This is a genomic window from Paenibacillus sp. J5 (assembly GCF_054955055.1).
In genome coordinates this window covers 288,358-345,404 of the sequence record NZ_JBUEDD010000003.1, presented here as the reverse complement: position 1 = coordinate 345,404, position 57,047 = coordinate 288,358, and the positions used below count along the sequence as shown (strand labels likewise).

Here is a 57,047-nt window from a genome sequence, read left to right as displayed (position 1 = left end):
AGTGGGTATGGATATAGCTCCGTTCTTCCCGACTGCCATCTCCTGGATGAGTCACAAGGGGCGGCTCCACCAGTATACCTAGTCTCTCACAAAAGAAATTCATCATATAATCATAAATGAGAGAATAGCCTCTAACCTTTTTGATCATATCGCCTAATGTAGCCTCAAAACTTTCACTTAATTCAACTTCTCCGCCCTTTGTTATTTTCATATAATACTTAAAACCTAGAAAATGAAAAATAATCTGACTACGTTCATAGAGTTGTAAATGCTGCAGTCCCCTTATTTCTTCATCAAACTTACTTTCCAAAGCCTTCTCAATATAAACCAATCTGTTACTCAATTGTTCTATTTCCTGCTGCGTCGCGATCAAGTTAAGCTCCGTAGAGTAGCGAGTTAGAGCAATATGCAGGAAGAACAGCTCATCGAACCGAGAGTAGACGTCTGTTATTTGATTACACTTGTTCAGATAAACAACAAGCCCTTCACGTATCATAACGGCTTCATCCCGATTTTGGGGAATGAATACTTGTAGAGCCATCCTGCGAAATCCCTTCCTTCGTCTCTAAATATGCACTACATACTGTGTCATGAGCCTCCCTTGAGCATCTGTAGCAATGATCATCCACATTCCCGAACACATCTCATCCCAAGAAAGACTGCTCTCGTAGACCGCTTTGTTGTCCTGCTGCTCAGCTTGTAGTATGAAATGTTGCCCTACATTTTGCCAAGTGTGATTAATTGCTATTGGCTCGCTATGGTTTGTGTGTGGAAGGATTGAACTGAATACGAATTGCCCTTCTCTCTTCTCTAGCTTACTCCAGGCTGTATAAGGTGAGATGTCTTTATCTTGAACAGGATAAGGTACGATGTTATCTGCATTGAATACATAAGTGGCTGAACTGATAAGATAGCCTCTCTTGTCTGTCAGTACCAGATTAAAATATTCCTTAGCATGTTTCCATTCACATATGAACTCAATCGTATAAGCCGCAGTCTCTCTTACAAATTCAATTCCATACTTATGCTCAGGAAAATAGACTAAAGCCTTTGAAATCCATTTCTGATTCGCATCCATAACAGATGAATCCAGGTTCACATTGCCCTTGACCCTAATGATTTTCGCATGAGGGCTAGCCTCGCTTACCGAAAAACTACAAGTGGCTTCTGCGCCATAATCGCTCAGCGAGGTCTGCTCAAACGCTCTCTTCACGACACGATGTTCCTTAAGATCACTATTCTCCAACTTGTGCAATATTAGCAGGCTGACTCACCTCCCTCTTGCTTCCCTTACTATAGATCACAAGTGCAACCATGAAGATCGCCAGGAAGATACCTAAGACCACCAAATCAATTACCGTACTGACGCCTTGATTAAACAAAGCCTCTGTCCACAGATTATTGATATAATACAACGGGGAAACATGGGATAACGCCTGCAGCACATCCGGGCTTTTATCTATTGGGTAGAAGATACCCGACGTAGCTATCAGTGAAAAATAGATCGCCTGTGCCAGTCCTAACGCGGCATTCTGCCTTTTGACCACTAGACCGCAAAACGTCGCGAGCAGCAGAAAGACCAGTACAGAGACAATAAACGATACCGCCAGCATTCCCCACTCCACTACGAGCGTTACGCCCAGGGAAATCTGACCCAGCACAATAACCAGTACAGTCTGAAGGAACAAGATTGCCACTCTACTCAGATAAAAACCTGTCAACAGTCTGGTTAGATATCCCTTCTTGCCTACGAGGGCTAATATTCCCTGTTCATTATATTGGGCAATTCGATAGGGCAGTGAAAAGATGATACTCTGTAAAATAAACAAGCTAACCAGCCCTGGCAGCACGAACTGGGAATATTCCTGAGAACCCACAAAGAGGCTGAACGCCAGAATCAGGATGAGAGGGAATATCCAATCCCAGAACATGAGCTGCGGCATTCGAAGGTCAGCCTTCAGAAAATTAAGCACGAGCTTCTTCATGCTTGCTCCCCTCCTTCTCCAGATACTCCAGAATTCGATCTTCATTCATATCAGTCAGTTCTGGCGGAAGAGATCCCGGATGAATCTCATACAAGCGCTTGTTAGACAAAAAACAGATTCGATCCGCAATGCGTAAACTTTCACTAATATGATGGCTTATCGCTATGACAAGCTTACCTTCCGCGGCATTCCTCTTCAGCACCTCAGTGTAATAGAGCTGTCTAGACATAGCGTCCAACGCAGCATCCGCTTCGTCATAGAGTTGAATCTCATCATTACTCATTCCTGTTATCGCCAGATATAATCGTTGCTTCTCGCCACCGGATAACTTCCTGGCTACCTTTTTTTCGATTTCCCCAAGCTGATACTTGTCTTTCAGCTCCTGGTAGCTAACCTTAGTATCCAGAAGTTCCAGGAAGCACTCCACATTTTCCTTCACCGTCATATCCTCGAAGTATACCGGATTCTGTCTGTGCAAGGTCACCTTCCCGTTTACAACCATGTGCCCTGTCCGCGGCTTCAACTCCTGAGCGATCATTCGAAACAACGTGCTCTTGCCTGCTCCATTCCGGGCGAGTAAAAAATAAAGCTCACCTGCCCTAAAGGTATACGTGGTCTGATCTAATATGTCCTCGGAGTATCCTAAGCTTATATTGTTCAGTTGTAACATTCTTCTCCTCCTATAGACAATGTAGGATAAGCAATATTGGATATAATATCATCAGAGCTCCACACCCACAAATCAATAAAAACGCCTCATTTTCAGCATTTGATCAATCTGAAGATTTATCTAACAACTGCAAAACCCGCCGCAGAAAGCCCAAATCCAGCTTGAGCAAAGCGATCGCATTATCAAACGACGCTTCTCCAAACGGGGATAAGCCATAAGAAGCTTTGATTTCTCTACCATGTTGAAACTCGGCAAGCTTTTGCTCCACTTCTCTTATATTCTGCTCAATCATGCTAAGAGCTTCGGCCTTCGGAACCATCTCAATCCAATTCAGGCCTACAACAAAGTCAGATTTTACCGAATGAGGCATCGCCTTCAGTGACTCTCTGACCAAGGTCAGGAACTGCTGCTCCCCTGCTTCGCTAATTGCGTATACTTTACGCAGGCGTGCTCCTGTTCGTTCCTCCGCTTCCGTCCGAACAAGCCCTTCCTTCTCTAGTTTGTTCAATGCATAATAAATGGAACCGGAGAGCAGATTCGCCCATTCATCCATTCGTGTTGTCTGGATAATCTGCTGAATCTCATAACCGTGCATCGGTCGTTGACGTAGCAAAGCAAGGATGATTAGGTTGACCAATGTAGAAAGCCTCATTTCTAATACCAACGTCGTATATTCAACATTGGATATATGATATTTTCAGTTTAATTAGTTCCCAGGTAATTGTCAACTGCTTCTTTCATTTTTTGTATGTTGTTACGAGCCCAAATTGGAATGAGCCCTCCCTTCACTCAGGAGAGCTCATTCATTTACAATACCTCGAGCGGAATCGCCCTACCCGTCTCCCCTTACGGCTCCATCCCCCATTGCAGCACGCCGTTAGCGTAGCCGGTCATCTTGGTCCAATCGGCGTAGCTGGAGCCGATCGGTCTGAAGGAGTAGTCGCCAGTCTGTGTGTAGTTGCTCCAGTCCGTGCGGGCCAGACGAATCTGAATCTCGGCCGCCGCGCCTGGGGCGAGGGTACCGGCTCCGCTCGTGAAGCCGATCTCGACATAGCTGTCTGCATCCGGCTTCGGCGTCGACATCGTAACGAAGGTCCCGGTTACATTCGAGCTGCCGACATGCGACCAGTCGCACCAGAATGCCTGAGTTTGCTGACCATCGCTCGTATAGTAGTACCGCAGCTTGACGGTGGACAGATCGAGCGCGCTCGTACTTGTGTTCACGATCTTGATATGTGGAGCGATCGTGTTGCTGGAAGCAGCCGTATTGCTGCTATACATCTGAATCTTGAAGCTGTCTGTCGGCGTCGGCGTCACGGAAGGCGTCAGGGCAATAATGTTGGAGCTTACTGACCCTGCCGCATTGGATGCCACGACACGATAGTTATACAGCGTCCCGTTCACAACGGTCGTATCGGTGTAAGTCAGGCCGGTCAAGCTAGACACAATCGTCGTGTACGCGCCGCCGCCTTCAGCGCGCTCGACATGGTAGGAGGCTGCCCCGGCGGAGGCTGTCCATGTCAGTGTCGCTTGTTCATTGCCTGCCGTACCCGTCAACGTGAGCGCTCCAGGCAACGCAACTGTTGTATCGACGATCGATACTGCAAGCGTGCGGTCGGCGCCCGCGCTGAAGTCGAACGTCAGATTCGTCGTGCCCACGGTCTGCGCGGCGAGATAGCTCTTGCTAATCGTAACCGTCGTACCCGACACCGTATAATCTGTACCGGGTATGAGGGACGCAGAGCCGTTCTTAATCCCTTGAAGCGTATTGCCGTTTAGTGTCATCATAACGGTGACATCGGCTTGGTTAGCTGCCTTCTTGTCAAACACCGCGCTGGCAGGAGTGATCGATGAGCTTGGCTGGCTCGCCTTCAGATCAGGCAATTCATCCAAAGTGATGACATACTCACTCTGGTACAGCGTCGTCAAGGTTTCTGGATAGTTATAGGCGGAGCTCATGAGGAATTCGCCATACCAAGGCAGGAAGTAGAGCCAGCCTGATTTTTCATCCATCAGATTCTGCAGACTCGGAACCGTATCATTCTCCGTCATGGCCACCATCTTGGCGCCGCCGGTCAGTTCAACAAGCTGATAGAACGTCGAGCTGATCGCGTCCTCATTCGGCACGCCGGACAGACCATCATCGCGGTTGTAGATCGTATTGTATTTATCAAATCCGATAAGGTCTACCTTGTCGTCACCGGGATACCATGCAGGAGAGGTGCTGTACACGTAGCTGTTATGCGTCCAGATCAGGTTGTGGAGGCCATAGGTCTGTGTAAGCTCGGTATAGAGCAGATCCCACATCTGTTTGTACACCTCTGCACCTGCCTTGGCCCACCAGAACCAGGCGCCCTCGCCATTGAGTCCACCATTGCCCTCCGCCTCGTGGAACGGACGGAAGATCACCGGGACATCGTTCTCCTGCAGGATCAGGAGCTGCTCCGCCAGGTCTTCGATGGCCATCATCAGGTATGCATATTCCTTCGTTCCAGGAACTACCGCATTCGCCGTATTATAATTGGTGTCCGTAGGCTTGTAGGTCGCATCTAACCAGTCTACAGGCTGGCCTAGCTGGTAGGCGGTGAAATTCTTCGGAACATTGATATGCCAGCTAGCTGTGGCGATCCCGCCCCGATTGTTCACCCAGTCGATCATCCGGGCGGTTGTGCCATCCTCCCAGCCATATAGCGGATTATAGTTCATCAAGTCGAAGCCTCGAATCGCCGGATATTTGCCCGTCAGATTGTAGATCCATTCAAACTCCAGCTCCATGTCGCCATCATTGCCGCCTCCGTAGATTTCCTGCTGCCCGGAGAGCATATGGTTGCCGTACACCTCCGTCAAGTAATTCATCAATAGCTGTGTCTCGGGTGTAGCCTCGGGGTCAGAGAGGATCGGCAGCACATTCAAGGGGTCCAGATCAGCATAATCCACAGTAAGGCTGTCAAAATAAGCGAAGCCCCAGCCTGCCTTCACCTGGATCGTGTTAACGCCTTGAGTCAGCTTGTGATACCCCAAATTAAAATTCGACCATGTCGTCGTATAAGGCAGCATATACGAGCCCTTGCTCACACCGTTAATCGACAGATATTGAAGCCTCCCGTCAGGGCTTAGCTCCTGCATGAACCGGGTAGAAATCTGGTACATGCCGGTTTCTGGAACCGTCACAGAGTAGGTGAGAGTCCCCCCATTCTGCATCCAGACGAATCCGCTTCCAGTGTATCCAGGCTTGGGCTGCCCGTAGACCTCTGTTACCACCTGAAGCTCGGGACTGAGCTCGGCATCCTCGCTTTCGATCATGTGCAGCGGAGACGCTGCATGAGCGGGCACGGTCGTCAATCCTAGCAGCAAAGTAAGGATCAGCAGCATAGCGCCTGACGTTTTGAACCAACCTTTCATTAACACACTTCCTTTCGATTTTTGAGATAGGATAGAACATGGGGCAAGCCAAGAATGATAGCGATTACATTTCTACAATAACATAATGTGCAAAAAATGTTAATACAACCAAATATTCATTCTTACCAATTTATTTTTTCTATTTTCGACCTTTCTCTACAAGAGGATTTTCAGCCCAAGAGCATCATCTCGTCATCTAAGGCATCACGATTCCGAGATCATAAGACGCAAAAACACCATCCTCATGCGGATGGTGTTCATGGTGGTGGAGGCGAGGGGTCTTACCTGACTCCTAGTCAACGCAGAAAGCACATGTGTGTCCGACTGCTGCCGCAGCATCGGGGTCACACACGACTCCAGGATAGACTCCATCTCAAGGTTTAGTTACAGAAATTGGAGTCTGCCCGGAGTGTTCGTGACATGGAGAGCTATCATGAAGGATCGTCATCTGTCTCCTTTATTAGCTTTTTTAACACTCTCTTCGAACTATTGGATACCGTCCCATATTTACTATTTTTTGTTTCTTGGTCTTCAAAAAAAACGAGTGATCGCTCCTCGTCGTACTTTTTGACTTTATTCAGATTGACCAGATTCGTGCGATCGAGCCGATGAAAATTGTACTGCTGCATGTGCTGTTCATAGGTAGAGAGAGTAGGCAGTAACGGGTAGTATTCCCCATCCATCGTATGCAGAATCACGGTTCGCTCATGGTTCTCAATATATAACACATCCTGCAAATCGATAATGATTAGCTCGCCCGTGTTCTTCGGGTCTCTGGTTACATACAATTTCATAGTTCTACCACTCCGAAATCGAATCGGGCCGCCGCGCTGATGCTCATGACGGCCCGTTCTTCACTATTACTTCTTTAGTTCTTCTGGAAGTTCTGGACGATGACCAACTAGTGGAGATGCAGTCGCAGCAAAATAAGCTGCGATTCGATCTAATATCTGAGATATGTACTTAGCGAGCCATGGCTTCATAGTTATCCCCCCTTTTTGTTTGTAAAGAAAAGTGAAAAGCTCTGAATTAAAAAAATCATAACAAGAGTAGGAGACTGTATTATAAAATTGCACCCTACTAATGCTACAGCCACACCCCGCATTAAAGGAAAATACTTCTCAGGCATTCTGGCATATCCCTTAATATTTGCAGGTGCCCAGACTGCCATTACAGCAAGGCTCACAACATTTCCATATACTACCCATTCCTGTGGGAATGGAATATGTGGAGGCGCTGCGGCAACAACAATAGTCGCCCCGATACAGGCAACCATGGAGTTAAAATGATATCCGCCAGAAACAGCTCTCATTGCAACTAGGGCGCTAAGGGATAATAAAGTCTCAGAAAATCTACCGGAAATGACACCGACCAACATAACAAGAACACATGGTATCAGAAAATTAATTACAATCGTTAGAGCATACTTCATAACAGCCACACTAATAGTTTCTTGTTCATTCGATCTTTTTATTGAAACTGCCATTCGTTCTGCCCATGCTTCAATCATTTGTATATTCCTTTCTCTGGGCGTAATAGAGCAGAACACCCAGAATGAAATACGATAACAAAGCCAGGAGCGTTGGGATACTAATCGTAAACGCGATATAGTTTGAACCTGCTATGGCACAATATCCTGCAAGGATTAGCAAGAGCAAAGGACGGTTAATTCCCTTCAACGTAAAGGGCGTATGTTCATAATCAGGTACAAATGTGTAACCCACACGGAATTTGATCAGTAACCAAGCAATCAATAAAACAATACAAATAGAGATACCTTGCAGCACATACATAATTCCACTTCCCGGTACCAACGATTCTAACGGAACTCCAATCCCCAATTGAAGAAGCATGATTGCATACTGTATAAACAGATAACCTAAATACCCATAAACAGTTATTAAAGCAGCGTAGAATACCTGAATCCGAAATACCTGCCACAAAAAGAGAAACAAGGCCGGAGGCTGCAATACCGTAGCAATGACACGCTTGTCTATCACAATAAATAGAAAATGAGACAGGAAGGACATCGCAACTGCGGTGAGTATGATCTGTCCCCAGTAGCCTTTGAACTGTAATTTGAACATTGCAAAGGTCAATACAATGAGCGCCAACCATTCAGTACTCGAAAACAGAAAATATACCAATGTTTTCATGCTTATGCTCCCGATCTATGTAATTCATCCCGCGTCACGCTGGAAAATAGTGCTTATGAATCATTATACATTATTACACCCCATACAGTAAGTAGAAAATCGCTCAAAATCGAGATAATTTGTAAAGCGGAGCTTAAATGCACTAGCGAGCATAGATTACGCCCTTCCTTAGAGCGCCATATGCTGCAACACCAGAGTTGATATGAACGCAAAAAAGCCTTGAGCCTCTTGCTGTTATCAAAGCGGGAGGTCAGGCATCGATTGTTTGTCACCGCTTTCTCAGTTTAGCCATCAATCTATCGATCACCATGCCTACAAGAATGAACGTAATAAAATGAACGATATATCCTGGAACCTTCGCTCCTATGCTTGCGCTCTCGATAGCATGATCAAATCGGTCAAATTTCAGCATCCAATGTCTAAATGGCTCAAACGGCCCTACTCCTGCCAAAAATATAGTAGGCGAATGAAGCGTCCCCCAAATATCGTTGAAGCACAACAGCAAACTTATTACTCCTAGCCAAAAAGTTACCCTTTTAAATAGAGAGAGCATCGTCATCTGTCCCCTTTGAACTTAAATCAAAAATGTACATAAACACCATCTAATAGGATGCACTAGCGAATGGGTTGTGACCAGATACGTATATCGAGCCGCTGGAGGAATACACAGTTCTTGCGTTTTGCTTGCTTGTACTGGTAAAGCTGGAAACGGATCTGGTCGATCTATGTAATTCATCCTGCGTTACCCTAGAAAATTATGCTTATATTATTATATAATGTTACATCTAATACATTAAATAGAAATTAATTCAAAATCGAGATAATTTATCAGGCAGACTACCCACCATGACTAAGTCCAGTTTGATCGTAAGAAGTAGACTCAAGTCCATACCACTGTTTACAAATCTCTCTAAACTTTGATATCCTATATATGGGTTATTTGGTTATGAAAATATAATTTTCTAACCAAACCCTGAAATCCTGGCCAGGATTCTCGCAATAAAACTTTTAAGGAGTTGGTTTAAATTAATTTTTTTAAAGCAAAAAGTATATTATTGACTCTACTATGTACATTAGTTATGGGTTTAAGCACACAAAGTATGTCTGCACAAGGTACCATGGATTCTACCGCTACTGAACGTTATTCCATTATTAATGTGGATGGAATTGAAGTAATACGCGATTCATTCGAGAAGGTATATATTTCTAGTCCAGTTGAGTCTGATGGCAAGCAGCTTTCCCTGCTAGAGTATAAAGAAATCCTTGAACAGTCAGATAAGCTTAGCGAACAATTAATCTCTATTGATGAGCAAAGTCTGGTTCAGAGTGAACAATACAATGCAGCAGCTGTAGTATTGATTGGACTTCCATCATATGAAGAAAATTTAGGATGGCGTGCAACTGGGAGTAAGGTACAAGTATCAGCATGGATTAATTGCCCATCAGGTGGTAGCGATTGTTCTATAGCTTCTACGACACAAAAAACCTTCACTCATGAGTTTTCAGCGAATGTGGAAAGCGGCTGGAAAGACTATATTAGATTAGGCGCTAGCTATACGTGGAGCTCTCAAACCTCAACGTCAACAACATACACCTTGCCTGTAAAGGCGGGTAAAACTGCCTATATGTCATTTAGACCATGGATTAATTATACACGTGGTTACGTGACTACAACATGGTATAGCAATGGTTGGTACGCTGGCACAACTACAAGTGATATGGTGTTTGGGAATGGTCCAGATATGCTATCAAATGGTGAAGCAAACGGTATATACGCCCTTGAATATCCATATGAATAAAGTGTAAAATAAACCAGCTTACACATATCAGGTGTAAGCTGGTTTTAATCCTTGAAAGAAGGTGAACTTCCAGTGCATTTTACAAAAATCGGGGCTTTATTGCTAAGCCTTGGATTGGGTATTATTGTAATATCTGGATTAGAGAAAGTGATTTTATTTTCTGCAGTATTTAGCAAGACACACGCCATGAGCATGGAAAGCATACGAATTAACATACCTGATTATATCTGGAATATTACAGAGTATACATACATCAGTGGTTTGGTACTACTGATCCTAGGCGTAATCGGGTTACTTGCGGGTATTTATTTGAGAATCAAAAAATAGGCTCCTCCCAGACAGATGAAAAAATATACTCAGGGAGCATCGTCAGCATACCCTGCACTCCATCATCCTTATCAGGATATACCTTTCGACGCTCCCCCCTCTATTGAAAAGTCCTCTGAAACTACTATAGACACGAGCCGCCGCTGGCATCCAGGCATTGCCCCGTCACCCAGCGACTGTCCGCCGAAGCCAGGAAGGCCGCCACATCCGCCACATCCTCGGGCTCGCCCCACCTGTTCAGGACCGATAGTCCGGCCGCGTAGGCTTGCCCTTGCGGGTTCTGGAGCGTGCCCGCGTTCATCTCGGTATTAATAATGCCAGGCTGGATCGCGTTAACCGTAATATGACGGCTCCCGAGCTGCTTGGCCAGCATCTTGGTGAAGGTATCGATGGCGCCCTTAGTCATACTATAGGTGAACACACTAGGAGAGGCTACACGTGTAACAAAGGAGGAGATATTGATAATACGTCCACCGTCCCTCAGACGAGGCAAAGCCTGCTGCGTGACAAAGAGCGGCGCCTTGACATTAATCCGCATCACCTCCTCGAAGGATTCCTCTGTCGTCTCCTCCAGGGTGACAATCTGGCCGATGCCGGCATTGTTAACCAGAATGTCGAATCCACCGCCTCCCCGATGCTTCCGAGCAGCGTCATCCACTTCCACAAATAAGGCTTGAATGCCATCTGGCGTACTCAGATCCGCTCCGATGGCGCACGCCTGCCCTCCACCATTTACAATCTGTTGAACGACCGCTTCCGCTTCAGCCTCTCTTGTCGCATAATGGACGAGGACATACGCCCCCTCCTGTGCCAGTCGCAGCGCAATACTGCGGCCGATGCCTCTGCTTGCTCCTGTAACTACAGCCAGTTGACCCTCCAGCCTTCCTTGCACCTTGCTCATCTCATCAGCTCCCTATGTGATTTTTCAATATAGTTATATCACGGGGCGATGTTTACAATGTTGCTCTCTCATTCGGGAGGCTGTGGAAGCTTGAATGAAAATGCCTGCGAGGATTCACTTCTCCCAGATGACATACATATTGGTTAGTTTATCGTGGAGCGCCTGCTTTTGCGGGTCAACTGCTGTCGCCAAAAATCCAATAAAACATAAGAGAAAGGATAGCACTTTTCCAATCACCTCTCTGATAAGTACATCCTCCCAGTTCAGCTTTGATTGAGTTGCAGTAACCACTTTTATGCCAATAATGATTTTCCCTAGTGTCTGATTGAAGTAGAAGGTACAAGCAAAAAAATAAAAGAAAAAGATACAGACCTTTATACTAACTGCGAGCATTGAACCCACATGTTCAAAAAACCAGCTATCAGCTACACTCATCAATGAACCGATGACTGCTATATCCAGTACGATAGCAAAAAAGCGGGCCCAAAACCCTGCATAACGTTTGCTCTCACCCATAATTCACTCTTCCTAGTCATAGTTTATGCAATTCTTTAATTCAGCATATAGAGTACCGTTGGTCCTGTGCCCCTTAATTCCTGCAACAAGCTCTGTGCAGTTTCTTGAAGATTCGGTGAATCCAACCTTTGCTCCATTATTTTTAATAGGTTTGATTTTTTAGAGTAACCTACAATTTGGGGCGAAGGTATTCCCTTTACTTCCTTTATGTATCTAATTGCATCTTCTAATGTTCCCAATTGATCCACTAGCCCCAATTCTAACGCTTGTCTCCCAGAGTAAACTCTGCCGTCAGCGATTTCAAGCACCATACCTTCGTCTATCCCCCTGCCGCTCGCTATCACTTTTACAAATTGCTGGTAGCTTTCGTTAATGATGGTTTGATAAATTTCAATTTCCTCATTGCTCATTTTCTTCATTGGATCACCAATGTCTTTGTAAGGGCCACTTTTAATAGTGAGCTCGCTATAACCTAATTTTTCAGCCAGCGCTTGATAGTTATTAAAGCTTATGATGACTCCAAGACTTCCCGTAATTGTTGAAGGGTTCGCAAAAATGTGATCCACCGGAGCGGAGATATAATATCCTCCAGATGCTGCAATCGACCCCATTGAGACAACCACCGTCTTGCCCATCTCCTTTAATTCCACAATCTTCGAATAAATATGATCCACTGTGACTACATCTCCACCAGGCGTGTTGACATTCAACACGATTCCAATTACATTCTGATCGTGTGCTGCTCGGTTCAACATTGAAATGACGGGATGTACACCTTCTTGATTGATCTCGCTAAGCAGGGGCCCATTAATGTTAATTTGAACGATTTTCTCTCTCCCGCCTCCTCTGATCACACTTTCCTTCCAGCCATCATCATCACTTACTGCCACTTTATTACCTACGATTACAGCACCTACTATTAAAACAACAGTGAGTAGGATTGCCACATACTTTTTGGTCACATGCCTCTCCGCTTTCATCTTAGAATGACTCGTTGATTATATACGATCTGATTTCGTTTAAAGAATTGTCCGTTAAAGGTGATCGGTACAGCTTCTGCACCAAAAAAATCATCATTCTCTATTTTCTTTATCGCATGAATATGCAGGTGCGGCTCGCTACTTATTCCCGAATTACCGACCTCTGCTATAGGCTGCATATAGTTCACGTCGACACCTTCCCGGACTTTGACGCTTCCCGGTCTAAAGTGCAGCAGAAGTATATAATAGTTCTTAAACTCAATAACAACCATATTGGTACGATTACTCGTAATCGCTCTGTTTAGACTCTCCTCTACGTCGTCAACCACCTTCACAACTTTGCCCTCTACCGGACTATAGACGATATCCTTATAAATTTCATAGTCCTGTAATTCCTGAGAGCTGCCGAGCTTGCTCTTCCTCTGTCCGAGAAAATTCAACTTTACAATATCTACCGCATATCGCTGATTAGGATAGGCATAGTGATAATTTAATGATGGGTGAAATCCACCATGAACAATAGCGTAGATCCCGTTAGGAAAAGGGAACCCCAGATCCACAGCCTCCTCCGCCAAAGCACGGGGAGTGATATAGCCTGTGACACAATGAGCCATATATATAACGGATACGAGTGCTCCCATCCCATACAAAGAAACGCAGATGAATAGTTTCATCTTATTCACCTTTGTATTCCTAAAAATAAACATTTTCCGAATATATTTTATAATTCCGATCAATAACATAATCGCCAAAAAAAATCGGAGATACACACTAATAATGGTCCAGTCTTCTACAATTAACATAGAGAACACCCAACTAAAAGTGAATACGCTATGAATGGTGAATAGAATTCGAGTTTTGAAGGAATATTTCAATAGCACTGCTATTAATACGGTTGGGATAACAACATTTTTAACTAGAAATAGTAGCTCCATTGGATCTTACCTCTGCCTTCTTCAACTGGAAGCATACCCGCTCTCTAAACTCCTGTTGATACATGAATTTCTTCAAAAAGATAGGCTGCTTGTTCTCTAGCCACATCAGATGATAGCCCTTGGGATCATGAATGAAAAATGCAAGCTGCATCCGGTTGCCCTCACCATCCTCACAATACAAGGTTTGATTCAACACCGATAGTGTCGAGCCGCCCTTACTGCCAATTTGAATGAATTTGGATTGCGGATTAGGCGTCACATTCATGATTTCCATCATCAAGGCATGTGCGCGTTCAGACAGCAGGTGCCCCTTTTGGATGTTGCAGAGCAAGTGTGCGTATTGCTTCGTTGTTGCAGTTGGCATCTTCAGTGTCCAGGCATCCTGAATCTTCCTGGACCTTTTCGTCCTGTTCAGTCTCGCGCTCCAAGCGCGATCCGCCTTCAGCTTCTCAAATATTTCTTTCGCTTTCTCCGCATACACCTCATAGGAATAGCTGCTCATTTCAATTAGAGCCTTACGTTGAGGTACCCTCTCCATTTCCATCAGATAATTGGTCATCATCATCGCTGAAGATATAGGATAGATCGCGTCATGATCTGTCATACCCAGCTTCTCCAGACGGCGATTGATAGCCTCCAGACCTAAGCGCTCCAGGAGATATTCCGTATTGGCATTGGAGCTATATTGAATCATCCCTTTAGCCACCTGTAGCAATGGAACCTGACCATCTTGAATATGCCCATTCTGTTTCATGTCATCGAGCCACTCTGGATGCGCAGCGCCATCTGTTCCTGGAATATAGAATCTCTCCAGTTCACCCAGACCAACACGCTCATGAATATCCAACTGCTCATCGGCTGCCTGCTCGGCAAACTCGGCAGCAATGATTATTTTGACGACGCTTGCAAGCGGCATCTTCCGGTCGGATTGATAATCGACAATGACTCGGTCGTTCTCGATGATATATAAGGAGCTGCGATCTGGATGTTTAAGTAAAAACTGAAGTACGTGCTCCTCCGTTTTCCTGTCGTCCATCCTCTTGGCGATAACACCCATGAGAATAAATAAACCGAGCAGCACTAAAATAGCAACGATAATGATGATATAGATCATGTTACCCCATCCTATGAATATTTATATTGGTCACTCCACCCCACTACTTACAACCTTCGTTTTAGATATTCCTATCGCTCAGTCGGGTGCGCCTTTGATGCATTCTGTTGTATAGGTTCGAGTGTATGGATGTTATCCTTCTTGCGAAGGAGAGATATTCTTTATCTGTGAATATTAGCAATTCAAATATAATCATGACAAAGGAAAAGCTTAACAGTCCCATTCCGACTCCAATGCCTAGATGAAAAGTAACCATTAAGAATACAATGTAAATCTTCAATTTTTTATTGAGAATTGAAAATGGAAAGGCGAGCTTAATAAAAATACTCATATATGAAACTAAAATACTCATCCAAAGAAAATCAGTAACCAACCAACGAAGCAGTGGCCTACTGAACTCATCTACTTGCGAAATATAGTAAATCGCAGTTCCACTCTGCCAAAATTCCCCCATCAATTGGTACACAGCAGAGAGGAAATACACAATGCATAGCTGAACAATACAAATAAAAACTGCAAAATTATGAGAGATCGATCCCAATCTACTCATAAAGCCTATACTCTGTGTACTATTTTTCTTTCTCATTAGGAGATAGTCTACTGAAAAATATGCTGTGGAATTAGAGAATAACAAAAAAAACAAGCAGATATTCAGTAAATTATCCCCTCCATCACTAATCTGAAACATTCGAGCATAGAGTGAATAAAAAAAGATATAGTTAATTACAGAGACCAGGCGTCCCTTATAACCTATGAGATACACAAGCGTAGCCGCAATCCCTAGATGATAAACGATATTAAACTGCCAGTCCGTACTGACCCAATTGTATAGTGAGAAGCTCCCCATCAGAAACTCTGGGGAATACAAATTTACGCCGTGATTCCCCCATAAAAATATTTTTTGATTATAATGAATCAGATAATTGTAGAGTAGCAGAAGACCTATGCATACTCGTAAAATACTGCTGCCAATTAAGAATCGATCCCTCTCCAGAAAGCTACGGAAGCTCGACAACATCTTGAATTAACTCCCTCCACTCATACAGAGTAAAGTTTTCTTGAGGCTTATATTCGCTATCATTTCTTTTTGAGAATGGAACCGCTTCAGTTTGACTCGTCATCATCTGAATGCTCACAATGTTGCTAGTATCAAAATATCTTTTCGTATACGAAGATGCGAGGCGATACAGTACCTCTTTATGTACCTTTATCTTCTCTTCAAACATTGAATTAATCTTGGAGTCATCATATTCTTCGTTCTCAATTTTTTGTTTTAACAATCGCAATGTAAGATCATCTGTGTCCCCAATATTGACGGAATTTATGTATCCCATCCCAATACGAATCATCCTATTATAAGGAGAGAAGATATTATTATCATTGGCTTGAATCATAGGTGTTGTAACATCATGCCATTTGCTAACCTTATTATTGGAACTCTCTGATTTATACTTAACTCTTACATACAGCTTGTAATTATTTGTAAGCGGTTGAGGGGCAAATAAATGCCAATTTTGCTGAAATAATCTTCCGATATATCTGTCCACATTGTCCTTGACAGCCAAGGAAATGGGATTGATTGGGCCCGCATGAAGCAAAACCATCACAAAATGAAATACGATAAATATGGCAATAAAACAGACAATTACATTTAGTAATTTGGATTGAAGGTCGATTTTCAAGTCTATTCCTCCATAAGAATCAAAAGAGTTGCCATAGAGACAACTCTTCTTAATCGTCTACTTATCAAAAATCTGTTCGGCTTCTTCCAAATCATAGTTCTGTAGCTCCGTACCGTATAAATTACCACGGTTAGCCACTTCAGCAGCATTCTTCAACGCCTCTTTCACCCCATGAGTTGCATACACATAAGCATATCTCGCCGCACTAGCCAACCAAGCCGAGGGAGTAGCAGAGTCAGCGCCCGCACTGATCTGTTCTTCTGAAATACTCACAACAGCGGGTTGGAGCGATTGATTGGCAGAAAATGAAGAGTTGAGAGCCAAACTAGAAAACGCTATAATTCCGCCAGTCAATACCAAAGTCACTACTTTCTTCTTCATAAACTATTCACCTCTTCAATTTTATTAATTCCCTTACTCTAGCATGACCTTGAGCAATCATCTCCTCCTCGCTATGAATAAAAATTACTTAATAATAGAAAGACTTTATTTGTAACCAAAACCAATTATAATACACTTTATTTATTTTTTCCACACAAATAATCTCCAGTTCACCCAGACCAACACGCTCATGAATATCCAACTGCTCATCGGCTGCCTGCGCAACAAACTTGGCAGCGATGATATAGATCATACTCTACCTCCGGTCACCACTTCATGTCCCGCAGTACCTGGATGACGCGCTCACGCTTGTCCTCCTCCAGCTCCCACTCCATCAACTCGTCGAGGATTCGGCTCAAACTTGTGTGCCCCTTCGCCAAGCCATTCAGCCTTGCTGCGATCGTCTCGGACTGATCCCGCCCCAGCATCGCGCATAGCTGCGGGAGCTTGTCCACTGCATTCGGATACCGCTTCAGATTGTATTTCTGATGACGCTCCTCTGCGGAGTAGAATCGGCTGAGCTGTGCAATCTCCGTCGCCGGTACATCACCGTCAAGAGACGCGCGGCGCGCAACCGCACGCTCAATATCTGGCAACTGGCTGCTGGAGTGATACAGAATCAGCGACTGGTATTGCCGCCCCTTGTAGCCATTCGTGTTCGATGGGCGGTGATGCGCCCAGAACACCTCCAGCAGCCGCTCCAGGTTAATCTGCCGAGGATCGTAGCTGATCTGCACCGTCTCGCTATGATCGCCCAGCGCCCGGTAATCCGGCTCTGGCGTTGTCCCTCCCGCATAGCCCGTCTCTGTTCGTACAACCCCCGGCAATTGTCCGAATAGCGCCTCGACTCCCCAAAAGCACCCCATACCGAGTGTAATCTGCTCCACCCGTCTATCCATGCAATCCTCCTCCTTGCTGAATACCTGCTTCTTCCTTCACCGCCCCAGCAACAGCTCCCGCAGCTCCTCAAGCTCCGGCCCCTGCACGTCCATCACCTGCTCCAGCACCTCCAGCAGCCGCTCACGGCTGGCAGTCTCGAGCAGCAGACCCAGCATGTGTACGAACGCCTTCTTCTGCTCTGGATTCAGCCGGACGAAGATGCGTGGCTGGATACGATACAGCTCCATAAGCACCTGCTCCAGCTCTCCGTGGCGGCTGTCCCCCTCCGGTGCAGACACCTCACGAGCGGCCGGGAAAGCGTCGACTGCTGCCAGCTCCTCCACCATCCGTTCGGAAGCGACCCTAAGGAACGGCCTGCGCTTCCTATGAATCAGCTTATTGATCTCCTCCATCATAAACTGGAACGGCTCGCTCCTTCGACTCATGCCGAAGGCCAGCTCCAACTGCCCATACTGATCCTTGCTCACGAAGTCAAAATGGTCAAACAGCTTGCTCCGTATGTAGACACTATGATAGAAGCCGTCTCCCTTATTATTGAAGCTGGTCGGCTGCTTGTGCCGCTCCTTGTTCGCCCCGTCGAGGAAATACAGCTTGGATGACTCATTGTTCATCCGCTCCTCCCACCGGATGAACCCCACCTCGAACAACGTCCCTGTCGGCTCATGGGTGAACTCCAGTCTCTGCCGATCAGCGACGAGACGTTTGTAATTCAGCTTCTTGCCATCGACCACCAGCCTGTAGCGGCTCGCCGCATGCAGCTCCAGGAACCATCCGAATTCCCTGCCAAGGTATCGGCGCAGCTCCTCCAGCTCCATCTCCCGATGCAGCATCTCGAATACAACCGTCGTTCCCGGCTTGTCCGCTGTCGGCTCCGGCTCGGTCTGCGAGTACATGTCCAGCGTATCCGCATCGATATGAATCGAATAGGTCTTGTTCTCCTGCCCCTCCTTATAGGTGGTATACCATACCGCCCGGGAAGCGAAGCTGTGGAAGGTGAGACGTCCAATCCCATTCTTGCCGTGCATCGTAGATGTCATGCGAACCCGGCTGCCCGGATCAATCTGCTTCTCCGATTCATAGAACGGCGTGAACTTGCGCTCCAGCACCTGGCGGTCGATTCCGTACCCGTTATCCGTAATGCTCAGCCGTTCGATGCCGCCCAGCTCATTGCGCTCCACCTTCAACTCCACCCGCGTAGCACCCGCATCGAATCCGTTCCAGATGTACTCCGCTACCGATTGCAGTTCATCGAATTTCTGGAGCGTCTTCTTGATTCCTCTGGAGGTAATTAAAATTTTGCCCACAGCTTCCACTCCCTTCTTCTACCTCCATTTTACCATAGGACCCGCAGCATAGGCTCAACAGACCACCTATTTACATCGAGGCTCGTTTCTGGTACATTTTTATATGTTAACCATAATAAATTTTTAAGTTAACATATACATAGCACGTCTTCTTGTATGTATCATTTGGCTTTTGGAAAGGAGTATGTAAATGAAGCAGCAACAACTCGAGCACAGACACGCAGCAGTGGAGACATCCCCTGCCGCGAGCTGGGAGACACTCGCTTCCCGGGTGCTAATGGGAGAGCGGCTAACCGTGGGGCAGGCGATGGCCATACTGGAGGCGGAGGAGGATGAGGTGCTGCCACTGCTGTATGCTGCCTATCGCATTCGCAAGCATTACTTTGGCAAGCTGGTGAAGCTGAATATGACCTTAATGTCGCATTTGTCCTCTATGATGATGTCTCTATATGCGATTGATGATCGCCTCACACCTTTCTATAATTGTAATTGAGATTGATTATCAATTATAATGGACGAAAGGGAGAACAACACGATGAACAAGCATTTCCGAATGATAACCCTTATCCTGCTTATGGCACTGATCACAGCCTGCAGCAACGGTAATCCCGGCACGACCAGTGACGCAGTTGCAAGCGACAGCAGTACAACGGCAGGCACAAGCGAGAATACACGCACGCAGGCAGCCGCGGGCGAGACAGCGCAAGGGAACACATCTCCTTCAGACGATTCGACAACGAAGACGGTAATCGACGCTCAGGGACGGTCTGTGGAGATTCCTGCATCTCCACAGCGGATTGTTGCTCTATGGAGCGTCGGCGAAATTCTGGCATTGGGCGAGAAGCCGATCGGCTCCAGCACGAATCTGCTACGCTTCTATACCGAAGAGCAGCGCGCAGGTATCGAGATTGTCGGAGCAGGCGCGGAGGGAGACCTGGAGAAGGTGATGGCGCTGAAGCCAGATTTGATCGTTATCTCTGCCCGTGCAACAGAGGATGACATAGAGAACTACAGCAAGATCGCCCCTACCGTGACGACGCCGTTCTTCGGCGATCCGTTCGAAACGTTTCATACGGTGGCCAATATCTTGAACAAGCAGCAGGAAGAGGAACAGTGGTTATCCCAATATCAGTCCCGGGTGAACGAGAAACGGGCGCTGACACGCGATATGAACCTGGCAGAGCAGTCTGCACTGGTGATCCAATTTGCCCTGAAAAACATCTATACGTACAAGAGCAGTACCTTTCCCGTCGTCTTCAACGACTATCAATTCAAGCTGACAGCCAAGCAAGAGGAATTGCAAAAGGACCCGGCATTCGGGAATCTCCAGCTATCCCTGGAAGTTCTGCCGGACTTTGATGCCGATCATTTATTTGTCATGATTAACGATGAGGATTCACGTCAGGTGTACGAGGACTTCACCAAGAGCGAAGTATGGAACAGCATGAAGGCCGTCAAGAACAAGCAGGTGCATCTCATCAGCAATCGGATGGCGATCAATGATGTCACGACTATGGATTGGGCGCTGGAGGAAATCTATGGATTGCTGCATGAACAGCAGCCTGGACGGTGAGGCCATGACGAACCAGATCAAGCAACTGAAGCTGGCGACGATGCTGATTGCCCCTGGAGCATCCAGCGGACGCTGGCGGCACCCGTCTCATCAGGCTGCCCCTGCTTCCCTCGACTTCTATACTCAACTGGCCCGCAAGGCGGAGCAAGGCAAGCTGGACTTCATCTTCCAGCCCGACCAATACCGCACGCCGGGCACGACGCCAGAGGAATTCCGGCATCATGCCAATGTTGGACTTGAACCAATGACACTGCTGTCCGCCCTTGCCGCGGTCACCGAGCATATCGGATTGGCAGTGACGCTGTCCACAACGTATCATGAGCCCTATCATGTCGCCCGCATGATCGCTTCGCTGGATCAGTTGAGCGGGGGCCGCGCTTCATGGAACATCGTTCATTCCAGAGGCGATCTGGAAGCGGCCAACTTTGCCATGTCCCATCGTCCCGGACCAGAGGAGCGCGCGGCGCATGGCATGCAGTTTGTTGATATTGTCAAATCATTATGGGACAGTTGGGAGGATGAGGCCATTGTCGCTGACAAGGAGCAGGGCATCTACGCCGATCCGGACAAGGTGCATCTGCTTGATTATGAGAGCGAATGGTTCTCCGTGAAGGGCCCGCTCAATGTGGCACGCCCGCCGCAGGGGCATCCCGTGCTGATCGAAGCGGGGCAATCCGAGGCGTTCATGACACGGGCAGCCCGACATGCGGATGTCGTCTTCACCATGCTCAATGAGATGAATCAGGCCAAGTCGTTCTACCGCTCCTTGAAAGGCAAGCTGCCCGCATATGGACGGCAGTCCAACGACTTGCTCATTATGCCCGGGCTAAATCTGTGTGTCGGGCGCACCGACGCCGAAGCCCGCGCCAAAAAAGCCGAGCTGGACGCACTGGGAGGAAAGCAGCCGCGCCTCGACATGATCTCCTATATGATCGGTCTGGATGTCCAGACTTATCATCTGACCAGCACCAGCCTGCTGCCATCAGCGGACATCGTGCCCGAGCATCATCCATACCGTCAACGAAGGGCGCTGGCCGATCAGCATGGCCTGACGACAGTGCAGCAGTTATTTGAGCTGATGAGCCAATTGCAAGGTCATCTGAGTATTACCGGAACCCCTTCTCATATTGCTGATGTGTTAGAGCAATGGCTGATGGAGGAGGCAGCAGACGGCTTTATCTATATTCCGAGCCTGCTGCCTGATGGCGTAGACGATCTGGTCCACCTGGTCATCCCCGAGCTCCAACGCCGCGGGCTATTCCGAGCCGAATACGAAGGACAGCAGCTCCGTACACAGCTAGGGCTCGCGCGCCCATGGAATACATTTGCATCAAGGCAGTAACCTCGAAGACCCATTACGACGACTTAAGCGAAAGGGCGGATGAAGCACAGATGAGGCGCAGATGAAGCGGAAGCAGCAAGGGGTGAGGCCATCTCGGCCATCTCGAGGCAGCATAACATGATCCCGCATAGCAGGATTCCTAATGCGCAGAACAACTATGGATCGGAGGAGAACAGCCATGACAGAGGAAGCAGGCAGCTTGAGGCATATTCCCTCCGGGCCAGCTTATCAAATGCAGAGCATAGAGCATGTCCAACTCACCGCTGAGGGAAGACAGCGCTATGCGGCCAACGAAGGAACAGGCTTGCTGATTATTGAGAAAGGCTCCGGCAAGATCGCCAATCCACTGCTGCTGGTGGAGGCGGGAGACACGCTGCTGCTGCAATCCGAGGTCGTACTCGAACTCACAGCGGTCGGCGAGCCGTTGTGCGGCTACTTCATTCTCTTCCGTTCGTTGCCGTCCTCAAGCGAGCGCGATACTGTGCGACAGCTTGCCGATGCAAGCTGCCAGCCGATCCGCATCAAGCCAACAGCCAAATATCTCAGGAATATCAAGTCCTTGTACACCTCAGTAGAGGATGGCCAGACACCACTGCAGCAGTTCAGGCTGCAGCTTCATTTTCAGTCGATACTGTATGATTTGCTTGCAACTGCTACAGCTACGAGGAGTGCCCCTGAACGCGACTCCCTGGCTGCTGTTCGCCATTCAATCGCCTATCTTCAGGAGCATTACGATGAAGAGCATACCGTCGCCCAGTTGGCCTGCCAGTTGAACCTCAGCAGCAGGCAATATACCCGACTGTTCAGGAAGCTCACCGGAAAATCTCCAATCGAATTCCTGAACGAGTATCGGATTAATCGCTCCAAGGAACTGCTGCTGCTGCAGGACGAGCCCTCGCATCAGATCTCCTCTCAGATCGGCATACGGGATGTGACCTACTTCAATCGCCGATTCAAGCAGCGAGTCGGGTGCTCGCCCAAGGAATACGTGCGCAATCGACACCTGGATTCCCGCATCGTTACGCCACATTATGCCGGGGAGATTCTGGCCTTGGGGATGCAACCGATCGGCTCGCTCGAGGTCACATTGAATCAGCTTCAGCCTGACGCTCCTCCGATTCAGAGCATTGGCTATGACAGATGCCAGTTAGAGCACGTGAAAGCGTTGCAGCCTGACCTCATCCTCGTATCGGATTTCACCGATCGTCAGGAGATTGCCGCACTAGGAGAGTTGGCCCCGGTTATTGTCATCCCTTGGGATATGAACGCCTTCGACCGTCTTCACCGTGTAGCCCGCGTGCTGGGCAAGGAGAAGGAGGCAGAGCAATGGTACGAGCGCTACCGGATGAACGCGCAGAGCGCTCACCAGCAGTGCCAGCGCTTATCCCCTCCTGAGGAGACGGCGGCAATTGTACGAATGGAGGAAGACAGAGCCTGGGTGTTCGCCTCTCGTTTCTTCCCGACCTTCTACGATGTGATTGGCTTCTGCCCCACCCCTCTGATGCAACGGACGACAGAGGTGAATCCCGACCTGCGCCGGGTATCCATTTCGCTGCACCAGATTGAACAGTTGGATGCAGACCGTCTATATATCGTGGACTATGACAGCGTAGCATTCACACGTCTGTTCGAGCAATGGAAGCAGGCCAGTGGCTGGCATTCCTTAACCGCGGTACGCAAGCAGCAGGTCTATCGGCTGAACATGCGCGGCATCTCCAACAGCGCCTACACACTGGAATGGCAGCTACACCTCGTCTCCTGCCTGTTGAACCCGCTACACTGTAATCATCAGCCTTGCACCTATGTAGCCTTGCTGGAGGGATGAATATAGCCATGCATGCCGAGTCCCATACAGGGCCAAGCGTGTATGGCCGTGTGCTGCAAGAAATCATGCTAGGCTCTGTGCAGCCTGCATGAGATACACGCCGTATTCCGACTGGATTTGCCGTGCCCCGCAATTATACAATTGCTCCTGGCTTATCCACCCGTTCCAGTACGCCATTACTTCCGGTATACCGAACCTTGTCTTGTCCCGTTCCTCTGCTTGTTCGATTAATAATTGGGCTTGAATAAAACTGGTATGTGTCCCTGTATCCAGCCAAGTCATATCCGCGCCCAGTACCTCCACTCCCAGATCCCCCCACTCCCGATACACCTCGTTGACTGACGTGATCTCCAGTTCATTGCGGGAAGAAGGTTGAATGGTCTTCGCAATATCAATGACACGGTTGTCATATCTATATAGACCTGTTACTGCCATATTCGACTTGGGGAAATGCGGCTTCTCCTCGATACTTGCAACTTTACCCGATGAATCAAATTCAATGACACCGAACCGCTCCGGCTCGTCTACCGGATAACAAAACACGGTCGCTCCGTTCCCTCTCTCGCCGGATTGTTGAAAGGAACGATATATTCCTTTTCCGAAGAAAATGTTATCTCCCAGTATCAACGTAACGGAACCGGACCCGATAAACTCCTCTCCGAGGCCAAATACCTGCGCCACGCCTTCAGGATAATGCTGTACCTTGTATTGAAATGACATTCCCCACTGCGAGCCGTCGCCTAACAACCGTTCAAACCGCGGAATATCGTCCGGCGTAGACACCACCAGAATTTCCCTTATTCCAGAGACCATCAATATCGATAGAGGGTAGTAGATCATTGGCTTTCCATGTATCGGGAGCAAATGCTTATTGGTTCCCTTAGTTATTGGAAAGAGGCGCGAGCCGCTCCCTCCAGCCAAAATAATTCCTTTCATTAAATATCCTCCTTAGAAGTCTTCCTCACCCGATTCCCTTCCCCTGTCCAGTTCGCTTTCCATCCAAGATGTTCCTTGGTGATTCCCTGGGAGGGCCGATTCAGACTAAGTATAGGGAATGGCAGGGGATCGGACTCGGCCAGTATTGCGCGGATCGGGGAGCATGTGTTGCATTCGCCCTCGTAAAGCCTAGTATGTTCCTACCTGAATTGGGTAAAGTGAATTGGGTAATGTGATTTGGACAATGTCATCAAAAGGAGGCTATAACAATGGATGTAAGATGGACAATCGAATCCTTCTTCCAGACACTTCGTGAGCACGACGAGAGAATAGCAATTATAGTGGATTCTGGCACTTTCATTTCGTATAGAGAATTACTGAATTGTGTCGCTTATAATACAAGCATGCTTAACAGACGGATACAACCGCATCATGCCGTCATTATGATCGATCTATCCTTATCCTGGAAGGTGATTCCGATCATGCTGGCTGCCTTTCGACTTCATATCACCGTAATCGTGGTGGATCCCGCTAGAGACGCACAAGGCTTCCGGCACATGACGGAGAAATTCCCTCATGCTCTCAGAATGGATGCTACGAATGTCAATGCCACGGGCCATATTCGGCGGCCGCTGCTTCTTCACGGGACGATGCCTGTGTCCCCTCAACTTCAAGACGTTGCCTTGATCGTTCGAACGTCAGGCACATCTGGGCGCCCAAAATCCGTTATGCTGACCCGCGCAAACATCTTGTCCAACATCGAAGACATTGCCTCTTCGTTACAGCTAGAGTGCAGTGAACGTCTATTGATTCAACGCCCGCTCTCCTACGTTTCCGCTTTGTGCGGAGAACTATTGGCTGGTCTCCTGGTCGGCTGCTCGATCCTTGTAAAACCATATGACCGCACTCCTCTATCTCTATTGCCGCTTATTCGGGAACATGCCATTACTACAATCGGGGCAACTCCCACTCTGCTAGCCATGCTCGCTCCACATGCCCGCAGGCAGACTTGCTCCAGCTTGCGCAGAATCATTCTGAGCGGAGAGCGCTTAACAGACGCACAACTGAAAACCATTCGGAGCGGTTTCCCTGACGCGGTCATATTTAATGCATACGGGCTCTCGGAAGCATCGCCGAGAATCAGTTGCCTTAACCTCGGGACAGGCGACTTCCCTGCGGCTTGCGTCGGGCATCCACTGAACCATGTCAATATTGCAATCATTGACGAACATGGTCAACCGATGCCTGACGGCACGATCGGCCAGCTTATTGTATCCGGGCCTAATATAATGAAGGGATACTACAATGATGCCGCGATGACGGAGCGTAAAATTCGGAACGGCTGGCTGTACACCGGTGATATGGCTGTCACGGATCAAGGAAGGATCACAATTATGGGTCGAGCTGACAATCTGATGATTCGCGCTGGTATGAATGTCTATCCTGAAGAGGTTGAGTCGTTGCTGACGAGCCATCCTTCTATACATGAAGCGTTAGCCTTCAGTTCGCCCCATCCCATGCGTGGAGAACAAATTCACGTCTGGGTAACCTGCTCCGAAAGCTTAACGGTCGCTGACATTCATCAGTTCATCATCCAATCAGGTTCACCGAATCATCTATGGCCTGACCATATTGAAATTCACCCGCAGTTGCCCAAGACAGCCTCAGGCAAGCTTCGCAGAGACAGGCTCCAGCCCCCTATAGCTTAGCCCCCTACAGCGTAATAGCTCTTGCCCTGTAAGAAGAAGCGGGAAAGAAACCTCCACCAAGCCGCAACCGCATAAAAGGCCTGTTCGATGACGTCTCATCGGGAAACGTCATACGCCACAGGCCATTCTATATCACCTAACCGTATATCCCTTTAATCGCATGTAATCCCCTAAAGATTGCTCCCACTCAGGCATCCGATACAGGCGATTCATCTTTGCGTTGTCCAGCACGCTATACTTCGGACGTCTCACTCCCGAGCCATCCACATCCTCCAGACTGATGGGAAGAAATTCTGCTGTTATTCCCGCCGCTCTAGCAATTTCACAGGCAAATGTATACCAACTGCATGCCCCTTCCCCAGAGCAATGGTACACACCGTAAGCGTCAATAGACTCCTGTATGAAATAAACGATGGCTCTGGCTACATCCAACGTATGCGTCGGAGACATCTGCTGGTCGCATACAACAGACGGCGCAGGCGTATCAGGACGACTGATCATCTGTATGATGCGGTCGACGAAATTGCCTTGCTTCCGGCTGGGTCCAGCAACTCCGAACAAGGAGGAAACCCGGAAAATAAAGTATCGGTCATGGTTGGCAGCCAGAAGCTGTTCACCTGCGACTTTGGATACTCCATACATGTTAAGCGGGGATGTTGCTTCCTCCTCCGTATAGGGGGTGCGCTGTGTACCATCCATAACATAGTCCGTGCTAATATGGAATAAGACGATCCCACGAGCGTTGCAGAAGCGTGCTAACTCATGGACGGCAATCGCATTCACCGAGAATGCAGAGCCCGGATCGTCTTCACACAGCTCCAGGCTATGTACCGCCGTACAATTAATTAATACATCGAAGGGAATATACTCCGATAACCTTGCAGAGATGTCGAAGGTATGATGCAAATCGAGAACATCCCGACTCAATGAAATGACCTCAACCTTCGCCGTCTGCAGCACCCGCTGTACATCTGTACCCAGTTGACCGCCTCGGCCAAGGAGCAGAACGCGTTTTTTCATGTGCAGTAAAACCTCCTTGCGGTCTGCGCCGGATTACAATTCCTCATCAGGCTTGATCTCTGCCAGACGGGGAAGCCTTCGATCCTTATCGGACAGGATCGCGCTGCTGATCGGCCACTCTATCCCTAGGTCTGGATCATTCCAGATAATCCCCCGATCAGCCTCAGGACGGTAGTGCTGATCCACCTTGTACAGCACTCTTGCATGATCGGTCAGTGTACAGATTCCATGAGCGAAGCCTCTGGGCACGAATAGTTGACGTCGATTGGCTTCGCTCAATACAACTCCTGTCCATTGACCGTATGTACGAGAACCTTTTCGAAGATCGACTACAACGTCGAATATTACTCCCGATAAGACCCGGACTAACTTGGCCTGTGTATATCGCCCGCATTGATAATGCAGTCCTCTTATGGTCCCGGCTCTTAGAGACAACGACTCGTTATCCTGTATAAACTGAGCGTTCACCCCAAGCTGCTCCATTTGTCTGCAATTGTACGATTCTGTGAAATACCCGCGGCTGTCTTCCTTCCAATCCGTCTCTATGATAATCACGCCGTCCAGCCGGGTTGTATACCTGTTCAATCTACCATCCCCCCACTCTCGCGATATTCAGTCATCAGTGTCTGTCGGTCAACCTTGCCGTTATGAGACAACGGTATCCGCTCAACCCTACAAAATACCGCAGGTATCATATATTCCGGCAGCATGCGCTGAAGGTACTGCTTCAAGCGGGAATCCTGAATCACCTTGTCCGTTGTAAAGGTTGCAATCAGCACATTCCGAGTCTGCTCGCCCCAGACGACGGCCTGTGTAATGCCAGGATAGGCAAGAAGCACGGCCTCGATTTCCTTCAACTCAATTCGATAGCCTCTCCATTTAATTTGCTCGTCCATTCTACCCAGGCAGTGGAATTCCCCGCTGTCGTCCATAACCGCAAGATCGCCCGTCCGGTACACGAGTTCTCCATCCACGTAAGGACTCTGCACGAATTTACCACTCGTAAGCTCCTTCCGGTTGGCATAACCATGAGCGAGACCGATGCCAGCTATACATAGCTCGCCTTCCTGTCCAGCCGCCAGCGGCCGAAGATCGCCATCCATCACGAACATGCGCATATTGCGAATCGGAGTCCCAACGGTTATCTCCTCTTCTTCCATCATGTTCTTATAGGCGCACCATATTGTTGCCTCTGTCGGACCATACATATTATAGAGTCGTGCATGAGTCATTCGTCTGATCCTGCCTATCAAGCCGTGGGAGACCCTCTCCCCGCCAATCATCACGTCCAGGACATTTGCCAGCGATAATGCGCTTTGAGGATCGTTGAGCAGAAGCTCCAGCCGGGACGGCGTAATTTGGAGTATATCAATGAGATGATGACGTATTAACCGGCTGATCTCCCGGGGATGACTCATTTGGTACTCATCTGCGAGGACAGTCAGCATCCCTCTCGTCAGAGGCAACAGTGCCTCAATTGCAAAAATATCAAAGGAAACTGTGGATAAGCATAATATCCGTCTAAAAGGAATAAACTCTATCCGGTCCGCTATATCGTCAAAGACGTTAAGAACACCGTTCTGCTTAATGATGACCCCCTTGGGCTTCCCCGTTGTGCCAGAGGTGTAGGTTATATAGGCGAGATTGTTAGCAATAGCAGGCACATCCTCTTCATCTGCCGCAGCAGGCAGCGGCTTGTCAAGCGAGACGAAGTCAACATTCAATCGGCTTGCCAAATCAACGCGATTATCGTCGCAGAGTAGCAGCGATGCTCCGCTATCCTGCGTCATGTAACGTATTCGTTCATAAGGATATGCAGGGTCAACTGGCACGTATACCGCTCCACATTTGTTCACGGCAAGGATCGCGGCGACGAGCGCAACCGAGCGCCCGAGCAAGATGACAACAACTGACCCTGGTTTGACTCCATTCTCACGAAGGACAGACGATATCCGGTTCACTTGCTGCAAGAGCTCTCCGTAGTCCAGACACTGCTCACGGCATACGAGAGCAGGCCGCTTAGGATCAATGGATGCTTGCTTACGAAAACGGACGTAGATGGAATCAGGTAGAGATGTCATGCTACATCGACTCCTTCGCAAGCAGGTTCAGATCCAGCGCACCACCGTACATACAGACCTCATTCAGTACCGCGTGCCAGCGCTGAAGCTCTCTATACCAATGGATCGTATACGTATCCGGCGTTTCGGCAACCCTTCCCTGCTCCAGTGCCGAGTATACCTGCAGAGCCCCCTCCAAGGCGGTCCGCTTCGCCTTCCAGTCCACAATTCGCCCGATTTTGGAGAAGTCTACCCGGTAAGATCGGTGATCCTCATCGCCATACCATTCAATGACCGTCTTCTTCGGGAGATGGCTGGCGATGTCTTCGGCCAATGCTCTCATCTGGTAATTGGCCTCATTAGCCCCGACATTCATAATCTGCCGGTTAACCCGATCCGGCTCGGCCTTGAGCACAGCGCACATCGCTTCCGCCGCATCCTCTACATGCAACATCGGTCGCCACTGTTCTCCGCCTCTCATTAAGGGGATAACCCTCTTGCTCCAGGCGCCCAGCGCCATCGCATTCACCGCCAGATCGAATCTCATACGCGGCGAACAACCATATACCGTGGCCAATCGTACAACCGTTACCGCGAATTGCTCTTCGGCAATGGCAAGGACACCCTTCTCCGCCTCTGCGTTCGCTTGGGCATAGACGGTCAAGGGATTTATAGTGGATTGCTCATCAACAATCTGATCGGGCGGATGAAACCCATAGACGCTGCAGGAGGAAGAGAGAATATAACGCTTCACTCCCATTCGCTGTGCCATCTTTGCCATACCAATCCGCGAGGAACAGTTAATCTCCCATGTCGCATCAGGGAACGCCTCCCCGGATGGGTCGTTCGATAAAGCGGCCAAATCGATAACCGCATCGATTCCTTTCAGTAAGGTATCGTGCATTCTTCGCGTATCTTCCTGTACAATCTGCAGGTTCGGATGAATCTGTAGTTTATCCTTACCGAAGAAGAATCGGTCAAGTGCCACGACATGGTAGTCTTGCGACAATAGCTTAGCTACCAGAACAGTGCCGATATATCCTCCTGCTCCGGTTACAAGTACCTTATTTATCATGCCCCTATCCTCCTTCACGTCTGGAATTAATCTGTAATCGAATGCTCTTATGCGGAATCATAACAATCGGACACGTCTGAGCGCTCTGCTTTTAACGCGATCATTCAATAAGCCGAGTAGAGGGGGCAGAACTGCGACTATGATGAAGGAAATCTACGGAGAAGGAGAACCTTTATGCAGCCCATGATCACCACATCGGAAATGGAATTTTTCCATGAATACGGTTATCTCGTGAAACGAAATGTTTTCCCACACGAATCTCTACAGGAAATCGCCAGCGAGTATAAGAAAATCTGGCTTCAGATGATCGCAGATGGCGAGATTGTACAGAAAACAGAAAAACCGCTCGACAGCCTGTTCCCCCGATTGAGAGATCATTACCGGACCAACGATGTCGTCCGCCAGTTCTCGATTCATCCTATATTAGTCGGTATGGCTGAACAATTGATTGGCGAGGAGCCTTTAGTTGTACAAGGAACGTATTATATTAAGGCTCCCCAAACCCGCGGCATCCCGATCCATCAGGATAATTACGATATGGGGATCGCACCTGGAACGACATTATCGGCATGGCTTAGCATCGATGCATCGGATCAGGAGAACGGAGGCTTATACATTATTCCGAAAACACATACGTATGATCTGGTGATTCCCCATATCACACATGCGGTTGAGCGTCATGAATGGAGTGAAATATATGATCTGCCTCAGCCGTATGAAGTTGTAGACATCGTAACAGAGCCGGGTGATATGGTCTTCTTCAACGGCAATCTCATTCACGGGTCTTACCGCAATCAGACCTATGACCGGTTCAGGCAGTCGTTTGTCGTGCATTACGCGGGAATCAGTATAGAGAAAACCAGTGTAAACTATAACTATCTGTTGGATAAACACGGGAGGCGGGTCAGACGGAGGCTTAACCTGGAGCCCAAGGCAGTCGCTTCCCAAGGCTCGATATTCACCTGGAAGGATAAGGGCTACATCTATTAAACGCCCAATTATAAAAAGCAGGACCGGGCTGACAGCCCCGTCCTGCTTTTTATTCTACGCCTCTTGAACAGCAGGCCTTGTAAGTTCAAGTATGTCATTGGCGATGCCCTCTTCCAATTGGGCTAACTGCCTGATTCTAAGTTCTACTCGCGGGAAGGCAGATGCCGGATCCCTCATGAAGCAGGTTTTCATCAATATATTGTTCACCGTCTTCCATTCCTGTGCAGCGTCTCGGAGTAGATTGGCATGAGAAGCGAGCCGTCTTTCCCCGCAGCCGTTGGCCGCGCGATCCAGCAGGTCTGCAAAGTTCAGCCTTCCATTAGATAATCGAGTGATAACAGCAAACAAAGGACAGGTATCGATCCGTCTATACTGATCCGTCTCCTCCTTCATGCTTGTCGTCTGGCCTAGTTCCTCGGCGAATTGCCGCATCAATGAGAAACATCCTTGGGCAGAGGACAACTTATCCGGCCTTAGCTTCCGCTCCATCTCACGGTGCAGGATTTCGAACCATTGCAAAGACGGCTCTGCAGGAGGAACCGGATGAAAGACGATGCAATCCAGCGTATGCTCCAGCAATTCCCCGTAAGGAAGGCTTACTATACGCTTGGCAAACATGTGGTCTGCACATATCAGTTCCCGCTTGCCGCCGTCAATACCGATGACCATAAACAGATGCTGTGAATGATAGTTCCTAAATTCAGGGTGCCACGGGCAATGGTAGCCGTCCAGCGTGAAGAGTACAGGAATGCCCTGTCTCAACGGTTCGATCGCCATTTCAATTCCTTGTTTTACCCGTATATCGTAATACTCATCGATGCTAATCCCTACATACCGTCTCAGATTGGACTGAGGCTCGAATGTACTGCTTTGGACACGCCCCCCTATATTCGACGGTGCGGTCTTCTCTGCCGGGGTGTAGTAGAAATCCCATGCTCCTTCAAATAGCATCGTCGGTTCCTTGCCCCACATGGAAGCCAGACTGACTACGGTCGATTCAAAACAATTCAATTGTTCATTATCCAACAGCAGGGATGAGACGTTCAACATAGAGATCCCCTTCCTCCCTAATGTTCTGCAAACATCCGCTTCACAGCGTGCGCCTTGTGGAGCCGCCGTGTTTCGCGTTCCCCGCGCTTATTCAACAGCCGACTATGCTGAACGAATATTTTTTCCGTGCTGTAACTTACATAATGAACAACATACGACATTCGGAAACGGTCGGACGTCGTATTGGCATGGGAGCCATGTAGTACATTGCCGTTAAACAAAATGATATCCCCGGGTTCGGTTTCGACGGATACCACAGCATAGTTCGCCGGAACAGGTACCGATTGGGCATAGACAGAAGAACTTGCAGGGTTGCGGGGTTTTAACAGTCCCAATCGATGAGAGCCGGGAACGAACTGCATCCCCCCATTCACCTCGGCTGTGCGGTCAAGACTAATCCAGGCCGCACAGGAGGTGCCTGGCGCTGCGCCAATATCATAGTTATCCTGATGCATAGGGAGCTCTTTACTTCCGGGCGCTTTATAAAAACCTGTCCCGCCTACAACCAGTGCCTCCTCCCCGAAAATCTGTTCCATCAAATACTGGATTCGCTCGTCCAATGCGGTAGCTCTCAATAATGCGCTCTCCTCATGGGCGTTGCGAATAGGAGAAAATAGACGGTCAGGCGAGTTTCCCCCGCCTGGATCGGATCCCGCCCCGGAGGCCCTGTAGCGAGAGAACCACAAGCTTTTCAGCTCTGATCGCAGCCCCTCCACCTCATCAGGAGCTAAAACTTGCCGGAGAACCACATATCCGTTCTGAGCCAAGCTTTCGTTTTCGCTTGCCGACCATGTCCTCAGCACCATTTGCCGACCACCTTTATTCTGCTTTCTCTTCATCAGGAATTAAGCTATGAACATATTGATATACATTCCTCAGCGTAACCATATCATCCAGTTGAAGCCGATTATCCAACACATCAATATCCATGATCACCTCCAGTTCGATCAGCAAATCAATGACTGCCGTCGAATCCAGACCGATCTGGGCAAATTCGCTTTCCAGCGTTACATTCGCCATTCCGCAGCGGCCCTGTACAAGCTTGATAAGATGATCCTCATGTAATCTCATCCATGTTCACTCCTCGCTATTATCTTCTGTATAGGACACGCTCAACTAATGCCGCCCCGGACTCGTTGGGACGATACGTCTGCAACTGCTCCCTGAGCCGGTCAGCAGCCTGCGAGTATGTGTCGTCCTCTAATAATCTCAGGCACGCCTCCCCCATGGTGTCCTTCTGAATATTATCAGGGTCCACTTGCACTGCAATACCGAGCTTTTCACATCGGCTGGCAAGAAGCGGCTGTTCATCTCCGAGAGGGATGATAAGCAGCGGGACGCCGTATCGCATCGCCTTTTGAATCGTATTACAGCCTCCGTGAGTAATGACAGCGCTGGATAAGGGAAATAGCTGATCATGAATGGGGTATTGGTCATAAAAGTGCAAATTGGCAGGAAAACTCTGACGAAGGCGAAGACTGCTCTGGTCGGATAACAACAGATTGACAGGCTCGTGTTCTAATGCGGCTATGCTGGCATCGATGTAATCGGTCATGGTAGCCCTGTAATCGACCTTGGATAGAGAAGAGCTACAGATCAGGACCGACGGCCTGTCATTATCCGGAACGGATACAGGCTCGCTCAAGGGAACATAAGCGCAAGCGCCGATCACTTCCGTATTCGGTGGGAGTCCCTCCCAATGCTCCATCATTTCGGGATATACCATGACAAGATGCATATAAGGAGAGAGCCCCGCCATATCCCCTCTCATTCGTCGTTCGTCGTTCAGGAGGGGCAAACAAGCTTTCCTTCTTGCGTGATTTAATATATCCGCATATCGGGATTGGGCCCGCTTCACGATAGATGGGATGCCTGGAATCAACTCATCCGGCAGAGGAACAGAGGTTTGAAAGCTAACCCAGGGAATACCTAAGCCTTCTGCGCAGTAGGCTGGGGCCGGCATTCCCGAATCAACGATGAGCAGGTCGATGTCCAGCTCACGCAGGCGCTCGCTGATCTCAACCATGGAGCGAGAGATGAAATCCATCGGAATCATTCCCCAGCCAATCTCTACAAATTTCACCAGACTGCCTTCGACAAGCGAACGCAGCGAGAGATGTCCCATAAAATAAACGTCATGCTCACGTTCAGCCAAAGCCTGGCCAATCCCCAGCGCGGGGATGACATGACCCAGCAACTTTTGACTGATAATCGCGATTCGGCTTCTTCTGCATGCCTTATCCATCGTTTAGCCCCTTTAGATCACTTGTGATAAACATTCCGTCTTTCCGTACAAGCTCATCATCGAAATAGAGCTCTCCTCCGCCATCAGCCGCGCGCTGACTTAATACCATATCAAAATGAATGGAAGAATCATTGCCGTTGTAAGCCATCGGGAAAGCTTGGCCGAATGCGAGGTGAATACTCCCTCCCATCTTCTCGTCAAAATTCAGGCTCCCTGTGGGCTGGTGAATATATGGATTCAGTCCAATACCGAACTCTCCAATTCGCGACGCGCCAGCATCGGAATACAGGATGCTTCTCAACTGGGCGGCGCCGACCCCGCTAACCTCCACAAGCTCTCCCGCCGCAAAGCGGCATGTCGCCTCTCCATAGGACTGCCCCATATACCTGGCCGGAATATTGAACGCGATCTGCCCTGATACCGTTGACACCACAGGCGCAGTAAACACTTCGCCATCAGGGAGATTATACTTGCCATCGCATATATAGTGCGGTATTCCTTCGATCGAAAAACATAGCTCCGTACCTGGCGAGACGATGCGTACCCGACTGGTCCGCTCTAGACGCTGCCCAAGCAGCGCTGCCTTCCTGCTCCATTCTCCATAGTCGATTCCGCAAGACAATCGGTACAGCTCCATTAATTCATCAGAGCTCATGCCGGCTGTCTGAGCCATCGCATACGTCGGGTGCTTGAACAACACCCACTTATTCAGACTAGCCATTGCCATGTGCACCGGCTGTGAATAATACGTTCGATAGTGTTCGATTTGTGCAGCCCCGCATCCGTTCCATTCAAAGCTGTTTTGTTCTGCTTGAATGCCAATATACGCATCAGAGCTTTCAATTTCTCTCCTGTCGAATTCGGCCCATTGTTGAAACTGATCGATAGAGGCGTGCTTGATCATGGCTTTGAGCTGCTTGGTCGATCGCTGCCGAAGAACTGGGATTCCGCCGTCTTGCAGGATACGCTCGAGCAACAGCTCCACCAAATCTCCTGCTATGTCTCCCGAAACCTGGATATACACTCGTTCACCGGCACGAAGCTGCAGGGAATGGCCTATCAATGTATCTGCAATACGTTCCCACATGTTCTTCATGGCAACCCCCCGCATGCCGAAGCCATCTCGGCAAACATCAATCGCTCGCGGTCGTACACTTCCCAGATGTAATGAGCGAGCTTATGATGATAATCCCGGCTCGGCTGCCGCTTCCATTTCATTAGCAGGCCAATGACCAGCGACCAGCATTCACCTGAATCCATCAGCGCCTGCAGCCAACCGGCATGCAGCTGCTTCTTGGGGATAATGTCCCGGAAGACGGCAACTTTCCAAAGATCACGTAATTTGCGGTAATAATTCAGTTCGAATTCCAACCGTTCCAGTTGCTGAACAATGTCCGCTTGCGGCGCGTTCTCCAGCTTCTCCGCAAACTCCCGGAGCTGCTCCAAACCGCCGTCGTCCAGCATGCGATGAACTGACATGCGGAGTATCCGGTTCAGTTGTTCCTCCCATGGTGTTGCGGCCGGTTGCTCATACTGGATATACCCTACCCCATAATTGCGGGTTTGCTCGAAGGCGGATATAAACACATCCCAAGAGATGGCTGCGGTATTCCCTTGGGCGAAATGCTCGGGTGCTCCTGCAGCATCTACGATGGTAAGCTGCGATTCGCTTACAGAAGTAATAAACGACCAATGCGTGAGATCGTATTTGTGACGATATGCAGATAACGCATGATCCCATGTCTGGTAATACAGCAGACAGTACCCTTCACGCTCCAATACATAGCGTATGACATCTTGCAGTGCTCCCGCGTCCGGTGCGGAAAACCGCACTAGACTGAATCCACCCTGAAGCATCGGCTCGCTCCGCCGAACAGACAATCCAATACGAATGCAGTCGAACGGGTTTAAGAATACAGGGATGAGATCCCGGCAACCCTTACGCTTTAATGCTTCCATAACAGCTAATTGAAGGCAATCGAGCGTCCGTTCCGACAAGCCGAACTCATTCGGCAGCTTCCAATTGCTTACGGCCCTAGACATTGCAGACATTGTACGCCTCCTTTCGTAGTTACGTTCTTCCGCATTCTCTCTCCAACTCAACGATTATCCACCGGATGACTTGCTCAGCAGCCGATGCATGGTCATGATACCGTCTCACGCCAGGCATCGTCAGAGGCTGTGTCCCTGATGCCTTGGCCATCGCTGCGCACTCCTCATCCTTCTGTCCGACGATGCATACCGCTTCCCTGAGATAATCCGTTATGAAGCGACGGCTGCGGAATTGATCCAGTTCCTCCAGCATAGTGGAAGAAATGTACTGACCGTGTACTTGCTGGATATGCCCCCCCCAATTGTTGAGGAAAGCAAGCAGCCGCTTCTCAAAGTCGGAAAAGCCGTAGTAATCCCTGCCAGGGAACAATCGGCTGGCCTCAATCTCCTTCGCCTCCGCCAACGCGGACAATACCTCCGGGGGAAACAGGCGTGATACCGGTGGCTGCCGCCATGATGGAGGCGAGATGGCGATCAGGATGAGGGCGAGCGCGGGATATTCTCTGGTCATCCTGTTCATGGCTGCGGCTGCAATCTCTGCACCTAGCGCATGTCCAATGCAGATCACCTTGGTGTACGTGCCACCACGCAGAAAATGATTCAACACTTCAACCGCATCTTTGGTCATAGAGGTGATCGAGGCTGAACGGAAGTCGCCTGCACTGTCTCCATGCCCCCGGTAGTCGAACTGAACGAAATGGCAGGTTAGCAGGGCAGCCGCTTTCCGCAATCTCGCAAACAAAAATCCCTTCTCACTCATCGATTGGGCTAAGCCCGAGAATGTCACAACAAGCGTGGCATCTGCAAGCGGAGCATCATGGGGACGTTGGAAGACCGCATAGATGTCTTCGTCGTCGCCGAGCTTCATTTGCGTCCACATCCCTTCACCTCCAAAGCACATCTTCTCAAGCATGAGAGCACAGCCAGCACAACGTATGGTCAAGCAGGCATTCCCCATGTTCTATAGAAGCGAACAGGTGATCCGCCTGCGGGATAGCACATACCCGATGATCGGAATCATCGTCAAAGAGCGGTAGAGATTCCGTATCCATCCGAATGCGTTCTTCAGCTACCAGCGGGTCTTCTTCACCGTAGATCACTATCGACGTACCGTTATAGCTGCGCATCTGTTCCGGCAGATTCAACTGTTGAAGATCTTTGTAAAAGGGCATTCCCACCCATAATCCTGCCCACGGCATAACAGGCAGCAGAGGATGGAGTGGGTGCCGTACAAATCGGGGATGTCTCCCCTGTGGATACCCTCCCCCCCACTCCTGAAACAATGGACTCCACAGGATTAAGCGGTTGACGCCGGTCTGGTTCGCAGCCAGCAGTGCCGTGCGCGCCCCATCGCTAAACCCCAGAAAAGCAGTGGTCGCGGTATTTAAATCCGGCAAGCCGCAAGCATATCGATACACGGCGATCGTATCGGAGACTTTGCTAGATACCGTCATCTCATGATAGTCCCCGTCGCTAAGCCCTACGCCCGAATAATCGAAGCGCAGTACAGCAATACCGAGTGCGGCTGCGCGACGCGCAAAGTTAACACCGAGCCTATGAACGTCTGAGCGTTCGCCATTCTTGCCCGGGCAGTAGATAACAAGCGATGGGGGCTCCGCGCTGGCTCCGGGATGATGCAGCACTGCGGCAAGCCTCCCGTGTGGCGCGTTTATTTCGATTAGCCGCTCGTGCATACACACCTCCTCCGGGGCAGTGTAAAGGATGCGAGGCATACAGAGATGCCTTCGACTGTTCCTCTCCCCTCATATCTGTCTCGATCTGTCCCGTCCATCGCCCAGGCAGCATTCACTTCGAATCGCACCGTATCCCCGGGTACAACCGGACGAAGGAACCGCACCGAGAGCTCCGTCATTCCAGGGAGTCCAGATTCGACGTCGTTGGCGCAATGGGCACATGTGCTAAGCAGAACCGCCGATTGTTTCATTCCTTCCAATAACAGCATCCCCGGATACACACTGTAAGACGGGAAATGGCCGGCAATGTAGTAGTCGCTGAAAGATATCAGCTTGATTGTGGCAATGCGCTGCTCTTCTATATCCACGACCCGATCAAACATCCGCCACGGTTTTGGATACCTATGCATCGCTTCCGCCTGAAGCAGTTGTTCCATGTCATCCCCCCCGTCCATCAGCCACGGCTACAGCCAAGCTGGCTTCCAGCAGGCGGCCGACGCCGCCCGCATAGACCGTTCCAGATAGAACCGCTTGCTTGGCCAGGATTCGTATAATACGCACCTCATACTCCACCTTCATTCCCCAAGCGACGGATGCACACATGGACGCTTGGACGCGGCCGAGCAGCGGGAACTCCCATTTCTGCAACGGCGTTGTCTCCAACTGGGTGAGCAATATCGCGCTCTGTGCAAGCCCCTCCACTAGGCAGACCTCCGGGATCAGGTCCCCTCCCCCCATACCTTTGGCTTGGAGATGGGGGAATGTGTGCATTGTTCGAAGACAAATGCCAGGCACATATTCAGTTAATTCGCTAACGAACCGAAACGGAGGTTCATGAGGAAGAAGCTTCATCGCCCAAGAAGGTAAGCTCATACTGCTTATCTGGCTCCTCCTGGCTTGGAACAGTGCACGATTAGCCGCTCGCTGTTCATTCCCACCGGGGATTGATCATATCCCCCGAACACCCCGATGATTTCAAATCCGGCTCGCTTCAACATATGTACGACCTCAGAAGGCGCATACAGATGCAGCTCCAGTACGCTGGATACCTCCTTCCCTCCCCGATTCCACGTCAGAATCTCGCGCCATCTGCCGCTGACCGCGTCGTAGGTACGCTCAGACCACACCTTCACCCCCTTCATCTCGAACCATGTCCTGCCTAACTGCCCTCTGAGCTTGGCATCCCGATTTTCGGTATCGATGACAAATTGTCCGCCTGGCTTCAGCGCATCACAGACGCGGCGAAGGATCGCTTCATCATCTTCAATGAGAGGGACATATCCGAATGCAGTACCCAAATTAATCACTGCATCGTATGTTCCGCTGTCTGTGATGTCCCGCATGTCGGCATGCACGAAGCGGATGCTCACCCCTGCGCTGTCGGCGCGTTGCCGGGCCGCCTCAAGCATGGTCAAGGAGCCGTCAAGAGCCGATACATTGTACCCCTTGGCCGCTAACGGAACTGAGATTCTTCCTTGTCCGCAGCCAGCATCAAGAATCTCGGCACCTTCCCCAAGTTGCAGCATAGTGACAAGTGCTTGTACCTCATGTTCGGTACGTTCAGCATTCAGTATCACTTCAGAGAAAAACAAGTAATCTTCCTGAAAGAAATGTTTCCACGCTTCCTTGCTCATGCGCTTATTCCTCCTCCATGTAGTGAACGCCGACTTGCGCGGCAGCTTCCAGGCATGCCTCCACGACCGTGATAATATCTGCGACCGTGGTTCCCGGTTCCACTTCCAAGATTTCGTCTGGCAATTCGATATCGAAGCGCTCTTCCAGCAGCATGACAAGCTCCATAAATCGCAGCGAATCAAATCCGACTTCGTAGAGCGTGCTTGAGTGCTGAATGTCGCCAGCCTGCATCATGCCGCAGCCCTCGTTGCTCATTAATCTTCGCACTTCGTTTCCGCTATTCATTCCCAGCCCCCCTCTGCTCCAAATAACCGGCGATCAGGCTGCGAATACGTGGGAGCGATGTGAAGTTGTCCAATTTTACAGCGGCGTCCATGATTTCAATATCGAACTCCTCCTCGAGCGCCACAACGATGCGAATAAAGTTAATCGAGTCGACGCCAACCTTCAACAGATTCGTCTGCTCGTCCACCTCGATCCGATGCCGGAATATACCGGTTATACACGGTTTGATCCTCTCATCTATCTCCATAGCCCGCCTCCATTCTGAATGCTTTCTGCGAATTATACGTCTGCCGATGCACAAGAAATTCCATGAGCAGCAGATTCGCTCGTTTTTCTGCCGCATACAGATTGTCGTAAGCTTCAGCGACAGCCTTCAGCTCCTTCGGATCAGGCAACCTCCGATACCGGTGGGATATCCAGCTTAGATGCTGCGCTTGCCGATGCGCCTTTTGATACAGGGCTACAACGGGCTGAAGCTTGTCCCCATGCCTATCCTTTTGCAAAAATTCCAGTCGCTGCAGCATCATCGTCTTATGCAGCACTGTTTTGTACACCATAATTCCCCATATTGGAAAACACTCCTGCGGTATGTTCCCCTCCGCATGCTTCCGTCTGAAATAATCAGCCATGAAACGGTTGATCTGAGCGCCCGTCGGATGAATCGCAGGCGAGTCTGCCGCAGCTTTGGAGCGCTCCAATGCGAAGAACATTCGGCGGTAATCAAATCCAAATGACTGCTCCGTTACTTGTACATCGGAGATGGGGAAGCCATAGTAGGCGAACCATCGCTGCTTCTCCCAATCCTCCTCCGCTAACCGGCTGAACACCGCTTCGAACGCTTCGTAGTCGATCGTTACATGCCCGTATTCCTTCCCTCCGGCCTGAAAGGCGAGCAAATGAAGCTGCCTGCTGTTATCATCAAAACCGTACACTAATGCTTCGTGAACCATATTCTGTCTGCGATAGAACGATGAGGACTCCACATGCTTCCAGTTAAGATATGCGATCACATAACGTTTCTTGAGCAAGCATGCTCGGATGTGCCCAATAACATCCCCCTCCGAGAAGTTGGAAGGTGTCTCCTCCAGCACGCCGTCATAAACATCCAGATGATCCTCGAACCGAATGATCGGGAACAGCTCCCCCTCATCGGCTTGGAGAGTGAGATTAATGAAATGGCTGTAATACCATGGCATCAATCCAGGGAAGGAGCGAACGATGCTTAACCGGAAATTGTGATAGCACTCGACTTCCATTCCGGGGCTTTCATCCCGGGGCAATATACATGAACCGTTCACTGCGGATGCGATCCCTCCCTTAGCAGGCTATATTGTCTACTATCTTATCCTTCGTCTTTATCACCCGCTCGGCTCATTTCTCTCAATATTCCCAGAGCGCCATTAGTTTGAAGAGCGTATAGTAAGGCCATTCATGAGGAGGGGAGGCCATAATGACGTGCATATCAATCCAACAGAACTCGAATTCTATCACACCCATGGCTATATGATTATGAAAAACCTGTTCAGCCTGGAAGAGCTCCAGCATCTGGCCCAAATCTATGAGCGGCGCTGGATCGATCTGATTCGTAACGGGGACATCGTCCAGAATGTCGAATATCCGCTCGAGAGTATCTATCCCCGTATTGGCAACTATCACCGGTATAACGATGATGTGCTGCGTTTCGTCCTGGATTCCCGGCTAGTGGGCACACTGCAGGAGATGATTGGTGAAGACCCGCTTGCCTTGCAATCGGTGTATTACTACAAACCACCATCCTCCAGAGGGCTATATCTGCATCAGGACAACCACGAAATATTTGCTTTCCCTGATACCTGCTACACCGCATGGGTCAGCCTGGATAGAGCAGATGCTACCAATGGCGGTTTGTATGTGGCGCCAGGGTCGCATAACCTGGATCTGCTCACTCCCCGCCAGGTTGATCCCGCGCAAAGCTTATACCATTATACAAACGACCTGCCCGAAGGGTATCGGCTTGAGTACCTGGAAACCGAGCCAGGCGACGCTGTGTTCTTCAGTGGAAATTTGCTTCACGGATCGCTTGAGAACACATCGGACTATCGATTCCGTCGAGCATTTGCTGTCCATTATGTGCGTACAAGTGTAGAGATGGTCACGATGTACCGTAATGAGTTGTATAACAGGCATGGGGAGAAGGTACGAAGAAAATTCAACCGCAACCGGGTAACCGAACCACGATAGAGAAAGGAAGAACGATATGACGGCAGAGTGCTATGTGCATTGTATATTCATCCCGGTTACGAATCTAAAGCGATCTGTTCATTGGTACTCAACCGTGCTCGGATTTCGATTATTGTGGATGAACAGCGAATTCGCGTCCTGCTGCCTGGAACCGTCTGGAACCAAGCTAACCTTGGCGCATGTGCGACACGTCATTCCCTTACAGTTCGAGCATAACGGGACACAGCATCCGATTGTTACGCTCGGCACGCCTGACATCGATGGCTGTTATCGCTCACTTGCAGAGGCGGGAGCCGATCCCGAACCGATCGTATCGTTCCCAGATGGACATACCTGTTTCATTGTGAAGGACCTCGACGGACATCCCGTCTATATCAGCCATACACCATAGCGCCAATGGAGAAAGGAGTCCGATATGCGTCAAACAACATGGGATTTTACAGGAAAGAAAGCAGTCGTCACCGGAGGCTCCAGAGGGATCGGGAGATCAATCGTTACCCGACTGGCCGAAGCGAATGCCACGGTCTATTTTACCTATGCGAACAATTCCGATGCCGCCGAAGAGGTTGTGCGCGACTGTTCAGACTATCCCGGAACCGTACATGCTCTGCAGTGCAATCATCTGGATCTTCAGCAATTGGAAGGCTTGCAGCGCCTCGTCACTTCCTCCCCTCGGTCTACGCTCGACATTCTCGTCAACAATGCCGGCCATACCGCCGATAGCTCGATTCCAGCGATGTCGTGGGATCAGTGGAATGAGGTGATACAAGTTCACCTTCACGCCTCGTTCTTCCTGACCAAAGGCTTTCTGCGTCCGCTTATCCGCGCCAGAGGCACTATTGTCAACATCTCATCTGTCGCCGCCCGGATGGGGGCGCCAGGCATGCTCAATTACATTGCCGCCAAATCCGGCATAGACGGCATGACGAAAGCCGCCTCCAAAGAATTAGGGGAGTTCGGTATTCGGGTCAATTCCGTAGCTCCTGGCTATGTGAATACGGATATTCTCGCTGCACGATCGGAGCAGCAAATTAGAGACATCGCCTCCGGCATTCCGCTGCAACGGGTTGCAGAGCCCCGAGAAATCGCTGACACGGTCATGTTTCTACTCTCAGATGCAGCCTCTTATATAACAGGCCAGGTTATTCAGGTCGACGGTGGACTGTATTAGCGTCACAATCCACTGCACACGATCCCCAATGAGTAAAGCACCTCCTTCCATCGACAGATAACATCCGTTGCCTGTATGGATAGAAGAGGTGCTTTATTTATATGGCTCTATGCTTCCTGCTCATTTGCTGGTACAGACTATTCAGCGAATACGGATTGAATTCATCGTAAAACTGCGCTTGGGAAGCAGACGATGCAGGAGACAGAACGGAGACACACTCGCACCGCCCTTCCGAGATCTTCCACTTCAACTCGCCGGTAAGGTCTCTATTGAATTCACCTATGGCGCTATCGAGCGCATCTTTCAACCTGCTGAACCAGCCGCCCGCCACCACCAGCCGTGTCCACTCGGCATCGAGTGTCCGTTTGATCCGAAGCTCGTCCTCGGACAAGATCAGCTCCTCTAGCTGCATATGGCTTTCGTGGAGCAAGCAGGCGGCTGGCGCTTCCCTCAGTTCCCTGTTCTTCATGCCGAACGCGGTGTTCTCGAATCCGCTGAACCTTCCAATTCCATAGGGTCCGAGGAGCTGATTCAGCCTGGCTATGATGTCGTCAAGCTCGGCAGGAGTACCATTCATACGGTTAGGCTTTCCTTTATCGAACCCGATGGTGATATAGAAGGGGCCCTTATGGCCGCTCCCGGAAGTCCATCTGTAATAATGCTCAGGCACTTCATAATGAAGTGAATCCAGCGGTCCGCCCTCAATCACTCTAGACCATAAGTTTTCGTCAACCGAATACTCGTTGATGCTCTCGCAACAAATGCCGTTGTTCTTCAGAAATGCGGCTTTTTCTTCTCTGTTGATGTAATGCAATATGGCGGGGCAATACATATCAATCTCCGTGCTGAGCGCCAGGATGGACAGATTGAAGCGCGAAGCTGTATTTTGCATTGGGGTAGCGGAGTGTACAATCAGTCGGCTCTGGATCTGCCTTGCGTATCGCACGCCTTCAAGAGCGATGAGCGGCCTGGTGTAGCTTGACGAGATCGGATAACGGTTGTAGAGTGCATTTGCATAGATCCCTTTATCGATAAATTGCTCGCATAACTCTTTTCTGACGTCGATACTTTGAAATTGAACCCCGATTTGTTCAGCGGTCCGCTGTATAGCTGGATCGTGCTGCTGTCCGACATTGGCGTGCAGCGCATGGACTTCAATGCCAGCACGAACCAACTGCATCGCCGCATATGTGCTGTCCAGTCCGCCCGAATACAACATAACCGCCTTTTCTCCTTTGAATCGCAGCAACTCGTCGGGGTGAAACAGAACCACTCCCATTAAACGACACCTCCACAACTCGCTCTGCTATTCCCCGCTATAGCTTGCATACGTTCTCTCCGTTTCATAAAGCGTGACCTCCTTTAGGATGCCAGCAGGCAGGCAGCGTTCCAACCGCTCCCATATCCATACCACCAGCACCTCAAGCGTTGGAACGCGTTGCTCCAATTCAGGAATATCATTCAGGTGACGATGATCCACCAGCTCCACGATATGGCGATGAACCATGTCTTTGACGAATCCCATATGGATGAGCATTCCTGTATCCGAATCCACCTCGCCTTCCAGGCAAATGACAAGACGATAATTATGTCCATGATCCACTGTGCATGCCCCATACAGGCGGCGGTTCTCTGCTTCGCTCCACTCCTGGTTGTACATGCGATGAGCCGAGCTAAACTCCACCGATTTATACAAACGTACTTTTGGCATTCTGTTCCTACCCCCATCTACTATGGACGGAAATGATCCCGAGCGATGTTTTGGCCAACATTTCTTTCAATAAATCATTCGACGGATAATGAAATGTCGCAGCCCTGGCATCGCGGAAGAGCCGTTCCAGCGTGCTGCCTCGATCCAGGGACTGGATGCCTTCCATCTGCATCGCGTCCCACACAATCTCGTTCACGATGTTAGACAAGTAATATTTTGTGATTAACGCCTTCTGGTACAGATCGCTGGTGAACTTGCCACTTTGCTGCTCCTCGTTCGCTTGGGCCGCGTAGGTCAGCAACTGGCTTCTTGCCGTCTCCAGCTTGATTTTCAGCTCGGCAAAACCATACTGCGCTCCGGGCATCGTGGCCACTGGTCGTTTCGAAATCCAATCCTTCTTGGAGCGGATCACTTCTTCGACATGATCCACTGCAGCTTGAGCGACACCCAGATAGACCGAAGTAATCGCCAGACGAGACCAGTAATATTCATTAGAGGTATCCTCCAGACCATATCCCTCCCGCCCAATCAGCCGCTCCTCGGGTACCCATGCGTCCTGAAAGTGGACATCGTGACTCAATGTCGCCCGCATCCCGCTCAAATTCCATGTTTTTTTCACCGATACACCTTGATCATTTTTACGCAGGAGAAGTGCTGTCAGGCCGTAGAAGCCGATCTGATCACCTTGCTGGCTCCCCAGGACAGGCAAATATTTGAACCTCTCGGCAGCCGACACGAACTTCTTGAAGCCGTTAATCAAGTATCCACCGTCCACCTTATCGATCTTAACGCTTACACTGTCCCGGTAGTCAAATCCGGGATGGAAGGTGGTTACGTTTGCCAAGTTGAACGACGAGAAAAATTCGCTGTTATGCTGCACATCCCTAAGCACAGCCTCGCTGATTGCTGGCGGCAGCCGATCCTTCAGCGCAGCCAGCGTGTAATAATGCATCGCGATACAGAGCGCCGTAGAAGGGCAGCCTCTGGCAAATTGAGCAATTAACCAACTGATCTCTACGAAGCCTGCCCCCAAGCCGCCGTATCGCTCGTCCAACGGAGCGACATGCAGATGATGCGCGGCAAGCTGCCGAATATTCTCCTCCGGGAATTGGTCATTCGCATCATTATAAGAAGCCCTTTCCTTGAATAGACGGGTTAATTCGGCGACTATTTCCTTCGTTTCATTGCTAAGCTTCCCCGAAGGGCTCGATAGAACCATGCAGGCCTTCCTTTCCTGACTCCTTGATTTGCGGGTTACTTTTTAATCAACTGCACGATATGAAATGCCCGGTTGCCTTCAAACATATCATTGTATTTTTTGGTGCCGGGCGCGGCAAGCCAATCCATAATGAGCGCTTCCTCCCCCTTAAAGCCTCGGTTCAGCGCCTTAAAGCGATTGTTGAGGGACGTCTGGCAGGAACGAAGCACATTCGCTGTAATGTCGCGTTCAGTTACCACCGCAAAACCAATCCGATCCAATTGTTCCTTGCACGATTGGTATACAGGCACATCCAGCGCATCCGCATAGAGAAAGGCTCCTCCAGGTCTCAGCACCCGGTACACTTCATGGTAGAATGCTACGATATCAGGATACAAATGAGACGACTCTACGTTCAGAACCGTATCGAACGATTCCCCAGGGAAAGGTAGCTGCTCGGCGTCCCCTACGCAGAAGAAAGCCTGATCATACCGATTGTTCCTCTGACAAAACGAAATGTTCGCCTCGGTCAAATCCAGGCCGACGATAATGCCCGGTTCACTGCTTCGGCATACATAATTGATATTACCTCCCCGGCCGCAGCCGACTTCCAGAATCGATTGTCCATCAAGCTTGAAGCCTCTGAGCACCTCTTGCAGTAAGCGAACCGAGCTATCGTTCAGCCCCATCGATTCTTCTTCCTCACCCTCTTCTTCTCCGTCCAGAGGCTCATAGCCGAAATTGATAAAGGTTGAGAAGCGAGAAACGCCCTGTTCTTCCAGCGAACTGCTAATCGTTGTAAACATCTCCCTGACAGCCTGCCTCTTGTCCTCGGCATCCGATCGGCTCGCTTCATCTGGTTGTTCATCCGATTCCATTAGCATAACGGGAGCTCCGTCCAGCATACGGTAACGCTGTCCGCATGCAGAGCAGCCTCCGCTGTCTTGCGTATAATCCATTATCGCCCTGCAAGTTAAACAATGCAGTGCAATGTGCTCAGGCCATCTTACTTCCACTGGATTACCCCCTCCAAAGATACGACTTTATTAGTGACAGTATAGAAGACAATTCCGATCATAACTCGGCTTCCCTTGAATTCACCTCATTTTAGCCGAGTCCCGAATGGTTGACAGCTTTCATAATAGAATCAGCCAGGGTCACTTGACGAACCGATTGAAATAATCGACGATCGCGCCTACCGTCCTAAAGTCATCCTTCAAAATATCTTCAACCTCTACCTTCAGGCCATAGGCTTGCTCAACGGCCAGTACTAACTTAATTATTCCGATCGAATCGATCATGCCATTGCGAACAAGATCGTCCTCTTCATGCACCTGCTGTCCCTCGTTAAGCAACCGCTCCCTAATCATCATTGTTTTTATCATCTGCGGTGTAAGCATCCTTCTCCTCCTCTACACTTGGAAACAACTTCATCTTAAACGGATTGTATCTAACGTTCATGGCGTTTATTGCTTGTTTATTCAACATTCGTTGTTAACTTTATTTTACATTGCAGGAGGCAGATAACTGATGACGATGACCATTCATACATTAGGTGAAGAACTGAGCAACCGCTACCGAGATCGTGTAGCCTTTACCTTTAGGGCAGATGCCCGTACACGCCAGCACCTTACCTATGGACAATTGCAGCTTCTTTCTGATCGAATGGCTGACTACTTTTACCGTAACGGAATCACCAAGGGACACTATATCGGCTTCTATTGCGATCATCCGCTCCATACGATTATTGCTTATTGGGCTTGTTTGAAGCTGGGGGCAATCTGTCTTCCCTTGAATATGGAGGATGAACGGTATTACCGTGTTTTTGACGTGGTGGCTCCCCATGCCTTCTTCGTATCCAGAACCATGCTTCCTTTCCTGAGACCGCATCTTCGCCCCAACCAACAGATATTCGATGATGAAGAAACCGTCCAGGAGGCGGCAGAAGCCCGGCAAACCGCACTGAACAGCAGCTACGACCATCCAGCAGACAGCGACCCGGCCTTTATCTACTTCACATCCGGCTCTACAGGCCTACCCAAAGGAGTGATGCTCTCACAGCAGAATATTGTAGCCTATACACGGTATGGCGGTAAGAGCTATACGTTCAGCAGCAGTGACCGCTTCTTATGCCATGCGGCCTTCCATTCCGATATGAGCCTGTTCTCCCTCTTCCTCCCCCTGTCCTTCGGAGCTTGCTGTCAGTTCATCCATCCCCGTCATCGCTGGAATCCCAAGCATCTGAAAACCATTATTGAGGAGGAGCGAACGACCTCGCTGTTTCTGGTGCCGTCTGCCCTTCGCCTGTTGCTGCTGCTCTTGCGGCAGGACGAGCAGTTAATGAATGTCCGGTCGGTTTTTCTCTCGGGTGAGAAGGCGTCGGTTAATGAAGTTCGATCAGCCCAGTATCATTTTGCGAATGCCCAATTTTACAACTTATACGGCAATACAGAATGCAATGATATACTGGCATTCCCTATTCCCGGGGACACCTCGGGCTTCGCCGAGCTCCCGTTGGGTATTCCTGTGCCCTATGCAAACACGCTGCTCCTGGATGAATCGTTCATGCCTTGTCCCGATGGCTCGGTCGGAGAATTGTACGTCAGTTCACCCACCATGATGCTTGGCTATTACGGCCACAGGCTGCACGAGACCTCCACCTTCATTACGGTTCCAGGACATCCAGGGGCATTCTTCCCTACCAAAGATCTAATGAGATGTATAGACGGGGTTTACTATTATGTGAGTCGAAGGGATAATATGGTTAAAATCAACGGCCAACGCGTCTACCTCAGCATGGTCGAATCGATCATCAAACAACTTCCGCAAGTTAGTGAGGTCGCAGTCATCGCAACGACGAGAAATAACAGGCTACAATTATCCGCCGCGATATACGGAGCCGACATTGCAATCCCGCTGCTCCGCAAGCACTGTTCCGACAACCTGCCGTCTTATGCTGTTCCGCGCAGTTACGAGTTGCATGTGCTTCCCCTGCCCAAGACGACGACGGGTAAGATCGATTATGAGACACTCAAGCAGCGCCTCGAGTAACGGATGGACGTAAGACCGACCACACAAGCCCAATTGTGCTGAAAAAGAACCTCTAAATCCGACTTTCGACGGAGATAGAGGTTCTCTTTCAGGCGCTACATGCTCACTTTGCCGGTTAATCCATGGACCGTAATCCGCTGACCATCCTTAATCGCCTGCGTCCCGTTGCCAGTCGCCATGACGGAGGGAATGTTGAACTCCCTGGCAATGATAGCCGCATGGGACAAGACGCCGCCTATATCCGTTACAAGAGCGCCGATCGTGGAGAATAATACAGCCCATCCGGGAGGCACCGTCGTACATACGAGGATGTCTCCTTCGTTGATCTTCACGAAATCCGCCTCCGAATATACAATCCGTGCAGTGCCAGTATACACACCAGCACAAGCCGGAACGCCCGCAGCGATCGTCGATGCCTGTTCCTCCATCAACGGACCCGCATTCCCGGCATCCCCCTCATCACGGCTGACGAACCAATGAATACTGTCATAGTATCGTCTGACTTCTTGCGGAATCTCAACCTCGACGGGACCGCCATGAACAGGCTCCGGGACGGACGGAAGCGGACCACGCCTTAGCGCACTCTCTCTCTCCCGTTCTCTCATTACCACAGCAGTCCGATAGTCAGCATCTGGGAAGCGTAACCCTTGCAGGATTTCATCCAGCTCCAGCAAGAATACGGAAGAAGCCTCATCCAGTTGATGGCGGGAGCAAAGCCTGCGACCCGCCTCAAGCAGCGCGTATCTCATCAGAGCGAGCGGGGCACCCACCGTGTAGTAGCCGTTCTCCTCGCGCAGCCCGTACCGCTCCAGGGCACGCTCGAGCAGTCTCTCAAAGCGCTCTCTCTCCTCTGGACTCTCGTTCCGCAATAGAGTCCTCGCTTCCTCAAGCACATTCTCACCCGTTGCATGCTGGCTTCCAGCCTGCTGAAGCATTTGATTGCGTACAAGCCGCAGAAGCAGCTCCGGCAGCTCTGCTACTGTCTTATCCATCACCTCGTAGCGCAAAGCTCTGCACCCATAGCTGCCTCGGTACCGTTCCAGCGCATCGTAAAAGACGGCATCCTCTGTCTTCAGGGTCTCCAATGTATGCGGCGTTAGATGAAGCAGCAAGCCAGCCACCTTATCCCTGCTCTGTGCGAGCTTCGCCAGCTTCGCTAATTCTCTGGCCGGGTCGCTGGAAGTCGAGGAAGTGCCCTGAAGCATGGCCAGACACTTCTGATCCGACCACCCGAACCATTCCCGGCAGGCCAACACAAACTCCCCGACAGCCACTGCGAACGGATAGTTCATCCGCAGATGCATCACCTTCGAGTCCAGCAGAAACTGCTTCATCTGCCCGAGGTGCTCCTCCAGCTCTGAATCTGACAAGCCCTCCAAGGCTGTGCCCCGGTAACGGGCAATATCCCCAGCCCATCTCGGCCGCCATTCCTGGCGCCACCGCAGTGTATCCTGCTCTAGTTTATCTGTCCGGACGACTCGCAGGCTTTTTGTAAGACGTTGCCAAAACCCGTCATATGCCGCAGAGTGTCCCTGTTCTTGATGATCACCCTGCAGGTGAAGCTCCTTGAAGTAAGGCCAGCCGCCGACCTCGCGCGCCTGTATCGTCTCCAGCAGAATACCGTTCTCTTCGAAAATGATGGTGCAGGCCTTCTCCAGATGCTGCAGATCCCAACGGAACGCAGGACATAGGGGGTATGGATAGTGTAGCGGGTCTCTCATCCATCCGGCTTCAAGAACGCCAGACTCATCTGCATGTGCTCTGCGGGTAATCGGTCTTGCCTGCAGCAGATACAGCTTCCCATCCAGCCAGGCCCACTCAATATCCTGCGGCTCTCCGAAATAGCTTTCCACTTGCTTGGCAAGCGATGCAACTGCTCCTGCGATGGCATGGTCTATTATCCCTGGCCCGGATTTCTGGCGTACTTCTCCCGAATGAGAAACGACCCACGACTCCGGCGTCACAGAACCGTCTACCGTGTGCTCGCCGATCCCGGCGCCCGCGTTAATAACCGTTTCCTCAGCCCGTGTCACCGGGTTTCGGGTAAAAGCGACGCCCGCCGCTTGTGCATGAATCATTGTCTGCACGATGATGGCGTTTCTGCCCACAGCAGCCAGTCCATACGCATTCGAATGAGCTACCCGCCTAGCAGATGACAAGCAGGATTCGACAGCCTCCAGAACAGCCTCAGCGCCGCGTACACGGAGCAGGGTCTGATACATGCCAGCGAATGACCTTGCAGATGAATCCTCGTTACTAGCCGATGATCGGACCGCAACGGATTGATGATCGATCTGTCCCCCAAACATGTTGCGGATGGAAGAGAGCAGCCCTTCCCGATCCTGGCAGGCCTCCTCCTTGATCACGTATCCGTCCGGCACCGGAAAGCCTGATCGAAGCAAGCTGCCCAGCCGGAACGCTTTCATACCTACCTGAAGAGCCTCGTCCTCCGAGATGCGTCCAAGTGGGACGACGAATGCTGTGTCCCCTGTTGACTCAGTCACATTCCTTCCTCCCTCCCTGTAAGCCGGTCAGCACTAATCTGAGCAGGTCATCGTATTTCTTCCGAATCTCATCGCTTCCAAGCTCAAGTCCATAATGGTCTGGAAGACATTGGCGAAGGCTTCGAACCTCCTTTCTCAGCGCTGCTTCCGAATCCGTCTGCATCATAGCACGGTGCATAATATCCGCCAGAGCGGCTGTATGCGACTCTTCCGCCCCCAACCGGGAAAACTCGTTGAGCCCGAGGCGAATAACGGGTCCTTCGCATGAGGGCAAGGGGGACACGACATTGACATGAATACCGACCCGGTACAATCTTTCGCTTGCTTCATAGGAACCCAGCCCCTGCGCTTCGGGATTGACCCATACTTGATGGCCTCCTGTGTAGCCAAGCTCTTTGCCAATCACTACGTATCCGTAGTGGTCCAGGCAGACCGCCATGCGCCTGGCGTTGCGCAGGATCGACCGACTGTATGCGGCGCCGTGCTCCTTGAACTCCATTAAGGCAATGCCCAGACTGGCAGTAGCGCCGAAGTGATGACTGCTGATGAGATCATGCTGCTTCAGCTTCAACCGCAGCGCAACGGTTGATTCATTCGTGCAGATCAGCGCCTTCTGCGGGCCGGGAAACGTCTTGTGCGTGGAACCGCCGAATGAATCCGCCCCCTCCGCAAGCGGATTCGGGATAGCTCCTCCCAGAATCAGTCCCAGCCAATGACTCGTATCGACATGCATATGAATGGAAGGGTCACGTCGACGGACAAGCTCAGCCAGCGGGGCGACCGGGAATGGGAACAATCCATTGGATTGATCCAGGTAGATCAGGCGGATCGGCCACCGTTCTAATTGCCGCTCTATCTCGGTCATATCCAGCTCGTCGAGATTCGATACGGCAATCCCATGCGCATGAAGCCCCAACTCTGCTGCAAGTCCCTTCGTCGCATAATGCCCCCCATCGTGCGGAGAGACGGTCAGAATATGAGCGCCCGCCCCCCCGCCTACGGCCATGAACACCATAAGCATGGCCTGCAGTCCAGATACGGGTCTCACATTGACATACCTGGCACCGGAAAGCTCCTTTAGCAGCGGGATGGTCAGCTTCGTCTCCAGATCGGCAACGTTTCGCGCACCGTTAAAATTCCAGGCCGAGGCATCTTGCTGCTCATTAAAAAAATAGCGGTTATACATATCCATCAGCAGAGGCAGCCTGCTAACCATCGTAGCTGCATTCTCACTCGGAACAAGGTGAATCTCCTGACGTTGCTGCTCTTCGTGCTGAATCAGCGTTTCGATTAATTGGAGTGCTCTCAAGGTTGATCCACCCAGGATGCCCCTTGTTGCTTGAGCCACTCCGCAAATAACGTTCGGACTCCCTTATGATCGGCACCAAACTCCAGATACGGTCTGGACCACTCGATAATAATGGCCTCGAATGATGCTTCCGATGAGCACAGCATCCGGGTTTCCACTTCATCCATCTCGGCAGACAACTGCTCGAAGCACTGACGAACCCGCGGCAAATCAAAGGTAAACTTCATATTCGTCAGCTTCAGCGCCTTGCCTTTGAGCAAATAATGCAGGAAGAAATAGTTCGTTAACGTATCAAAGCTCTCCTGCGGTTCATTCGTGTAACAATACCGGAATAACCGTTCCAGCAGGACCAGCTCCGATGCCATTGTACACTGTGTATTATTTTGGCGGATCAATTCGGTATAGGTCAGCGCCTCGACACGTGTTTCTTCAAAAAAGCTGCCCAGCAGTGTCGTTTTATTCTTATAAAATTCGTTGAACGGCAATTTGCCCGTATAATGATAATGGTCATGTGTATATGAGAATGCGCATCTCGCATCATACACCTCATCGTCTGTCGCGTGCAGAACGTGGAAATTGGTATGCAGCAGCGCTGTGCCGATCGGTTTTGTATACGTGTTGAAAATGTTCAAGTAATTGCTGATAAAGAAATAAGCAAACTTCTTTTGATCTGCTATCGCCGGCACAGCAATATTCTCAGGAAATAAGGTGAATATATTATTCTCTGTTAATCCATCAGTAGCAAGCAGCAATTCCGCTCCTTGGAACACAGCTAACGGATACATCGGACGAAGACGGCCGATTTCCTCATTTTCATTCCGATACACGAAGCAAGCTTCTAAATATACGCGTTTCGTGCGATATGTCAGGTCATAGATCGGGAATAAGAAGAAATTGAACTGCTGATTGCCCTCCGGTGTGAAGCTCCGAAAGGACTTAGAAAAATCCGGACGGCCCAAATCATGGATCAACCACTCCTCAAGGTCATCCTTCAGCGCCTCGATATATTCGGCATCGAAGACCGTGCACAGTCCGCCTACCTCCTCCAGCAAGCGTTGGGCCAAATCGATGGCCGATGTATCCCCGAAGGCTGCTGAACCGTCCTCCTGCTGCAGCTTTCTTAACGCATTGCATGTCTCAACGATTCGTTTGGCTGCATCAAACCATGGCAGAACCGATAAGTCCTTGTTCACATAAACCAGCGGCATGTATAACCCACCCTCCAATAGATTCGTTCATCATTAACATAAACCAACCCATGACATGATGCTCGGGGGAACTTTCCCCATCCGCGCCGCATTGCTAACAAAATTATCAGAGCCTGTATCTTGCTGCCGCGGGATAATAATAGTAGAAACCTAGAAGAACGGACGGAGGCTATCGAATGAACGACGACCTTGCAGGTTCCTCAATAACCGTTGTATTTCAGCAAGGAAGCTGGTGGTTATCCGACCCGGTGAAAGACGTTTTTCTAAGCACGGGTATCAACCACGTAGACCCTTATTTTCTACTCGGGCCATACAACAAGGAACGTTCGCTTCGCGTCTATGGCGACGACCTTATCGACGAGAACGGTAATGTTCAAACGAGGAGTAAGGCGTTTAAACAATGGGTTCAAAACGTACAGACCAATATGTCGAAATGGGGCTTTAATACATTTGGTTATCATACCTGTATCCCCTATTCTGCGATCAGCGACTCATTGTATTTCATCGCGCAAATCCGCGTTCTACCCGAGCAAATTGACTTCCATAATTTTCCTGACGTATTCTCGGAGACCTATGCCAGGCAAGTGAGAGACGCTGTTCAGCGCGTCTGTAACGCCAATAAGCATAGGAAGAATCTCATTGGGTACGGGTTTATGGATATGCCGGCACTCTCGCTAGGAGGGTCGAAATTCCCGCCTTCTGCCGATTGTCTGCATCACCGCTCGCACCGCCTATTCGCCCACAAACTGTCGGAGAAAAACCAGCAGTTGCTGGACGATCCCCCTATCCATCCTTGCGTTAGAAGATATATGAGCCTCCCTTCCCATTCGCAAGGAAAGCAAGCATGGGTGCGCCTGCTTCGCCAGCGTTATACCAGCCCATCATCTGTCGAAGGTGTATATGACGTATCGTGCCCGGATTGGGAGGCGATCTCCAACCTAACCGAATGGCCCGAGCCGCTTCACTCCGATCAAGCCCGGCAGGACAGCTACGCCATGCTGGAATGCATCTATGATGCTTATTACTCTCTTCACTGTCGCGAGATTCGCCAGGTGGATCCACACCACCTCATTCTTGGCGATAAACTGAACGGGAATCTGCCGCTCTCACACCATATTGTGCAGATCGTCGGCAAATACGTTGATGTCATCTTCTATGAATGCTTTTCCCGCTTTGAGGATCAGGTTGATGATCTGAAGCTGGTCTATCAGATGACAGGGAAGCCTGTCTTGATGGGGGATTCATCCTTCGCCTCTCTCTCTCCTAACCAGATTTTTTCGCGCGGAACGCTTCTCCGCTCGCAAGAGCAGGTCGGCGTTGCCTATAGCGAATATCTTCGTCAGCTGTTCACACTTCCATTTATCATCGGGTGGGCCAACTGTGGGTACATGGAAGGCTGGGACGGGCTTCACAGCCCTTATGATCCGTTCTGTTCCATGCAGAGCGGGCTGGTGGATCCCTTCGAACAGGTGATGCCGCACACCGTGCGGCCGATAGCTCTGGCTAATGCTGCAGCCCGTAATTGGCATTATCAAGGAGGGATGGTGAGATGAATCTAAATATAGGACAATACACACGTTCCAGCAATGTAGAAATGAAGCTCGGGCCCAACTGCTACTGGAACAACTGGCTAACCTCGCTGCAGTTTCACGACATAAGCGAATACGCGCTGGCTTTCGTTAATTTCGGCTGCGTATATACATATACAGGAGGAGAACTGGCCGATTTTATTGAGAACGAAGACGACGAGACGATACGCTGGATATTTGAGGCCATTCAACTCCAGGAGCTGCCCTATAACTGCGAGACGATAAAGCACACCAGTTCGCCTCTGCTGCTAACCTTGGATATTTATCATTTGGGGCTCAGCTATCCGGCGTATTTGCTGGAACATGAGCTGCATATTTTGAATATTATCGGCATTGAACATGGGCATTATCAAGTCGTAGACAACCACTACGGTTTTTCCGGACTAGTGGATACTCAAACGATCGATGAGGCCGCTTCATCAGATAAGGTCGAGGGATGTGGAAGCTTGACAATGTTGATTCCTCTCGTCCGCTCAGCGACAGAAGAACACGACTTCCGGAATCAATGGAAGCAGGTGCTCAAAAGAAAGATTGAATATTATC

Annotated in this window: 61 protein-coding genes (2 of these 61 only partly in view); 14 read left to right on the top strand and 47 right to left on the bottom strand. The window is 49.8% G+C overall.

The genetic code is table 11. From position 1 onward, the window contains the following. From ACY1JZ_RS06785 to ACY1JZ_RS06740, 10 genes are all read right to left on the bottom strand, one after another. On the bottom strand, positions 1-541 hold the 5' portion of the coding sequence (locus tag ACY1JZ_RS06785; protein WP_462628594.1) for a hypothetical protein. The gene continues 311 nt to the left of window position 1, outside the view; only the first 541 of its 852 coding nucleotides appear in the window; its start codon is at positions 539-541; its stop codon lies off the left edge, out of view. Between the two features lie 24 nt (positions 542-565). Beyond that, positions 566-1,213 (bottom strand): DUF5944 family protein, encoded by a 648-nt coding sequence (locus ACY1JZ_RS06780; RefSeq protein ID WP_462628593.1) that lies wholly within the window; start codon positions 1,211-1,213, stop codon positions 566-568. Positions 1,214-1,235: 22 nt separating this feature from the next. Next, entirely contained in the window at positions 1,236-1,985 is a 750-nt protein-coding gene (locus tag ACY1JZ_RS06775) for an ABC transporter permease (protein WP_462628592.1), read from the bottom strand. After that, positions 1,966-2,655, bottom strand: a complete 690-nt coding sequence (locus ACY1JZ_RS06770) for an ATP-binding cassette domain-containing protein (protein WP_462628591.1) — start codon at positions 2,653-2,655, stop codon at positions 1,966-1,968. The genes ACY1JZ_RS06775 and ACY1JZ_RS06770 overlap by 20 nt, the downstream gene beginning before the upstream one ends. A 103-nt stretch (positions 2,656-2,758) precedes the next feature. Then, entirely contained in the window at positions 2,759-3,292 is a 534-nt protein-coding gene (locus tag ACY1JZ_RS06765; protein ID WP_462628590.1) for a PadR family transcriptional regulator, read from the bottom strand. A gap of 209 nt (positions 3,293-3,501) precedes the next feature. Next, the gene (locus ACY1JZ_RS06760; RefSeq protein WP_462628589.1) at positions 3,502-6,057 is read right to left on the bottom strand and encodes a cellulose binding domain-containing protein; all 2,556 of its coding nucleotides are present in this window, start codon (positions 6,055-6,057) and stop codon (positions 3,502-3,504) included. A gap of 431 nt (positions 6,058-6,488) precedes the next feature. Further along, entirely contained in the window at positions 6,489-6,851 is a 363-nt protein-coding gene (locus ACY1JZ_RS06755) for a LytTR family DNA-binding domain-containing protein (protein WP_270166395.1), read from the bottom strand. Positions 6,852-6,917: 66 nt separating this feature from the next. Further along, positions 6,918-7,040 carry a cyclic lactone autoinducer peptide gene (locus tag ACY1JZ_RS06750; RefSeq protein WP_270166396.1) on the bottom strand — a complete coding sequence of 41 codons (123 nt, stop codon included), beginning with the start codon at positions 7,038-7,040 and terminating at the stop codon, positions 6,918-6,920. A gap of 2 nt (positions 7,041-7,042) precedes the next feature. Next, on the bottom strand, positions 7,043-7,567 hold the full coding sequence (locus ACY1JZ_RS06745) for an accessory gene regulator ArgB-like protein (protein ID WP_462628588.1): 525 nt from the start codon (positions 7,565-7,567) through the stop codon (positions 7,043-7,045). Continuing rightward, positions 7,560-8,213, bottom strand: coding sequence for a hypothetical protein (locus tag ACY1JZ_RS06740; protein WP_462628587.1), 654 nt, complete (start codon positions 8,211-8,213; stop codon positions 7,560-7,562). Before ACY1JZ_RS06740 ends, ACY1JZ_RS06745 begins: the two co-directional genes overlap by 8 nt. Positions 8,214-9,331: 1,118 nt before the next feature. Here ACY1JZ_RS06740 and ACY1JZ_RS06735 point away from each other — a divergent pair. Then, the gene (locus tag ACY1JZ_RS06735) at positions 9,332-10,012 is read left to right on the top strand and encodes a DUF6060 domain-containing protein (RefSeq protein WP_462628586.1); all 681 of its coding nucleotides are present in this window, start codon (positions 9,332-9,334) and stop codon (positions 10,010-10,012) included. A 51-nt stretch (positions 10,013-10,063) separates the two neighbouring features. Next, positions 10,064-10,339: a hypothetical protein gene (locus ACY1JZ_RS06730; protein ID WP_462628585.1), complete on the top strand. Its 276-nt coding sequence runs from the start codon at positions 10,064-10,066 to the stop codon at positions 10,337-10,339. Positions 10,340-10,463: 124 nt separating this feature from the next. Here ACY1JZ_RS06730 and ACY1JZ_RS06725 read toward each other — a convergent pair whose 3' ends face one another. The 10 genes from ACY1JZ_RS06725 to ACY1JZ_RS06680 all read right to left on the bottom strand — a co-directional run bounded on the left by ACY1JZ_RS06725 (position 10,464) and on the right by ACY1JZ_RS06680 (position 19,052). Then, on the bottom strand, positions 10,464-11,240 hold the full coding sequence (locus tag ACY1JZ_RS06725) for an SDR family oxidoreductase (protein WP_462628584.1): 777 nt from the start codon (positions 11,238-11,240) through the stop codon (positions 10,464-10,466). Positions 11,241-11,354: 114 nt separating this feature from the next. Then, positions 11,355-11,756 (bottom strand): RDD family protein, encoded by a 402-nt coding sequence (locus ACY1JZ_RS06720; RefSeq protein WP_462628583.1) that lies wholly within the window; start codon positions 11,754-11,756, stop codon positions 11,355-11,357. A 35-nt stretch (positions 11,757-11,791) separates the two neighbouring features. Beyond that, the gene (sppA, locus tag ACY1JZ_RS06715; RefSeq protein WP_462628582.1) at positions 11,792-12,718 is read right to left on the bottom strand and encodes a signal peptide peptidase SppA; all 927 of its coding nucleotides are present in this window, start codon (positions 12,716-12,718) and stop codon (positions 11,792-11,794) included. Positions 12,719-12,732: 14 nt separating this feature from the next. Further along, on the bottom strand, positions 12,733-13,410 hold the full coding sequence (locus ACY1JZ_RS06710; RefSeq protein WP_462628713.1) for a peptidoglycan DD-metalloendopeptidase family protein: 678 nt from the start codon (positions 13,408-13,410) through the stop codon (positions 12,733-12,735). A gap of 238 nt (positions 13,411-13,648) precedes the next feature. After that, positions 13,649-14,785 (bottom strand): serine hydrolase, encoded by a 1,137-nt coding sequence (locus tag ACY1JZ_RS06705; RefSeq protein WP_462628581.1) that lies wholly within the window; start codon positions 14,783-14,785, stop codon positions 13,649-13,651. A 998-nt stretch (positions 14,786-15,783) separates the two neighbouring features. After that, a complete protein-coding gene (locus ACY1JZ_RS06700) occupies positions 15,784-16,467 on the bottom strand; it encodes a DUF5819 family protein (protein ID WP_462628580.1) in 684 nt (227 codons plus the stop codon). 57 nt (positions 16,468-16,524) lie between these two features. Next, complete coding sequence (locus tag ACY1JZ_RS06695; protein WP_462628579.1) at positions 16,525-16,848, bottom strand: hypothetical protein; 324 nt, start codon at positions 16,846-16,848, stop codon at positions 16,525-16,527. A gap of 88 nt (positions 16,849-16,936) precedes the next feature. Further along, complete coding sequence (locus tag ACY1JZ_RS06690; RefSeq protein WP_462628578.1) at positions 16,937-17,101, bottom strand: hypothetical protein; 165 nt, start codon at positions 17,099-17,101, stop codon at positions 16,937-16,939. A 13-nt stretch (positions 17,102-17,114) separates the two neighbouring features. Then, the gene (gene msrA / locus ACY1JZ_RS06685) at positions 17,115-17,747 is read right to left on the bottom strand and encodes a peptide-methionine (S)-S-oxide reductase MsrA (RefSeq protein ID WP_462628577.1); all 633 of its coding nucleotides are present in this window, start codon (positions 17,745-17,747) and stop codon (positions 17,115-17,117) included. Between the two features lie 36 nt (positions 17,748-17,783). Further along, positions 17,784-19,052 (bottom strand): ATP-binding protein, encoded by a 1,269-nt coding sequence (locus tag ACY1JZ_RS06680; RefSeq protein ID WP_270166408.1) that lies wholly within the window; start codon positions 19,050-19,052, stop codon positions 17,784-17,786. A 190-nt stretch (positions 19,053-19,242) separates the two neighbouring features. Between ACY1JZ_RS06680 and ACY1JZ_RS06675 the strand changes: the two genes are divergently transcribed. The 4 genes from ACY1JZ_RS06675 (at position 19,243) to ACY1JZ_RS06660 (ending at position 23,792) form a co-directional block, all read left to right on the top strand. After that, positions 19,243-19,545 carry a hypothetical protein gene (locus tag ACY1JZ_RS06675; RefSeq protein WP_270166409.1) on the top strand — a complete coding sequence of 101 codons (303 nt, stop codon included), beginning with the start codon at positions 19,243-19,245 and terminating at the stop codon, positions 19,543-19,545. Positions 19,546-19,587: 42 nt separating this feature from the next. Next, positions 19,588-20,625 (top strand): ABC transporter substrate-binding protein, encoded by a 1,038-nt coding sequence (locus ACY1JZ_RS06670; RefSeq protein ID WP_270166410.1) that lies wholly within the window; start codon positions 19,588-19,590, stop codon positions 20,623-20,625. Further along, positions 20,591-21,967: an NtaA/DmoA family FMN-dependent monooxygenase gene (locus ACY1JZ_RS06665; protein ID WP_270166411.1), complete on the top strand. Its 1,377-nt coding sequence runs from the start codon at positions 20,591-20,593 to the stop codon at positions 21,965-21,967. The genes ACY1JZ_RS06670 and ACY1JZ_RS06665 overlap by 35 nt, the downstream gene beginning before the upstream one ends. Before the next feature lie 178 nt (positions 21,968-22,145). Continuing rightward, entirely contained in the window at positions 22,146-23,792 is a 1,647-nt protein-coding gene (locus ACY1JZ_RS06660) for a helix-turn-helix domain-containing protein (RefSeq protein WP_462628576.1), read from the top strand. A gap of 63 nt (positions 23,793-23,855) precedes the next feature. Here the strand turns inward: ACY1JZ_RS06660 and rfbA are convergent, their stop codons facing one another. Next, positions 23,856-24,728 (bottom strand): glucose-1-phosphate thymidylyltransferase RfbA, encoded by an 873-nt coding sequence (gene rfbA / locus ACY1JZ_RS06655; RefSeq protein ID WP_462628575.1) that lies wholly within the window; start codon positions 24,726-24,728, stop codon positions 23,856-23,858. Positions 24,729-24,997: 269 nt separating this feature from the next. On the opposite strand from rfbA, the gene ACY1JZ_RS06650 reads away from it, so the two are divergent. Beyond that, the gene (locus ACY1JZ_RS06650) at positions 24,998-26,437 is read left to right on the top strand and encodes a class I adenylate-forming enzyme family protein (RefSeq protein ID WP_462628574.1); all 1,440 of its coding nucleotides are present in this window, start codon (positions 24,998-25,000) and stop codon (positions 26,435-26,437) included. Positions 26,438-26,569: 132 nt separating this feature from the next. Here ACY1JZ_RS06650 and rfbD read toward each other — a convergent pair whose 3' ends face one another. From rfbD to ACY1JZ_RS06630, 4 genes are read right to left on the bottom strand one after another with little or no spacing between them, the layout of a single operon-like run. Beyond that, positions 26,570-27,457: a dTDP-4-dehydrorhamnose reductase gene (rfbD, locus tag ACY1JZ_RS06645; RefSeq protein ID WP_270166416.1), complete on the bottom strand. Its 888-nt coding sequence runs from the start codon at positions 27,455-27,457 to the stop codon at positions 26,570-26,572. Positions 27,458-27,490: 33 nt separating this feature from the next. After that, on the bottom strand, positions 27,491-28,042 hold the full coding sequence (gene rfbC / locus ACY1JZ_RS06640) for a dTDP-4-dehydrorhamnose 3,5-epimerase (RefSeq protein WP_462628573.1): 552 nt from the start codon (positions 28,040-28,042) through the stop codon (positions 27,491-27,493). Then, on the bottom strand, positions 28,039-29,538 hold the full coding sequence (locus ACY1JZ_RS06635) for an amino acid adenylation domain-containing protein (protein WP_462628572.1): 1,500 nt from the start codon (positions 29,536-29,538) through the stop codon (positions 28,039-28,041). Before ACY1JZ_RS06635 ends, rfbC begins: the two co-directional genes overlap by 4 nt. Before the next feature lies 1 nt (position 29,539). Further along, positions 29,540-30,592, bottom strand: coding sequence for an NAD-dependent epimerase/dehydratase family protein (locus tag ACY1JZ_RS06630; protein WP_270166422.1), 1,053 nt, complete (start codon positions 30,590-30,592; stop codon positions 29,540-29,542). Positions 30,593-30,766: 174 nt separating this feature from the next. Here ACY1JZ_RS06630 and ACY1JZ_RS06625 point away from each other — a divergent pair, with 174 nt between their 5' ends. Then, entirely contained in the window at positions 30,767-31,582 is an 816-nt protein-coding gene (locus ACY1JZ_RS06625) for a phytanoyl-CoA dioxygenase family protein (RefSeq protein WP_462628571.1), read from the top strand. Between the two features lie 54 nt (positions 31,583-31,636). Here ACY1JZ_RS06625 and ACY1JZ_RS06620 read toward each other — a convergent pair whose 3' ends face one another. The 14 genes from ACY1JZ_RS06620 to ACY1JZ_RS06555 all read right to left on the bottom strand — a co-directional run bounded on the left by ACY1JZ_RS06620 (position 31,637) and on the right by ACY1JZ_RS06555 (position 41,799). After that, positions 31,637-32,632 carry a BtrH N-terminal domain-containing protein gene (locus ACY1JZ_RS06620; protein ID WP_462628570.1) on the bottom strand — a complete coding sequence of 332 codons (996 nt, stop codon included), beginning with the start codon at positions 32,630-32,632 and terminating at the stop codon, positions 31,637-31,639. Between the two features lie 17 nt (positions 32,633-32,649). Beyond that, complete coding sequence (locus tag ACY1JZ_RS06615) at positions 32,650-33,438, bottom strand: phytanoyl-CoA dioxygenase family protein (RefSeq protein WP_270166428.1); 789 nt, start codon at positions 33,436-33,438, stop codon at positions 32,650-32,652. Between the two features lie 13 nt (positions 33,439-33,451). Continuing rightward, a complete protein-coding gene (locus tag ACY1JZ_RS06610) occupies positions 33,452-33,703 on the bottom strand; it encodes a phosphopantetheine-binding protein (protein ID WP_270166429.1) in 252 nt (83 codons plus the stop codon). A gap of 19 nt (positions 33,704-33,722) precedes the next feature. After that, positions 33,723-34,877, bottom strand: coding sequence for a glycosyltransferase (locus ACY1JZ_RS06605; RefSeq protein ID WP_462628569.1), 1,155 nt, complete (start codon positions 34,875-34,877; stop codon positions 33,723-33,725). Continuing rightward, positions 34,870-35,973 carry an aminopeptidase gene (locus ACY1JZ_RS06600; protein ID WP_270166434.1) on the bottom strand — a complete coding sequence of 368 codons (1,104 nt, stop codon included), beginning with the start codon at positions 35,971-35,973 and terminating at the stop codon, positions 34,870-34,872. The genes ACY1JZ_RS06605 and ACY1JZ_RS06600 overlap by 8 nt, the downstream gene beginning before the upstream one ends. Further along, complete coding sequence (locus ACY1JZ_RS06595; protein WP_270166436.1) at positions 35,970-36,929, bottom strand: hypothetical protein; 960 nt, start codon at positions 36,927-36,929, stop codon at positions 35,970-35,972. Before ACY1JZ_RS06595 ends, ACY1JZ_RS06600 begins: the two co-directional genes overlap by 4 nt. Before the next feature lie 19 nt (positions 36,930-36,948). Then, the gene (locus ACY1JZ_RS06590) at positions 36,949-37,809 is read right to left on the bottom strand and encodes an alpha/beta fold hydrolase (RefSeq protein WP_462628568.1); all 861 of its coding nucleotides are present in this window, start codon (positions 37,807-37,809) and stop codon (positions 36,949-36,951) included. 25 nt (positions 37,810-37,834) lie between these two features. After that, on the bottom strand, positions 37,835-38,623 hold the full coding sequence (locus tag ACY1JZ_RS06585; protein ID WP_462628567.1) for an alpha/beta hydrolase: 789 nt from the start codon (positions 38,621-38,623) through the stop codon (positions 37,835-37,837). Beyond that, a complete protein-coding gene (locus ACY1JZ_RS06580; protein WP_270166442.1) occupies positions 38,608-39,060 on the bottom strand; it encodes a 3-hydroxyacyl-ACP dehydratase FabZ family protein in 453 nt (150 codons plus the stop codon). Before ACY1JZ_RS06580 ends, ACY1JZ_RS06585 begins: the two co-directional genes overlap by 16 nt. A 1-nt stretch (position 39,061) precedes the next feature. Beyond that, a complete protein-coding gene (locus ACY1JZ_RS06575; RefSeq protein WP_270166444.1) occupies positions 39,062-39,325 on the bottom strand; it encodes a hypothetical protein in 264 nt (87 codons plus the stop codon). A gap of 176 nt (positions 39,326-39,501) precedes the next feature. Continuing rightward, positions 39,502-40,257, bottom strand: coding sequence for a class I SAM-dependent methyltransferase (locus ACY1JZ_RS06570; RefSeq protein ID WP_270166446.1), 756 nt, complete (start codon positions 40,255-40,257; stop codon positions 39,502-39,504). 4 nt (positions 40,258-40,261) lie between these two features. After that, positions 40,262-40,543, bottom strand: a complete 282-nt coding sequence (locus ACY1JZ_RS06565) for a phosphopantetheine-binding protein (RefSeq protein WP_270166447.1) — start codon at positions 40,541-40,543, stop codon at positions 40,262-40,264. Further along, on the bottom strand, positions 40,536-40,790 hold the full coding sequence (locus ACY1JZ_RS06560) for an acyl carrier protein (protein ID WP_270166448.1): 255 nt from the start codon (positions 40,788-40,790) through the stop codon (positions 40,536-40,538). The genes ACY1JZ_RS06565 and ACY1JZ_RS06560 overlap by 8 nt, the downstream gene beginning before the upstream one ends. Then, the gene (locus ACY1JZ_RS06555) at positions 40,777-41,799 is read right to left on the bottom strand and encodes a hypothetical protein (protein ID WP_462628566.1); all 1,023 of its coding nucleotides are present in this window, start codon (positions 41,797-41,799) and stop codon (positions 40,777-40,779) included. Before ACY1JZ_RS06555 ends, ACY1JZ_RS06560 begins: the two co-directional genes overlap by 14 nt. A 199-nt stretch (positions 41,800-41,998) precedes the next feature. On the opposite strand from ACY1JZ_RS06555, the gene ACY1JZ_RS06550 reads away from it, so the two are divergent. Genes ACY1JZ_RS06550 through ACY1JZ_RS06540 form a run of 3 tightly spaced genes read left to right on the top strand, consistent with a single transcriptional unit; the run spans position 41,999 to position 43,934 of the window. Beyond that, positions 41,999-42,763, top strand: coding sequence for a phytanoyl-CoA dioxygenase family protein (locus ACY1JZ_RS06550; protein WP_462628565.1), 765 nt, complete (start codon positions 41,999-42,001; stop codon positions 42,761-42,763). A gap of 16 nt (positions 42,764-42,779) precedes the next feature. Beyond that, complete coding sequence (locus tag ACY1JZ_RS06545; RefSeq protein WP_270166454.1) at positions 42,780-43,154, top strand: VOC family protein; 375 nt, start codon at positions 42,780-42,782, stop codon at positions 43,152-43,154. Positions 43,155-43,178: 24 nt separating this feature from the next. Next, entirely contained in the window at positions 43,179-43,934 is a 756-nt protein-coding gene (locus tag ACY1JZ_RS06540) for an SDR family NAD(P)-dependent oxidoreductase (RefSeq protein WP_462628564.1), read from the top strand. Between the two features lie 97 nt (positions 43,935-44,031). On the opposite strand, the gene ACY1JZ_RS06535 is transcribed toward ACY1JZ_RS06540, so the two are convergent. The 5 genes from ACY1JZ_RS06535 to ACY1JZ_RS06515 form a co-directional block, all read right to left on the bottom strand. Beyond that, positions 44,032-45,213 carry a DUF7411 family protein gene (locus ACY1JZ_RS06535; RefSeq protein WP_462628563.1) on the bottom strand — a complete coding sequence of 394 codons (1,182 nt, stop codon included), beginning with the start codon at positions 45,211-45,213 and terminating at the stop codon, positions 44,032-44,034. A 27-nt stretch (positions 45,214-45,240) separates the two neighbouring features. Beyond that, positions 45,241-45,645, bottom strand: coding sequence for a 6-pyruvoyl trahydropterin synthase family protein (locus ACY1JZ_RS06530; RefSeq protein WP_270166460.1), 405 nt, complete (start codon positions 45,643-45,645; stop codon positions 45,241-45,243). 7 nt (positions 45,646-45,652) lie between these two features. Further along, positions 45,653-46,864 (bottom strand): acyl-CoA dehydrogenase family protein, encoded by a 1,212-nt coding sequence (locus ACY1JZ_RS06525; protein WP_462628562.1) that lies wholly within the window; start codon positions 46,862-46,864, stop codon positions 45,653-45,655. A gap of 35 nt (positions 46,865-46,899) precedes the next feature. Beyond that, the gene (locus tag ACY1JZ_RS06520) at positions 46,900-47,802 is read right to left on the bottom strand and encodes a methyltransferase domain-containing protein (RefSeq protein ID WP_462628561.1); all 903 of its coding nucleotides are present in this window, start codon (positions 47,800-47,802) and stop codon (positions 46,900-46,902) included. A gap of 198 nt (positions 47,803-48,000) precedes the next feature. Further along, complete coding sequence (locus tag ACY1JZ_RS06515; protein WP_270166466.1) at positions 48,001-48,243, bottom strand: acyl carrier protein; 243 nt, start codon at positions 48,241-48,243, stop codon at positions 48,001-48,003. A 130-nt stretch (positions 48,244-48,373) separates the two neighbouring features. On the opposite strand from ACY1JZ_RS06515, the gene ACY1JZ_RS06510 reads away from it, so the two are divergent. Further along, entirely contained in the window at positions 48,374-49,894 is a 1,521-nt protein-coding gene (locus ACY1JZ_RS06510; protein ID WP_462628560.1) for an AMP-binding protein, read from the top strand. A 95-nt stretch (positions 49,895-49,989) separates the two neighbouring features. On the opposite strand, the gene ACY1JZ_RS06505 is transcribed toward ACY1JZ_RS06510, so the two are convergent. From ACY1JZ_RS06505 to ACY1JZ_RS06495, 3 genes are read right to left on the bottom strand one after another with little or no spacing between them, the layout of a single operon-like run. Next, positions 49,990-52,398: a PEP/pyruvate-binding domain-containing protein gene (locus ACY1JZ_RS06505; RefSeq protein WP_462628559.1), complete on the bottom strand. Its 2,409-nt coding sequence runs from the start codon at positions 52,396-52,398 to the stop codon at positions 49,990-49,992. Next, positions 52,391-53,707 (bottom strand): PLP-dependent aminotransferase family protein, encoded by a 1,317-nt coding sequence (locus ACY1JZ_RS06500; protein WP_462628558.1) that lies wholly within the window; start codon positions 53,705-53,707, stop codon positions 52,391-52,393. The genes ACY1JZ_RS06505 and ACY1JZ_RS06500 overlap by 8 nt, the downstream gene beginning before the upstream one ends. After that, entirely contained in the window at positions 53,704-54,915 is a 1,212-nt protein-coding gene (locus tag ACY1JZ_RS06495; RefSeq protein ID WP_462628557.1) for a DUF6421 family protein, read from the bottom strand. Before ACY1JZ_RS06495 ends, ACY1JZ_RS06500 begins: the two co-directional genes overlap by 4 nt. Positions 54,916-55,091: 176 nt before the next feature. Here ACY1JZ_RS06495 and ACY1JZ_RS06490 point away from each other — a divergent pair, with 176 nt between their 5' ends. Then, the gene (locus ACY1JZ_RS06490; RefSeq protein ID WP_462628556.1) at positions 55,092-56,468 is read left to right on the top strand and encodes a hypothetical protein; all 1,377 of its coding nucleotides are present in this window, start codon (positions 55,092-55,094) and stop codon (positions 56,466-56,468) included. Continuing rightward, positions 56,465-57,047, top strand: the 5' portion of a protein-coding gene (locus ACY1JZ_RS06485; protein ID WP_462628555.1) for a hypothetical protein. It continues 416 nt past the right edge of the window; 583 of the gene's 999 nt are visible here — the first part of the coding sequence; it begins with the start codon at positions 56,465-56,467; its stop codon lies off the right edge, out of view. The genes ACY1JZ_RS06490 and ACY1JZ_RS06485 overlap by 4 nt, the downstream gene beginning before the upstream one ends.

Coding starts and splice junctions, on each gene's coding strand:
- ACY1JZ_RS06515 (WP_270166466.1), bottom strand. CDS start 48,243: ATGCTTACACCGCAGATGATAAAAACAATGATGATTAGGGAGCGGTTG.
- ACY1JZ_RS06530 (WP_270166460.1), bottom strand. CDS start 45,645: ATGCCAAAAGTACGTTTGTATAAATCGGTGGAGTTTAGCTCGGCTCAT.
- ACY1JZ_RS06735 (WP_462628586.1), top strand. CDS start 9,332: ATGGATTCTACCGCTACTGAACGTTATTCCATTATTAATGTGGATGGA.
- ACY1JZ_RS06580 (WP_270166442.1), bottom strand. CDS start 39,060: ATGGAACAACTGCTTCAGGCGGAAGCGATGCATAGGTATCCAAAACCG.
- ACY1JZ_RS06705 (WP_462628581.1), bottom strand. CDS start 14,785: ATGATCTATATCATCATTATCGTTGCTATTTTAGTGCTGCTCGGTTTA.
- rfbD (WP_270166416.1), bottom strand. CDS start 27,457: ATGAAAAAACGCGTTCTGCTCCTTGGCCGAGGCGGTCAACTGGGTACA.
- ACY1JZ_RS06625 (WP_462628571.1), top strand. CDS start 30,767: ATGCAGCCCATGATCACCACATCGGAAATGGAATTTTTCCATGAATAC.
- rfbA (WP_462628575.1), bottom strand. CDS start 24,728: ATGAAAGGAATTATTTTGGCTGGAGGGAGCGGCTCGCGCCTCTTTCCA.
- ACY1JZ_RS06670 (WP_270166410.1), top strand. CDS start 19,588: ATGAACAAGCATTTCCGAATGATAACCCTTATCCTGCTTATGGCACTG.
- ACY1JZ_RS06540 (WP_462628564.1), top strand. CDS start 43,179: ATGCGTCAAACAACATGGGATTTTACAGGAAAGAAAGCAGTCGTCACC.
- ACY1JZ_RS06650 (WP_462628574.1), top strand. CDS start 24,998: ATGGATGTAAGATGGACAATCGAATCCTTCTTCCAGACACTTCGTGAG.
- ACY1JZ_RS06590 (WP_462628568.1), bottom strand. CDS start 37,809: ATGTGGACGCAAATGAAGCTCGGCGACGACGAAGACATCTATGCGGTC.
- ACY1JZ_RS06560 (WP_270166448.1), bottom strand. CDS start 40,790: ATGGAGATAGATGAGAGGATCAAACCGTGTATAACCGGTATATTCCGG.
- msrA (WP_462628577.1), bottom strand. CDS start 17,747: ATGGATAGACGGGTGGAGCAGATTACACTCGGTATGGGGTGCTTTTGG.
- ACY1JZ_RS06570 (WP_270166446.1), bottom strand. CDS start 40,257: ATGAGCAAGGAAGCGTGGAAACATTTCTTTCAGGAAGATTACTTGTTT.
- ACY1JZ_RS06695 (WP_462628579.1), bottom strand. CDS start 16,848: ATGAAGAAGAAAGTAGTGACTTTGGTATTGACTGGCGGAATTATAGCG.
- ACY1JZ_RS06755 (WP_270166395.1), bottom strand. CDS start 6,851: ATGAAATTGTATGTAACCAGAGACCCGAAGAACACGGGCGAGCTAATC.
- ACY1JZ_RS06660 (WP_462628576.1), top strand. CDS start 22,146: ATGACAGAGGAAGCAGGCAGCTTGAGGCATATTCCCTCCGGGCCAGCT.
- ACY1JZ_RS06665 (WP_270166411.1), top strand. CDS start 20,591: ATGGATTGCTGCATGAACAGCAGCCTGGACGGTGAGGCCATGACGAAC.
- ACY1JZ_RS06740 (WP_462628587.1), bottom strand. CDS start 8,213: ATGAAAACATTGGTATATTTTCTGTTTTCGAGTACTGAATGGTTGGCG.
- ACY1JZ_RS06595 (WP_270166436.1), bottom strand. CDS start 36,929: ATGTCTGCAATGTCTAGGGCCGTAAGCAATTGGAAGCTGCCGAATGAG.
- ACY1JZ_RS06750 (WP_270166396.1), bottom strand. CDS start 7,040: ATGAAGCCATGGCTCGCTAAGTACATATCTCAGATATTAGATCGAATC.
- ACY1JZ_RS06620 (WP_462628570.1), bottom strand. CDS start 32,632: ATGTTGAACGTCTCATCCCTGCTGTTGGATAATGAACAATTGAATTGT.
- ACY1JZ_RS06600 (WP_270166434.1), bottom strand. CDS start 35,973: ATGAAGAACATGTGGGAACGTATTGCAGATACATTGATAGGCCATTCC.
- ACY1JZ_RS06770 (WP_462628591.1), bottom strand. CDS start 2,655: ATGTTACAACTGAACAATATAAGCTTAGGATACTCCGAGGACATATTA.
- ACY1JZ_RS06555 (WP_462628566.1), bottom strand. CDS start 41,799: ATGGAAGTCGAGTGCTATCACAATTTCCGGTTAAGCATCGTTCGCTCC.
- ACY1JZ_RS06775 (WP_462628592.1), bottom strand. CDS start 1,985: ATGAAGAAGCTCGTGCTTAATTTTCTGAAGGCTGACCTTCGAATGCCG.
- ACY1JZ_RS06520 (WP_462628561.1), bottom strand. CDS start 47,802: ATGGATTATACGCAAGACAGCGGAGGCTGCTCTGCATGCGGACAGCGT.
- ACY1JZ_RS06760 (WP_462628589.1), bottom strand. CDS start 6,057: ATGAAAGGTTGGTTCAAAACGTCAGGCGCTATGCTGCTGATCCTTACT.
- ACY1JZ_RS06710 (WP_462628713.1), bottom strand. CDS start 13,410: ATGAAACTATTCATCTGCGTTTCTTTGTATGGGATGGGAGCACTCGTA.
- ACY1JZ_RS06675 (WP_270166409.1), top strand. CDS start 19,243: ATGAAGCAGCAACAACTCGAGCACAGACACGCAGCAGTGGAGACATCC.
- ACY1JZ_RS06565 (WP_270166447.1), bottom strand. CDS start 40,543: ATGAATAGCGGAAACGAAGTGCGAAGATTAATGAGCAACGAGGGCTGC.
- ACY1JZ_RS06720 (WP_462628583.1), bottom strand. CDS start 11,756: ATGGGTGAGAGCAAACGTTATGCAGGGTTTTGGGCCCGCTTTTTTGCT.
- ACY1JZ_RS06630 (WP_270166422.1), bottom strand. CDS start 30,592: ATGATAAATAAGGTACTTGTAACCGGAGCAGGAGGATATATCGGCACT.
- ACY1JZ_RS06615 (WP_270166428.1), bottom strand. CDS start 33,438: ATGGTGCTGAGGACATGGTCGGCAAGCGAAAACGAAAGCTTGGCTCAG.
- ACY1JZ_RS06535 (WP_462628563.1), bottom strand. CDS start 45,213: ATGGGAGTGGTTCTGTTTCACCCCGACGAGTTGCTGCGATTCAAAGGA.
- ACY1JZ_RS06525 (WP_462628562.1), bottom strand. CDS start 46,864: ATGGTTCTATCGAGCCCTTCGGGGAAGCTTAGCAATGAAACGAAGGAA.
- ACY1JZ_RS06745 (WP_462628588.1), bottom strand. CDS start 7,567: ATGATTGAAGCATGGGCAGAACGAATGGCAGTTTCAATAAAAAGATCG.
- ACY1JZ_RS06545 (WP_270166454.1), top strand. CDS start 42,780: ATGACGGCAGAGTGCTATGTGCATTGTATATTCATCCCGGTTACGAAT.
- ACY1JZ_RS06605 (WP_462628569.1), bottom strand. CDS start 34,877: ATGGATAAGGCATGCAGAAGAAGCCGAATCGCGATTATCAGTCAAAAG.
- ACY1JZ_RS06725 (WP_462628584.1), bottom strand. CDS start 11,240: ATGAGCAAGGTGCAAGGAAGGCTGGAGGGTCAACTGGCTGTAGTTACA.
- ACY1JZ_RS06490 (WP_462628556.1), top strand. CDS start 55,092: ATGAACGACGACCTTGCAGGTTCCTCAATAACCGTTGTATTTCAGCAA.
- ACY1JZ_RS06585 (WP_462628567.1), bottom strand. CDS start 38,623: ATGCACGAGCGGCTAATCGAAATAAACGCGCCACACGGGAGGCTTGCC.
- ACY1JZ_RS06690 (WP_462628578.1), bottom strand. CDS start 17,101: ATGATCTATATCATCGCTGCCAAGTTTGTTGCGCAGGCAGCCGATGAG.
- ACY1JZ_RS06610 (WP_270166429.1), bottom strand. CDS start 33,703: ATGAGATTACATGAGGATCATCTTATCAAGCTTGTACAGGGCCGCTGC.
- ACY1JZ_RS06510 (WP_462628560.1), top strand. CDS start 48,374: ATGACGATGACCATTCATACATTAGGTGAAGAACTGAGCAACCGCTAC.
- ACY1JZ_RS06635 (WP_462628572.1), bottom strand. CDS start 29,538: ATGACATCTCTACCTGATTCCATCTACGTCCGTTTTCGTAAGCAAGCA.
- ACY1JZ_RS06495 (WP_462628557.1), bottom strand. CDS start 54,915: ATGCCGCTGGTTTATGTGAACAAGGACTTATCGGTTCTGCCATGGTTT.